Raw genomic sequence first — 57,671 nt, 5'->3', positions numbered from 1 at the left:
AGACCGGCACGCTCGAGACTGACCAGACGCTGCTGCGCTCCCTGATCGTGTTCGCCTGCGTGATGGAAGGCTTGTTCTTCTACGTCGGCTTCACGCAAATCCTGGCGCTCGGCCGTCAGAACAAGATGACGGGCGCCGCGGAACAGTACCAGTACATCCTGCGCGACGAGTCGATGCACTGCAACTTCGGCATCGACCTCATCAACCAGATCAAACTTGAGAACCCGCAACTCTGGACGGCTGAGTTCCGCGCGGAAATCCGCGAGATCTTCCAGCAAGCGGTCGAACTTGAATATCGTTACGCAGAAGACACGATGCCGCGCGGGGTGCTCGGCCTCAATGCGTCGATGTTCAAGAGTTATCTGCGCTTCATCTGCAACCGCCGTTGCCAGCAGATCGGTCTCGATCCGCTGTACCCGAACGAGGAAAACCCGTTCCCGTGGATGAGCGAGATGATCGACCTGAAGAAGGAGCGCAACTTCTTCGAGACGCGTGTGATCGAATATCAGACTGGCGGCGCGCTGACCTGGGAGTGATCCGGGTTCGTGTCGTAGATGCATTCATCGATGGGGATGCCGTGGGCCTCGGCCGCGGCAATTATGTTTAGGAGCTGAACCGCCTGATGCAAAGCGTGCCCGGTGCGCCGCGTGCCTTCGCGGCCCACAAACATGACAGGCACTTTGCGAACCCTTCAGTGGGATGGGCAAACTTCCCCCCGGAAAAAGTCGCCGGCGTTATCGCCGGTGGCTCGATCAAGCAATTACCGGTGTTGAAACCCAACACCGATGACATTTGGCGCGCGGTGCCTTCGGGCACGGCGCGCCTTACCGCATTCATTAGCGTAAGCGCGCGGCACCTGCGTACGCCGATGAATAGCCCGCTTCGTAGCGCGCGCCCTGAGAAGCGTCCGCGGGAAGCGGGTTTTGACGAAGGGTGTAGTTTGAACTGACTCTCATCTGAAAACCTGAAGGAGAAAATGATGGCAACTGCAAAGAAAGCCGCCGCTAAGAAGCCTGCAGCAAAGAAGGTCGCAGCAAAGAAGGCAGCTCCGGCGAAGAAGGCAGCACCGGCAAAGAAAGTAGCAGCGAAGAAGGCAGCGCCGGCCAAGAAGGTCGCGGCAAAGAAAGCAGCACCGGCTAAGAAGGTAGCAGCGAAGAAAGCTGCACCGGCTAAGAAGGTTGCAGCCAAGAAAGCCGCACCGGCAAAGAAGGTAGCAGCGAAGAAGGCAGCGCCGGCTAAGAAGGCCGCAGCGAAGAAGGCAGCACCGGCGAAGAAGGCCGCAGCGAAGAAGGCTGCACCGGCTAAGAAGGCCGCAGCCAAGAAGGCCGCGCCTGCGAAGAAGGCTGCTGCGAAGAAAGCCGCGCCTGCTAAGAAGGCTGCCGCCAAGAAGGCTGCGCCTGCGAAAAAGGCTGCTGCTAAAAAGGCTGCGCCTGCCAAGAAGGCTGCTCCTGCGAAGAAGGCCGCTGCTCCTGCGAAGAAGGCTGCCCCTGCGAAGAAGGCTGTCGCCAAGAAGGCTGCGCCTGCACCCGCTGCGACTTCTGTTTCGAGCGCACCGGCGGCGACGGTGAAGACCGCGCTGAACCCGGCAGCGGCATGGCCGTTCCCGACGGGCAGCCGTCCGTAACTCGGGCAGTTAGCAGGTCAGTAAGAAGTAGGAGTGCATGGACGCATCGCACGATGCGTCCAATGATCGAGTGGCGCTCAACGTAGCTTCGCGAGTGCTACTCCGTCAGGGTCCCGTTGCCGGTTTCCGGCGACGGGATTTTTTTCGTCGGTGCATAACGGGGAGCGTCGGCACGCCCGGATGCAATCACTGCGCGCAGGCGAAAAAAAACGCATGCACAGGGGAGGGCATGCGTGTGAGGTCGACGCGGCCGCGTTATGCCTGGCCGTTCGAGAGGGGAACCTTAGTGCGTGACGCGCGTCACGCCGCCGCTGGAAAGAAGCCGAACGCGCTCGCCGGCACGGAAGATCTCGCCGGTTGAGCTTTGCGTGATTGCGCGGATGTCGCCGTTATCGAGTCGCACGGTAACTTCCAGACCGTCGTGCACGGCCACCCGGTTCTCGACCGAGTTGCCGGCCACCGCACCCGCCAGACCGCCAATAATTCCGGTGATGATCGAGCCCGTGCCGCCGCCGATAGTGCTGCCCGCCACTGCACCGAGAGCGCCGCCGCCGATTGCGCCGATGCCGCTCGGCTGACCGTTGTTCGAGCTGATCTTGACTGCGCGCACACTGTCGACCGTGCCCATGCGGACCGTTTCTTCGCGCTGTGCCTGCGACGCCGTGTAAACGTCGGCAGAGCTGCTGTTGTATGCGCACCCCGACATGGCCAGCGAACCGGCGATCAAGGTGGCCACTATCAGGCGACTCCTTATTCTCATTCCCTAACTCCAATAGCTCCGGTATTACGGCAGGTCGTACCCGAACGCCTGCTTGAACCGTTCGTTGATCTGCGCCCGGGTAGGCGCATAATTTTGCGGACCCTGATGCTCGATCTTCAGCGCGCCCATCAGGCTCGCGAGACGGCCGGTGGTCGCCCAGCCGAGCTTGTTCTCGATGCCGTACAGCAAGCCGCCGCGAAACGCGTCGCCGCATCCTGTTGGGTCCAGCACCTGCTGTGCCTTGACGGCCGGAATCTCTTCGACGCCGCCCGCGTGATGAATCTGCGCACCGTGTTCGCCGAGCGTGACGATGAGCGCTTCGACCTTGCCGGCGATCTCTTCGATCGACCAGCCTGTCTTGTTGCTCACAAGTTTGGCTTCGTAATCGTTGACAGCTACGTAAGTCGCAAGTTCAATCATGCGCTGCAGTGCAGCACCGTCGAAGAGGGGCAATCCTTGACCTGGATCGAAGATGAACGGCACGCCCGCCGCGGCCAGGTGCTCCGAATGCTGAACCATGCCGTCGTAGCCGTCGGGCGCGACGATGCCGAGCGTGATGCCTTTCGCTTCGTCCGCGCGGTTCAGGTGCGACTGCATCATCGCGCCCGGATGGAACGCGGTGATCTGATTGTTTTCGAGGTCGGTGGTGATCATGGCCTGCGCCGAATAGGTGCCCGGCACGACCAGCACGTTTTCCGTCGATAGCCCGAGTTGCGCGAACCGGTCCATGTACAACTGGGCGTCGACCGCGCCAAGCGTGCCCATGATGCGCGCGTCGCCGCCCAGCAGGTTCAGCGAATACGCGATGTTGCCTGCGCAGCCGCCGAACTCGCGGCGCATCGTCGGCACGAGAAAGCTCACGTTCAGGATGTGGACCTGCTCCGGCAGGATGTGCTCCCGGAAGCGGCCTTCGAAGGTCATGATGTTGTCGTAGGCGAGCGAGCCGCAAATCAGCGTAGCCAAGGCGAGCGTCCTGTAAAAAATGAAGAATAGGTAGTGAGGACGTGACAGCGCCGCGCGTGAAGCGCGGCGCCGGAGTCTTCGGGTGCTGAGGTTTTACTTCAGCGCGGCAAGTGCTGCGTCGTAGTTCGGTTCGTTCTTGATTTCGTCGACCAGTTCCGCATGAACCACCTTGTCGTTCTCGTCGATCACGACAACCGCGCGCGCCGTGAGACCCGTGAGCGGACCGCTCGTCACGTCGACGCCGTACGCCTGCGCGAATTCGTGGCCGCGGAAGGTCGACGCCGTCACGACGTTTTCAATGCCTTCCGTCGTGCAAAAGCGCGAGGCGGCGAACGGCAGGTCGCCCGACACGACGATCACAGCCGTGTTGCTCAGCTTCGCAGCGGCTTCGTTGAACTTGCGGGTCGACGTCGCGCAGGTCGGCGTGTCGAGGCTCGGGACAATGTTCAACACTTTGCGCTTGCCGGCGAAATCGGCGAGCGACAGCGGCTTGAGATCCTTGCCGACCAGCGAGAAAGCAGGAGCGCTCTGACCCACCGACGGGAAAGTGCCGGCTACATCGATCGGGTTACCACCCAGCGTGACTTGACTCATGTTGTTGTGCTCCGAAAGTTCGTCTGTGATGACGGTGAACGCGCCCGCTCGACGCGAGGCGCGCAGGGATGCGTTACGGATAGAAGATCTGTACGCGGAAATTGGAAGCGACAGCGTTGCCGGTATCGAGGTGCACGATCATGGTTTGCGTCATGTGCGGCGGCAGGCCGGCTGCGATCGGCGTACCCGGAGCAACGTAGTCTTGCGGGAACAGCACGCGGCGCAACGCCACGTTGTTCTGATCGTCGAGAAGCGTGAGTTCGATCGCCGGATAGGCCAGCGCGACGTTGAAGCGGTTGCGCAGCGGCATCCGCAATTCGAGCTTGTGCGGCCCGTCGATTTGCCGCAAATCGGACGGCTCTACCTGCAAGCCGTCGATGTCGTGCGGCGCGGTGAGCTGGCAGCCGAGCGTCGCGCACGCCTTCGCGTACAGCGCCTGGGTACCCGGCAGATAGACGAGTACCGTTTCACGCTGCCACCACGCGAGTTGCGCAAGCAACGCGACGACGAGCAGGACCGCCGCCACCGATCCGCCGACGATCCATGCGAGGCGCCGTGGTTCTGCGGCACGCGTCTCCCGCGTGACCGGAAACGGATCCATGTCGTCGCCGAGCGGCGGCTGTACCGAGAACGGCTCACCGCTCGGCGTCGCAGCCGCGCGGGTCGGCCCACGCAGATCGGGATCGGCGGGATTGGCGGAATAGGGATGCGGATGCGTTGCGCCGAGGCCGGCCGCGCCTACGCCGGTCGTTCCGAAATGCGGTTCGTTGTCGGAGAATCCATGGAACGCAGCCGACTCGTTGAGCACCGGTTCGTCGATCGGAAAATCGGAAGGGCGTTCGGCCTTGTGCCACACGCGCGGCGGTTCTTCGGCGGGCGGCTCTGCTTCATAGGCGAAGGGTTCGAGCGGCGCGTCCGCGAGCAGCGGTTCGTGGTCGGCCGGCGTCGCCGTGCTGGATGCGCCGGGTGGCAACGTGGGCTCCGTCGCGGCATGGCCAGGCGCGGCAGCGGTGCCTGCGCCGGTGTAGCCGGGCTGGGCCGCGACGTTCTGTGCGTTATGACGGAAGCGTTCCTCGAAGAGCGGCGTGGGGCGCGGCGCCCAGGGATCCCAGGCGGCGGGGCTGAAGTCTGCGCCGCTCGGGCGCACGCCGGAGAGCGCTTCGATTGCCGCGGCGGCGGAGACCTGTCTGGCGGTGGAGAAGTCGCCGCCCTCGCTTATGTCGAAGAGGCTGCCGGATGCGTCGAACACTTCATGGCATTGCCCGCAACGCACGAGGCCGCGGCGCAGCGCCAACTGCGTCGGTTGCAGGCGGAAGACGGTTTCACAGAAGGGACAGCGCGTCGCCAGAAGCATATTGAGCCGGTTAGCCGAGGGGCCGTTGGTTGGACAATACGCCTTATTCTAATGGCTTTCGCGGCGTGTTCCCGTCAGACATACCCACCCTTCGTGTTCGCGCCATACGCCGATGTCGATCCACCGCGCGTACACCTGCGCGACTTCATCGGCCTGACGCGCCAGAATGCCCGACAGTGCGATGCGGCCGCCCGGCTTGACCTTCGACGAGAGCATCGAGGCCATCAGCTTGAGCGGATTGGACAGAATATTGGCAACGACGATGTCGAACTCGCCGGCGGGGCATTCGTTGGGCAGACCGTAGGTGACTTCGGCGCGGTTGCGCTCGCTGTTATGACGCGCCGACTCGACCGCTTGCGGATCGATGTCGATGCCGTACACCGGATCGGCGCCGCATTTTTTCGCGAGAATCGCGAGAATGCCCGAGCCGCAACCGTAGTCGAGCACGGATTGTCCAGGCTTCACCGATTGCTCCAGCCACTCCATGCACAGACGCGTGGTGGGATGGCTGCCGGTGCCGAACGCTAGGCCCGGATCGAGTTCGAGCACCAGCGCGTTGGGATCCGGCGCGTCGTGCCACGAAGGCACGACCCAGATGCGCTCGCCGATCGGAATCGGATCGAACTGCGATTGCGTGAGACGCACCCAATCCTGTTCTTCGACGTCACGCACAGTGAACGACGGCGCCGCCGGAAGGCCGACCTCGTTCGCAGCGGCGGCGAGCAGCACCGCCGGTTCATGTTCCGCCGCGAGCAGCGCGATCACGCGCGAACGCTGCCAGGCGGTACGGTCGGGCGTGAGACCGGGCTCGCCGAAAAGCGGTTGCTCGTCGGGCGTATCGGCATCCGCATCTTCCACCGATACGGACAACGCGCCCAACTCGAGCAGCGCGTCGGAAAATTCCTCCGCATGCTCGCGAGCCAATTCGGCGACCAGTTCCCGGTAACTCATGACTTACGCTTCTTCCGGCGCGGCCTGCAGCTTCGCGGCCAACCGGTTTTCGAGGTAGTGAATGCTCGTGCCGCCTTCGACGAACTTCGCGTCCAGCATCAGCTCGCGATGCAACGGAATGTTCGTCTGGATTCCTTCGACGACCATTTCCGACAGCGCGATACGCATCCGCTTGATTGCCTGCTCGCGTGTGGCGCCGTAAGCGATCAGCTTGCCGATCATCGAATCATAGTTCGGCGGCACGAAATAGCCATTGTAGGCATGCGAGTCGACGCGAATGCCGGGGCCGCCCGGCATGTGCCACGACGTGAGACGTCCCGGCGACGGAATGAACTTGAACGGATCTTCAGCGTTGATCCGGCATTCGATCGCATGGCCCTTGAACACGATGTCGCGCTGACGGAACGCGAGCTTTTCGCCGGCCGCAATGCGGATCTGTTCCTGGACGATGTCGACGCCCGTGATCAGTTCGGTCACCGGGTGCTCGACCTGCACACGCGTGTTCATTTCAATGAAGTAGAACTCGCCGTTTTCGTACAGGAATTCGAACGTACCGGCGCCAAGATAGCCCATCTTCTTGCACGCATCCGCGCAACGGTCGCCAATGCGGTCGATCAGACGGCGCGCAATGCCGGGTGCCGGCGCTTCTTCGATCACTTTCTGGTGACGGCGCTGCATCGAGCAATCGCGTTCGCCGAGCCAGACCGCGTTCTTGAACGAATCGGACAGCACCTGAATTTCGATGTGCCGCGGGTTCTCCAGGAATTTTTCCATGTAGACCTGCGGGTTGCCGAACGCACGGCCGGCTTCTTCGCGCGTCATGTTGACCGCGTTGACGAGCGCTGCTTCGGTGTGAACGACGCGCATGCCGCGGCCACCGCCGCCGCCGGCGGCCTTGATGATGACCGGATAGCCGACTTGCCGCGCAATTTTCACGATCTCTTTCGGATCTTCCGGCAATGCGCCTTCAGAACCCGGCACGCACGGCACGCCGGTCTTGATCATGGTCTGCTTGGCAGTCACCTTGTCGCCCATCATCCGGATGGTTTCCGGACGCGGACCGATGAAGGTGAAGCCGGATTGCTCGACACGTTCGGCAAAGTCGGCGTTCTCCGACAGAAAGCCGTAACCGGGGTGAATCGCCTCCGCGTCCGTGACTTCCGCCGCGCTGATCAGCGCCGGCATATTCAGGTAGCTCAGATTGGAAGGTGCCGGGCCGATACAGACGGCTTCGTCGGCGAGCTTGACGTACTTGGCTTCCTTGTCGGCTTCGGAATAGACGACGACCGTCTTGACGCCCAGTTCGCGGCAGGCGCGCTGGATGCGAAGCGCGATCTCGCCACGATTGGCAATAAGGATTTTTTCAAACATAGCGGGTTTTCGACTCATCAATGGGCGCCGGGTTGCTCAGAACACCGGCTGCCTCAGAGGATCGGGCGCGCGCCGAATGCAACGGCGCGCGGGGCGGCATGCGCACAGCGGGGGCGCAATGGGCGCCGCGTTAGCCGACCACGAACAGCGGTTGGCCGTATTCGACCGCCTGACCGTTTTCGACGAGAATTTCCTTTACGACGCCGGACTTGTCCGACTCGATTTCGTTGAGCAACTTCATTGCTTCGATGATGCAGATCGTCTGGCCTTCCTTGACCGTGTCACCGACCTGAACGAACGGATCGGCGCCCGGCGACGGGGCACGGTAGAACGTTCCGACCATCGGCGAGGTCACGACATGACCTTGCGGCGCGGCGGCTGCCGGCGTGGCCGGAGCACCTGCTGCCGTGACGGCGGGCGCTTCGCCGCCTGCCATCGGGGCCGGCTGTGAGTATTGCGGCGCGTACGAAGCGGACGGCTGCACATAAACCGGCGGCGCGTTCTTGACGATGCGAACCTTGCCCTCGCCCTCGGTCACTTCGAGTTCCGAGATGCCGGACTCCGACACGAGATCGATCAGAGTTTTCAGTTTGCGTAGATCCATCAGGAAGCCCCTTTTTTCAATGCGTGGAGTGCCGGCGCGTGTGCGGCCGGCGCAAATTAGACGTGTTTGTATTTCAGCCCCGCGACGAACCGGCGGCCAGCCGGTCGAGCGCGAATTCGAGTGCGTACAGATAACCCTTCCAGCCGAGGCCGCAGATCACGCCCTCAGCCTGGTCGGAAAAATACGAGTGATGCCGGAACGGTTCACGACGATGCACGTTCGACAGATGAATCTCGACGAACGGAATGCCGACGCCTGCCAGAGCGTCCCGGATGGCGACACTCGTGTGCGTGTACGCAGCCGGATTGATCAGGATGAAATCGGTTTTTTCTGTCCGGGCGGATTGGATGCGATCAACCAGAGCGCCTTCATGGTTGCTCTGGAACGACGCGAGTTCTACGCCGGCGTCGGCGGCGCGGTCGGATAGTGCCTGATCGATCTGCGGCAACGTCACGCGGCCATAAACCTCGGGTTCCCGCGTACCGAGAAGGTTGAGGTTGGGGCCGTGCAGTACCAGCAGTCGCGTCATGGTCGCTTCTTTTTCCGTGGAATTGGGCGCACTTTAGCGCTGATTAGAGAAACTTGTCTAGTTTCCTGCACGGACGAAGCGTTCGGGAGCCGATCGGAGTAGGGCGCCGGTCGCCTAATTTCTCGCAATTCCACCGGATTTGCTCCGATTTTTGAGCCTTTCTCCGCAAAACTGCCGTCAAAAGATTGAGAAATTTACAGCGCGTCGAGGGTCTGTTTTAAGGCGACAGGATCGATCTGGCCTAATTTTGTCGAGCGGATGTTGCCCTTTGCGTCAATCACCACGGTGAACGGCAGGCCACCCGCCGTATTGCCGAACGATCGCGCGAGGTCGGCACCGCCGAACCCCGTCACATAGACCGGGTAGGCCACCTTCACTTTTTGCAGGAAAGCCTGCACGTTTTTCTCGGAATCGACGCCAAGTCCGACGAACTGGATGCCTTTCTTCGCGTAATCGCGCTGAAGTTGCGAGAGCGCGGGCATTTCCTCGACACACGGCCCGCACCACGAAGCCCAGAAATTGACGACGATCGGGCGACCTTTCAGCACGGAAAGTGAGCCGGGCTTGCCGTCGGCGGTAGTGACCGGGGCCGCCCAAAGCTGGGCAACAGCGCCTTCCTTCGACGCCGAACCGGCGGCATGAGCGGTCGCGGTCAAACCGTCGTCGCCATTCAGCCAGTAATTGGCGAGGACGCCGCTTCCTGCCGCGACGCCGGCGACGAGCGCCGCCATCAGAATCCGTCTGGTGTTCATGGTGTGTCTAGTTGGGTGAAGGTGCTACGCCGCTCGCGGCGAGCAGCGACTGGACAGTCTGAAGATTCGCCCGCGCCGTGCGCCCACGAGCGTCGGCTTTGACTGCGCCGCGCAGGTCGTCCGCCTCATAAAGCGCGACATGAACGCCTACGGGGTCCGAGTCGCGCCCTTCGCTCGCCGGCCGCCACAGAAAGCTCAGCGTCTCGACGTAGCCGCGGCCCGCAAAGTGGCGCGTTTCCGAGACGTCGTATTGAATGTTCGCGTTGAGGAAGTAGATGGCTACTTCTTTCGGGTTGTCGCAGAACGCCTGAAGATGAATGTCCGAATGCTCGCCGGCCGTGCCGCCGAGCACTGCGCCCGTCAAATAAGGGTTAAAAGGTGCGAGCCGCTCCATCCATTCGACAGCGATGCCGCGCAGGCGCCGCAGCAGCGCCGGCTGGCTGTCGCCCTGAAAGAGCGACTGATATTCGCGGATTTCTTCCTCGATCTGATCGTTATCAGGCAGCCATTCGCCGGCAATCCGGCTTTCTCCAATGACTTGTCGAGCCGCTTTGCGCTTGGCCGTTGCATAGTCGAGACCGTCTTCGGCGATCAGGCGCGCAGCCGCAATGGCGATTTCCTCGCGCACGCGCTGCGGATCAAAATGTGATTTGCGAACCATCCGTCAATCATACTAGAGATTGATGACAGCCCTTTCCGGCGGCGCTGGCCGGCTGCCGGGCGTAGCCTAAGCGGGCGAGTCCGCTTAGGGGTTCGGGAGGCGTCGGTTACAATGACGTCCTTCGCGGACGGCTCTTTTGGCCGCTCGCCGCTCTCCCATCCCTCTCAGGAAAACGCCGGGCCGCCCCACAAGTTTTCTTGCCCCTTCGGGGGCCTGGCACGAACCGCCAGGTAAGGGCCTTTCAGGAAAAAACGCCCGCGCGGCACGACAGGCTTATGCATATCCACATCCTCGGTATCTGCGGCACGTTCATGGGCGGTCTCGCGGTCCTCGCGCGCGGCGCGGGCCACACGGTGACGGGCTGCGACGCCGGCGTCTATCCGCCAATGAGCACGCAGCTCGAGGCGCAAGGCATCCGTCTGATCGAGGGCTACGACGCGGACCAGTTGAACGGTTTGAACGTCGACCTGTTCGTGATCGGCAACGTGGTATCGCGCGGTAACCCGCTAATGGAAGCGATTCTCGACCGTGGCCTGCCGTATGTGTCCGGCCCGCAGTGGCTCGGCGAACACGTGCTGAACGGCAAATGGGTGCTCGCAGTGGCCGGTACGCACGGCAAGACGACCACCAGTTCCATGCTCACATGGCTGCTCGAAGATGCGGGTCTCAATCCCGGTTTTCTGATTGGCGGTGTGCCGCTGAATTTCGGCGTCTCCGCGCGGCTCACCGATTCCAGCTTCTTCGTGATCGAAGCCGACGAGTACGACACGGCCTTTTTCGACAAGCGGTCCAAGTTCGTGCACTACCGGCCCAAGACCGCGGTTCTGAACAACCTCGAATTCGATCACGCCGACATCTTCCCGGATCTGGCGGCTATCGAGACGCAGTTTCATCACCTCATCCGCACGGTGCCTCGCATCGGCCGTGTCGTGACGAACGGCCGGGAAGATCCGCTCGAACGCGTGCTGACGCGCGGCTGCTGGAGCGAAGTGGAGCGTTTCGGCGTGCAGGGCGGCTGGGAAACGCTGCCCGCGGAAGACGGTGTGCCCGTCGACGAACGTTTTGCGGTGTATCACAACGCCGAGCGCGTCGGCGTGGTCGAGTGGCAGGTTCAGGGTGAGCACAACCGTATGAACGCACTCGCGGCGATTGCCGCCGCGCGCCATGTCGGCGTGCCGCCGGCGCAGGCCGCAAAGTCGCTGTCGAGCTTTCGCAACGTGAAGCGGCGCATGGAAGTGCGCGGCAGCGTAGACGGCGTAACGGTGTACGACGACTTCGCTCATCACCCAACCGCGATCGACACCACGGTGGCTGGCCTGCGGGCGCGTGTGGGCCGCGACAATACGCGGATTCTCGCCGTGCTGGAGCCGCGCTCGAACACAATGAAGCTCGGCGTGATGAAGGCGCAACTTCCGGCAAGTCTCGCAGACGCCGATCTCGTGTTCGGCTACGGCGCACCGAGCGGCCGCGACGCGCTGGGCTGGAATTTGGGCGAAGCGCTGGCGCCGCTCGGCGGCAAGGCGCAAGCCTTCGACAATCTCGACGCGCTCGTCAAAGCCGTGGTCCTCGCAGCGCGCCCCGGCGATCAGATTCTGGTGATGAGCAACGGCGGCTTTGGCGGCGTGCATCAGAAACTGCTCGACGCCCTGTCCGCGAGAGGCGCTTCGTGATTCTTTATCTGCACGGTTTTCGTTCTTCGCCAAACTCGTTCAAGGCGCGCGTGCTCGCGGCGCGGCTCGTGGAACTCGGCCGCAGCGACGAATGGTGCTGCCCGATGTTGCCCGTCTCGCCGTTTGAGACGGTCGCGCTCGCGGAGGCGCTCGTGGCCGCCGCCGGTACAAAGCGCGTGACGGTGATCGGCAGTTCGCTCGGCGGCTACTTCGCCACGTATCTGGCGGAAAAGCACGGCTGGCCGGCCGTGCTGCTGAATCCGGCGGTCGTGCCGCAGCGCGACCTGAGCGCCTATCTCGGCGAACAGCCGTTGTGGCACGGAGGCGGCAGCATCGTCGTCGAACCGCATCATCTTGACGAACTGCGCGCGCTCAGTGTGACGTCCATCACGCGCCCCGAACGTTATTATTTGCTGGCTGCGACCGGCGACGAAGTCCTCGACTACCGTGAAATGCTCGCGCACTATCGCGGCGCGCGCACTACGCTGATCGAAGGGAGCGACCACGCGATCAGCGAGTTCGCCGACTATGTCGACGACGTACTGGCGTTTTGCGACGTAGAAGACGTCGAGCCGCCGGCGCCACGCGAGGCTGCTTGACGGTCAGTCGGGCGTGCCGAGCGGGGAGTGAATTTGAGCGCTGAGTGCGGCCGCGAGCGGGCTTGAAAGCTCGCAGAACCGCGCAGAGCCGGCCCGAAACCGAAGCCGCCGACGAAATGGCACCGCCCCATCAGCAGGAGCGCAGCCAACTATTAGATTCATGCCGCCAGCGCGCGCCTCGTGCGCAGCGGATCCATTATCACGAATACGTTGCCGTGCCGTGCACGCCGGCGGATGCAAGTCAGACGAGAGTATTGAGTGAACGTTTTCTTCGAGGAATCGGGAAGTTTCAAGGCAGGCAGCGTGCTGTCGCGCCAAGGCGATGCGTTTCAGGTCGAGTTGCCGGGTGGCCGGCGCGCGAAGGTGCGCGCGAAGGACGTGCTGATCGAATTCGAAAAGCCGGGTGCGGCCGAACTGATGCAGCAGGCCGACGCCGTTGCGCAGGAGATCGACCTGGACTTCCTGTGGGAATGCGCGCCCGACGACGAATTTCCGTTCGCCACGCTTGGCGCGGAATATTTCGGCGAGCGCTTCGGCGCAATCGAACGCGCGGCGCTGGTGCTGCGCATGCACGGTGCGCCGGTGTATTTCCGCCGCAAGGGCCGCGGCATGTATCAACGCGCGCCGCAGGAGCAGCTGAAAATGGCGCTCGCGGGTCTCGAGCGTAAGCGTCAGCAGGCGCTCGTGCAGCAAGGCTACGAAGAGGAACTGAAGGCCGGCCGCTTGCCGGAGGCGTTCACCGGCAAGACGGCGCTCGCGTTGCTCACCAAGCCCGACAAGAACACGATCGAATACAAGGCGCTCGAAGCCGCTGCGGCCGCGCGCGGCATTTCGCAAGCGCGTCTGATGCTCGAATGCGGCGCTATCCCGTCGGCGCGAGCTTTGCACGAGGCCAGATTCCTGTCGGAGTTTTTCCCGCACGGCACCGGCTTTCCGCCTGTCACGCCTGGCAGCGTGCCCGACGATCTGCCCGAAGCGAACGTGCAGGCGTTCTCCATCGACGACATTACGACCACTGAGATCGACGACGCGTTCTCCGTCGAGCATCTCGCGGACGGTCGCGTGCGGATCGGCGTGCACATTGCGGCGCCTGCCCTCGGCATTCAACGCGGCGACGAGGTGGACGCCATCGCGCGCACGCGTTTGTCGACCGTCTACATGCCGGGCGACAAGATCACGATGCTGCCCGATAGCGTGGTGGACGCGTTCACGCTCGCCGAAGGCGGCTTGCGTCCGGCGCTTTCACTGTATGTGATCGTCAATCGCGAGACGCAGGAGATCGTGGCGAGCGAAACGCGTGCGGAGCGCGTGTTCGTGAAGAACAATCTGCGTCACAACACGCTCGACGAACTGGTCACCGAAGAGGCGCTCGCCGCGGGCACGGGCGACTATCCGCACAAGGAAGATATCGCCGTTTTGTGGCCGTTCGCGCAGGCGCTGTTCGAGAAGCGTCAGGCTGCGCGCGCGGGTTATGGTCTGCGTCGCGAGGTGCAGAGGAATACCGACTTCAACTTCTACGTCGAAGGCGAGCACATCACGATCACGCCGCGGCGGCGCGGTTCGCCGCTCGACACGATCGTCGCCGAACTGGCGATCCTGGCGAATTCGTCATGGGGCGCGTTTCTGCATGACCACGGCGTGCCGGGCATCTATCGCACACAGCGCGCGTTCGGCGCGCCCACCGGCCCGAAGCGCACCCGCATGCAGACGAACGCCGCGCCGCATGAAGGGCTCGGCGTCACGCAATATGCGTGGAGCACGTCGCCGCTGCGCCGTTACGTCGACCTTGTGAACCAGTGGCAGTTGCTCGCCTGCGTCCAACACGGCGTAACGGCGAAGCTGGCCGCCCCGTTCAAGCCCAAAGATGCCGACCTGTTCGCCGTCGTTCAAGGATTCGACGACACGTACAGCGCGTACGCCGATCATCAGCGTCGCATGGAATATTTCTGGTGCCTGCGCTGGCTGAAGCAGGAAAACCGCAAGCAGGTGGTGGCGTCCGTCGTAAAGGGCGACCTCGTGCGGCTGGAAGAGATTCCGCTGCTGCTGCATGTGCCGGGGCTCGGCGTGCATGCGCGCGGCACGCGTCTTCAGATGGAGGTGATGTCGATCGACGAGTTGACCGTCGAGGCGTCCGTGCGTCTTCTGCATGTGCTCGACGCGCCGACCGTCACGAGCGGCGCCGAAGCTGATGAGGCGGACGAAGCGGAAGAGGGCGAAGAGGAAATCGTCGAAGCGTCCGATGAAAGCGCCGAAAGCGAAGCCGAGGCGCAAGCGGAAGCCGATGTCGACGGCGCGGAAAGCGGCGCAACCTCGGCGGACAGCGCCGATAACGACAATGGTTCGAGCGATGCCGCCGCCGAGCAGCGCATCACGGAACCGGGTCGATGAGCGGGGTCGAAATGAAAGACCGTTATGCGGTGATCGGTAATCCGGTCGGCCATAGCAAGTCGCCGTTCATTCACAGCCGGTTTGCCGCGCAAACGGGCGAGCCGGTCGAGTACAGCGCGTTGCTCGCGCCGGTGGACGCTTTCGTGCCGCACGTGCGCGCCTTTATCGATGCAGGCGGGCGCGGGCTGAACGTGACCGTGCCGTTCAAGCTCGACGCGCACGCATTCGCCAGCAGTCTGTCGCCGCGCGCGGCCGCCGCGGGCGCGGTGAATACCTTGCGTATCGATCCGAACGGCGTGTATGGCGACAATACCGACGGCTGTGGGCTCGTGCGCGACATCGAGGTGAATCTCGGCGTGTCGTTGAAAGGGGCGCGCATTCTGTTGCTCGGCGCAGGCGGCGCCGCGCGCGGCGTCGTGCTGCCCATGCTGGAGCGCGCGCCGCATACGCTGACCATCGTCAACCGGACGGCCGCGAAGGCCGAGGCGCTGGTCGATCAGTTTGCACAAGCCGCGAGCGGCGTCGCATGCCGTCTGAGCGGAGGCAACGCGCGAGCGATAGAGCCGGGCGCATACGACGTGATCGTGAATGCCACTGCGGGCAGTCTGGAGGCATCGTTGCCGGAATGCGACGACGGCGCGTTCGGCAACGGCACGCTTGCGTACGACATGATGTACGGCGCGCATCCGACGGTGTTCATGGAGCACGCGCAAAAGCTCGGAGCGCGGGGCGCCGACGGCCTCGGCATGCTGGTCGAGCAGGCGGCAGAATCGTTTTACGTGTGGCGCGGCGTGCGGCCTGACAGCGTTCCTGTGCTGGCCGAATTGCGCGCGTTGCTGACGGCGCCGTCGCACGCTTGAGACAGCATTCTTAGACAGCTTTCGTCAGACGCCCCACGAACTCGAGGACCGACACTACGATGACAGCCACGCGACGCACGAGCCGGCCAGGTCCGGCGCGATGGATCGTTTATCTTGTCGCCGTGGTCGTCTTTGCGTGGCTCGCGACGCAGGTCTTTTACTTCGCGCAGATTGCGGTGTGGAACTATGTGAACCCTCGCTCGACGGCTTACATGCGCTCCGACGCGTGGCGCTTGTCGCAGGAGAAGCCTGGTCTTTCGATGCAGCACACGTGGGTGCCGTACGACCAGATTTCGCGCAATCTGAAGCGGGCGATCATTGCCTCCGAAGACGCGAACTTCGTCAACAACAACGGCTACGAAACCGATGCGATCCTGCAGGCGTGGGAGCGCAACAAGGCGAAGGGCAAGATCGTTCGAGGCGGCTCGACGATCACGCAGCAACTTGCGCGCAATCTCTTCCTGTCGCGCGAGAAAAGCTATATACGCAAAGCGCAGGAGCTGATCATCACGTGGATGCTGGACACCTTGATGAACAAGGAGCGCATCTTCGAGATTTACCTGAATTCTGTTGAGTGGGCCAATGGCGTTTATGGCGCCGAGGCGGCGGCGCGTTATTACTACAAGACGCCGGCGAGCGGGTTGACAGCGGCGCAGTCGGCGCGGCTCGCGGTCATGCTGCAGCAGCCGAAGTATTACGACGAGCATCGCGGGTCGGCGTATCTGGCGCAGAGGTCTAGGGTGATTGCCCGGAGGATGGGGGCGGCTGAGTTGCCTGAGTGAGTTTGTTTGTCTGCGGTTGTTGTTTTGAAACCCGTTGGCCTTTCCTTGAATTCGCTGTGGTCTGTTTGCTTTGCCCCTGTGCGGGGCGGCACTTACTTTCTTTGCATGCCGCAAAGAAAGTAAGCAAAGAAAGCGGCTTCACACCGCCAGCTTATAAGTGGGTCCCCCGGCTTGGAGGGGGCAGTGGTGCATCTGGAATCTGTGCTCTCGCGCACTCCGCACCCGTGACAAGGCCGTCATTCTTCCGGCGACGCTTCGCGCGCCGCAGCGGTCGTTCTTAGAACCGCTGCCGTTCAAACTTCTTTCTCCGTTTCCCATCTTGCCGTCCGTCTCGCCACGACGCTGCCTGCGCTCGGCGACTGCGCCAATCGCGAGCCGTTGATGTTAAGCGGACCTATCCGACGAGCACGCAGTGCAAGGCGGGAAGTATGACTGCCTTGTCGCCGAGGCGGAGTGCGCGAGAGCACGGATTCCAGATGCACCACTGCCCCCTCCAAGCCAGGGGACCCACTTATGAGCTAGCGGTTTGAAGCCGCTTTCTTTGCTTACTTTCTTTGCGGCATGCAAAGAAAGTAAGTGCCGCCCCGCACAGGGGCAACGCCAATAGACCGCCGCGAAATCAAGGAAAGGCCAAAGGTCCTCAACACCAGACCCAACACCACCCCACCAGCCCGCGGCAACACCAAATCCCATTATCTGACCACACAAATCACATATTGGAGCTTTCTCAAAAACCCCCCTACAATCCACTCCAACAGCAGAAACCCAAAAATTCTGCGACAGCGAAAAAAACCGGAGACAAGCCAAACCATGCCTACCAAAGCCCTCAGGCAGCACCCCCGCGCCCATGCCGCCGCGCACACCCAAGGCCCGCTCTCCGGCCCCGCGCTGTAAGCGCAGAATCCACCGAAAAGCGAATCGCCATGAACAAAGCGATGCCCAACCACGCCGAAAGCGCAGCGGAAGCCGAACTGGCGCCACACGCCGACCATGACGCGTCTAGCGCCACGCCGCGCACAACGCCCGCAGCCAAAGCGCCACGCGCCACGCCTCAGCCCGCCGCCGTGGTCAATGGAATTGCGTTGCCGAGCACGCTGCTCGACATCACGCCGCAACAAGCCGGCACTCAGACGCTTCTGCGCGGCCTCGCGATTCTCGAAGCCGCCGCCGCCGGTGTGCGCGATCTGCGCACCTTCGGCGCTGCGCTCGGCACGACGCGCAGCACCACGCATCGGCTGGTCAGCAGCCTCGTGCAGGCGCGCTACCTGCGCCAGGTGCAAGGCGGTTATCTGCTCGGCCCCAAGCTGATCGAACTGGGCACCATCGCGCTCGAACAGATGCCGCTCACTGCGGTCGCTCGTCCGCATCTCGAATCGCTCGCGGAACAGACGCTCGACACGATTCACCTCGGCGTGCGCGATGGCGACGACGTGCTTTACATCGACAAGATTCCCGGCACGCGCGGACTCGAGATGCGCTCACGCGTCGGTCACCGGATGCCGCTGGCGTCGACCGGTATCGGCAAGGCCATGATGCTCGATCTCACGCCGGAGCACTGGCAGTCGCTATTCGACGCATCGCGACGCGCGCTCGCCAGCGTTACCTTTAAGCCCGACAACCGTCCCGACGCGCAGACTTTCATGCAGCGCATGACGAACTACGCGGCCGGCGGCTACACGTTCGACCTCGAGGAAAACGAAGCGTCGATTCGCTGCGTCGCGGCCCCGGTGCGCGATGCGTCGGGCGCGATTGTCGCGGCGCTGTCAGTGGCCAGCACGATCCCTTATATGTCGCTGGAGCGCATGGACGAGCTGATTCCGGTCGTGCAGCGCGAAGCGCGCGCGATCTCCGAAGAACTCGGCTGGCGCGCCCCGCAACCCACAACCCGCAGGATCAAGCGATGAAACACGCGGGTTCTCCTACCCCGTCGGACGCGCAGGTGGCGGTCGGCGCCGCCGCGGCCGGCGTGCCAGCGAACGCCGGAATAAACGCAGAAGCAAACGCCGAAGCGAACAGTCACGCAGCGCTGATCGCGCTCGACTGGGGCACCACGTCGCTGCGCGCGTATCTGTACGACGCGTCCGGCAAGGTGCTCGCGACGCGCGCATCGACGGCCGGCATCATGAACCTGCCTCGCAGCGCGGAGCAGGGCGGTTTCGACGCCGCATTCGAGGACGCCTGCGGCGCCTGGCTCAAGGCCGCGCCCGGCGCACCCGTGATTGCTGCGGGCATGGTCGGCAGCGCGCAAGGCTGGCTCGAAGCGCCCTACGTCGATGCGCCAGCGAATGCGGACGCGCTCGCGGCGGGCATCGTCCGCGTGAAGGCGGCTTGCGGCGCGACACTGCATATCATTCCCGGCGTGCTGCAACGCGGCGAGCTGCCCAACGTGATGCGCGGCGAAGAAACGCAGATCTTCGGCGCATTAAGCGAGGATTCCCGCGACGCGGACAGCAACAATCGCGCGCTGATCGGCTTGCCCGGCACGCACGCGAAGTGGGCGGTGGTGCAGGCCGGGCGTATCGAACGTTTCCATACGTTCATGACGGGCGAAGTATTCGGCGCATTGCGCGAACACACGATTCTCGGCCGCACGATGGTCACGCCCGACCGTCCGGATTCCGAGGCGTTTCTGCGCGGCGTGAACATCGCGCGCGACAAGGGACAGGCGGGCGTGCTCGCGACGGTCTTCAGTTCGCGCACGCTCGGTCTCACAGGACAACTTTCGCGCGAGCAGCAGCCTGACTATCTATCGGGTCTGCTGATCGGGCATGAACTGGCCGGCCTGGAAACCGTACTGAAGCAGCAGCAAAGCTCGCTCGCGGGTCAGAGCCTGCGCCTGATCGGCAACGAAGCGTTGTGCGAGCGCTATCGCGTCGCGCTCGCGCGGTTCGGCTGCACGCAGGCCGAACTCGTCAAGCACGCGACCGAGCGCGGCCTGTGGCGCGTCGCGTCGCAGGCGGGGCTCGTCAATCCGGCCGCCCATGCAGCGCAGGCCGGTTAGTCAGCGCGCCGCCATCCACGAAACAAGGAACCGACATGCAACCTCACATCAATCTGCCCGCTCCGTACATGCCGCACGCGGGGTTGATCGCGGCGTTCGAGGCATGTCCGCTGATCGCGATCATGCGCGGCGTGACGCCCGCCGATGCGGCGGAACACGGACAGGCGCTGTACGAAGCCGGCTTTCGCATCGTCGAAGTGCCGCTGAATTCGCCGCAGCCGTTCGACAGCATTGCGGCAATCCGCAAGGCGCTGCCCGCCGATGCGATCGTCGGTGCGGGCACGGTGTTGCATCCGAGTTTCGTCAAGGACGTGAAGTCGGCCGGCGGTGAACTGATCGTGATGCCGCACAGCGACCCGGACGTGGTCGTCGCCGCCAAAGCGCAAGGCATGGCCTGCGCGCCCGGCGTCGCCACGCCGACTGAAGCGTTCATCGCGCTAAAAAACGGCGCGGACGTATTGAAGATGTTCCCGGCCGAACAACTCGGCTGCCATGTGGTGAAGGCCTGGCGCGCGGTGATCGCGGCGCAGGTGCCGCTCGTACCGGTCGGCGGCATCGCACCTGACAACATGGGACCGTTTCTGAGCGCCGGCGCGAACGGCTTCGGTCTCGGCTCTGCGCTCTATAAGCCGGGCCAGAGCGCGGCGGTGACGGCTTCGCACGCGAAGGCCTTCATCAACGGATTGCGCGTTGCGCGCGCGGGTGCGAAGAAATGACACGCCTGGCGGGCAAAGTCGCATTAGTCACCGGCGCAGGTCGCGGCATCGGCGCGGCGATTGCCCTTGCGTTTGCGCGCGAAGGCGCAGCGGTGGCGCTTGCCGAACTCGACATCGACACGGCGCGGCAGACGGCGCAGCAGATCAGTTCGGAAACCGGGGCGCGCGTGTTGGCTGTGCATACGGACGTCACGCAATCGGCTTCGGTCCAGCACGCGGTGAGCGAAGCGGAAAAAACGCTCGGGCCGCTCGACGTGCTGGTGAACAACGCGGGCATCAACGTGTTTTGCGACCCGCTGACCATGACCGACGACGACTGGCGCCGCTGCTTCGCGGTCGATCTCGACGGCGTCTGGAACGGCTGCCGCGCGGTATTGCCGGGTATGGTCGAACGCGGCGCGGGCAGCATCCTGAACATCGCGTCGACGCATGCGTTCAAGATCATTCCGGGCTGTTTTCCGTACCCGGTCGCGAAGCACGGTGTGATTGGCCTCACGCGCGCGCTAGGCATCGAGTACGCGCCGCGCAACGTGCGGGTCAACGCAATCGCGCCTGGCTACATCGAAACCCAGTTGACGCATGACTGGTGGAACGAACAGCCGGACCCGGCCGCCGCGCGGCAGGCGACGATGGATTTGCAGCCGATGAAACGCATCGGCCGCCCGGAAGAAGTAGCGATGACGGCGGTGTTTCTCGCGTCGGATGAAGCGCCGTTCATCAACGCCACGTGTATCACCGTCGACGGCGGCCGCTCCGTGCTTTATCACGATTGAGCCGGCGACCGGGGGCAGCAACCGGCCGACAAACAAGCAGCAAAGCAAAAAAGAAACGCAGTACAAAGCGAACCAGAAAAACGTAGCACCGTTTCACCGGACGACGCGCTGGCCGCGTGTGTCACAACCGGTACAAGAAGACGCGGCCGATACCTTCTCGTTATCAATTAGTCAGGAGACACGCAACATGAAACGTAGAATTTTCCTCACGCTGGCAGCAGCGGCGGCGGGTGTGGTCTTCAACGCGCCGGTCGCGCAAGCCGCCGATCCGGTCAAGATCGGTTTCCTCGTCAAGCAGCCAGAAGAACCGTGGTTCCAGGACGAGTGGAAGTTCGCCGAAATTGCCGCCAAGGAAAAGGGCTTCACGCTGGTGAAGATCGGCGCGCCGTCGGGCGAGAAAGTGATGAGCGCGATCGACAACCTGTCGGCGCAAAAGGCGCAAGGCTTCGTGATCTGCACTCCTGACGTGAAGCTCGGACCGGGCATCGTCGCCAAAGCGAAAGCCGACGGCCTGAAGATGATGACGGTGGACGACCGCCTGGTCGACGGCGCGGGCAAGCCGATCGCGTCGGTGCCGCACATGGGCATCTCGGCGTACAACATCGGCAAGCAGGTCGGCGACGGTCTGGCCGCGGAAATCAAGAAGCGCGGCTGGGACATGAAGGACGTGGGCGCGATCGACGTGACCTACGAACAACTGCCGACCGCGCATGACCGTACGAGCGGCGCAACCGACGCGCTGCTCGCCGCCGGCTTCCCGAAAGCGAACGTGATCGCCGCGCCGCAAGCGAAAACCGACACGGAAAACGCGTTCAACGCCGCCAACATCGCGCTGACGAAGAACCCGCAGTTCAAGCACTGGGTCGCGTACGCGCTGAACGACGAAGGCGTGCTCGGCGCGGTCCGCGCAGCGGAAGGACGCGGCTTCAAAGCCGACAACATGATCGGCATCGGTATCGGCGGTTCGGATTCGGCGTTGAACGAGTTCAAGAAGCCGAACCCGACGGGCTTCTTCGGCACGGTCATCATCAGCCCGAAGCGCCATGGCGAAGAAACAGCGACGCTGATGTACGACTGGATCACGCAAGGCAAGGCGCCGCCCCCGCTCACGCTGACGACCGGCATGCTGGCCACGCGTGAGAACGTCGGTGAAGTGCGCGAGAAGATGGGGCTTGCTTCGAAGTAACGCGCGCTGCAATGAAGGATTGCCGGCGCGTCGCTTACGGTGCGCGCGCCGGCAACTGAAACGGAACATGAGCAACAGGACATAGGCCGTGCGTTGCAGGTGTCGAACTACGACGCCCAGCGAGGCGCGGTCGAGATGAAACAGCGAGGAGGCGAAGTGTCAGCGACGCTACGTTTTGACAATATCGGCAAAGTCTTTCCAGGCGTGCGCGCGCTCGACGGTGTGTCCTTCGACGTCAACGTCGGCCAGGTGCACGGCCTGATGGGCGAAAACGGCGCAGGGAAATCGACCCTGCTGAAGATACTCGGCGGTGAATATCAGCCCGACTCGGGCCGCGTGATGATCGACGGAAAAGAAGTGCGCTTTACGAGCGCGGCTTCGTCGATCGCGGCGGGTATCGCGGTGATTCACCAGGAATTGCAGTACGTGCCCGATCTGACCGTCGCGGAAAATCTGCTGCTCGGCCAGTTGCCGAATTCGTTCGGCTGGGTCAACAAGCGCGATGCGAAACGCTTCGTGCGTGAGCGTCTCGAAGCAATGGGCGTCGCGCTCGATCCGAACGCGAAGTTGCGCAAGCTCTCCATCGCGCAACGGCAGATGGTGGAAATCTGCAAGGCATTGCTGCGCAACGCTCGCGTGATCGCGCTCGACGAACCGACCAGTTCGCTGTCGCATCGCGAAACCGAAGTGCTGTTCAAGCTGGTGCGCGATCTGCGCGCCGACAACCGCGCGATGATCTACATCTCGCATCGCATGGACGAAATTTACGAACTCTGCGACGCGTGCACGATTTTCCGTGACGGTCGCAAGATCGCTTCGCATCCGACGCTCGAAGGCGTGTCGCGCGACACCATCGTCAGCGAAATGGTCGGGCGTGAGATCTCGGACATTTACAACTATTCGGAGCGGCCGCTCGGCGAAGTGCGTTTCGCGGCGAAGGCGATTGAAGGCCATGCGCTTTCGCAGCCGGCCAGCTTCGAAGTGCGGCGCGGCGAAATTGTCGGCTTCTTCGGTCTGGTGGGCGCGGGCCGCAGCGAACTGATGCATCTCGTCTACGGCACGGAGCATAAGAAGGGCGGCGAACTGGTGCTCGACGGCAAGACCATTCGAGTGAAAAGCGCCGGCGAAGCGATTCGCCACGGCATCGTACTGTGTCCGGAAGATCGCAAGGAAGAAGGCATTGTCGCGATGGCGACGGTGTCGGAGAACATCAACATCAGTTGCCGCCGTCACTATCTGCGCGCGGGCGTTTTCCTCGATCGCAAGAAAGAAGCGGAAACTGCGGACCGCTTCATCAAGCTGCTGAAGATCAAGACGCCGAGCCGCCGCCAGAAGATCCGCTTTCTTTCGGGCGGCAATCAGCAGAAGGCGATTCTGTCGCGCTGGCTCGCCGAACCCGATCTGAAGGTCGTGATTCTCGACGAACCGACTCGCGGCATCGACGTGGGCGCGAAGCACGAAATTTATAACGTGATTTACCAGCTTGCCGAACGCGGCTGCGCGATCGTGATGATTTCGTCGGAACTGCCCGAAGTGCTGGGCGTGTCCGACCGCATCGTCGTGATGCGCCAGGGCCGCATTGCCGGCGAACTGTCGCGCAAGGATGCAACGGAACAAGCGGTGTTGAGCCTCGCATTGCCGCAAAGCTCGACCGCACTGCCCGCAACCGGAACTGCCGCTCAACAGGCGGCCTGAACATCATTGGACGAAAGTCCGGCAACCCGTGGGGAACGGGAGGAGTCTTCATCATGCAAGCTAGAGAAAACCTCGCGCAACAGGCCGCCAAGAGCGCGGCTGAGGCGCTGATCCCGCAGACGAGCGACAAGGCGAAGTGGTGGCAGCAAATCACCGAGTACAGCCTGATCCTCATCTTCGTGGTGATGTTCGTGACGATGTCGCTGACCGTCGACCACTTCTTCTCGATCGAGAACATGCTCGGCCTCGCGCTGTCCATTTCGCAGATCGGCATGGTCGCGTGCACGATGATGTTCTGTCTCGCGTCGCGAGATTTCGACTTGTCGATCGGATCGACCGTCGCGTTTGCCGGCGTGTTGTGCGCGATGGTGCTCAACGCGACCGACAATACGTTTATCGCGATCGTTGCCGCAGTGGCGGCAGGCGCGGTGATCGGCTTTGTCAACGGCGCGGTGATCGCGTATCTGCGCATCAACGCACTGATCACCACGCTCGCAACGATGGAAATCGTGCGTGGCCTCGGCTTTATCGTGTCGCACGGTCAGGCGGTGGGCGTGTCGTCGGATACGTTCATTGCGCTGGGCGGCTTGAGCTTCTTCGGCGTGTCGTTGCCGATCTGGGTCACGCTGCTGTGCTTTATCGTGTTCGGCGTGATGCTGAATCAGACCGTGTATGGCCGCAACACGCTTGCGATCGGCGGCAATCCGGAAGCGTCGCGGCTCGCGGGTATCAACGTCGAGCGCACACGCGTGTACATCTTCCTGATTCAGGGCGCCGTCACCGCGCTCGCAGGTGTGATTCTGGCGTCGCGGATCACGTCGGGACAGCCGAATGCCGCGCAAGGCTTCGAACTGAACGTGATCTCGGCGTGCGTGCTCGGCGGCGTGTCGCTGCTCGGCGGGCGTGCGACGATCTCCGGCGTCGTGATCGGCGTGCTGATCATGGGCACCGTCGAGAACGTAATGAACCTGATGAACATCGACGCGTTCTATCAGTACCTCGTGCGTGGCGCGATCCTGCTCGCAGCCGTGCTGCTCGACCAGTTGAAGAACCGCGGTTCGCGCGACTAATCCCGGCTTAATCATCTCGCTCTAAAAGGAATCGAACGATGTCGTCTCCGGCCAATGCAAACGAGCGTCTCGCGAACAGCGCATTCGCGCGCTACCCTAGTCTTGTCGACCGCACAGTGTTGATTACGGGCGGCGCGACCGGTATCGGCGCATCGTTTGTCGAGCATTTCGCGGCGCAGGGCGCGCGCGTTGCGTTCTTCGATATCGACGCAACCGCGGGCGAAGCGCTGGCGGACGAACTCGGCGACTCGAAGCATAAGCCGCTTTTCCTGCCCTGCGATCTGACCGACGTCGACGCGCTGCAAAAAGCGATTGCCGACGTGAAAGCCGCCCTCGGCCCGATCCAGGCGCTCGTGAACAATGCAGCGAACGACAAGCGTCACACGATCGGCGAAGTCACGCGCGAATCGTTCGACGCGGGCATCGCGGTGAACATCCGTCACCAGTTCTTTGCCGCGCAAGCGGTGATGGAAGACATGAAAGCGGCGAACAGCGGTTCGATCATCAATCTCGGCTCGATTAGCTGGATGTTGAAGAACGGCGGTTATCCGGTGTACGTGATGTCGAAATCGGCGGTGCAGGGTTTGACCCGCGGTCTCGCGCGCGACCTGGGGCACTTCAACATTCGCGTGAACACGCTGGTGCCGGGCTGGGTGATGACGGAAAAGCAGAAACGCCTGTGGCTCGACGACGCGGGCCGCCGTGCGATCAAGGAAGGGCAGTGCATCGACGCGGAACTCATGCCGGACGACCTCGCCCGCATGGCGCTGTTCCTCGCCGCCGACGACAGCAGAATGATCACCGCGCAGGACATCGTCGTGGACGGAGGCTGGGCATGACGGCAAGCGTGCGCCCTGACGCCGGTGCGCAACCTGCGAAAAGCGCGGCGCTGCTGCTCGACACCAAGTGCGCGTTGGGCGAAGGCGCGACATGGTGCGCGAGAACCGGCCGCTTCTACTGGACGGATATCGAAGGCGCGCGTTTGTGGCGCTACGACCCGAGCGACGGCCGGAGCACTTTCTGGCCGATGCCCGAGCGTCTCGCCACGTTCGCGCTGTGTGCCGATCCGCATTACCTGTTGCTTGGCCTTGCCTCGCATCTGGCCTTTTTCGACATTGCGACGGGACAGACGCGGCACATCGTCGATGTGGAAGCGGGCATGAACACGCGGGTGAACGACGGTCGCTGCGACCGTCAGGGCCGTTTCGTGTTCGGCACGAAAGACGAAGGCTCGCCGTTGCAGGCGATCGGCGGGTTCTACCGGCTCAATCACGACCTGTCGCTGGAGCGTCTGCCGCTGCCCGCGCCGGCCATTTCCAACAGCATCGCGTTCAGTCCCGACGGCGCGACGATGTATTTCTGCGACTCGCCCACGCGTGAGATCCGCGCGTGCGACTATCGTGCGGACGGCGGCATCGCCAACGACCGGCTGTTCGTGCGCCTCGCCGACGCCACTGGCGAGCCCGACGGCTCGACTGTCGATCGCGATGGCGGCTTGTGGAACGCGCAATGGGGCGGCAGACGCGTCGTGCGTTACGGCGCCGACGGTGTCGAAACGGAGCGCGTGGAAGTACCCACGGCGCAGCCGAGTTGCGTCGCGCTCGGCGGCGCGCAACTGGGCACGCTGTACATCACGAGTGCGCGCGTCGGTCTCGACGCAGCGGCGCTCGCCGGCGATTTGCGGGCGGGCGGCGTGTTCATCGTGACACCTGCGCGGCGCGGTTTGCCGGAGCCGGTGTTCCAGGGCGCGCCAGCGTAGCGCAGAATGACGCAGCTTCGCAGTCGATGCAGTAACCGGAAGCGCGCGGCTGCAGTGACGAGCCGTGCTTGACAGAAACCAGCAACAACCGGGCATTCCGCGCAAAACGGCAGCAAGCAGTTTGGACCAGAGGCGACCTGTTCAAGAAAATCGCCCGACAGCACCCGTCAGCCACGACGGCAACGTCCCAGCCTCTCGAAGGAGCAGATATGACTGTTGCGAATCCTGTTTCCGCCTCGTCCCAAACATCACAAAGCGCTCAGAGCCGGCGCTCGCGACTCGCGGCGGCGGCCAATCCGGTGTTGCCGGGGCCGAGCACGTCGGCGGTAGCGGTCGGTGAGACCTCGGCCGGCGACGTCGCGTGCATCACGCTCGCCAATGCGCATTTGCGTCTCGACGTTGCACCGACGCTGGGTGGCGGAATCACGCGCTTCGACTGGCGCGACGACGGCGCGCTCACGCCGATTTTTCGTCGCTGCCGCCATGTTGCCGCCGACACGCAACCGAACGAACTCGCCTGTTATCCGCTGCTGCCGTATTCGAACCGGATCGGCGGCGGGCACTTCAATTTCGCAGGGCGGCGCGTCGACGTGGCGTGCAATCGCGCGGACGAGCCGTTTCCGATTCACGGCGACGGCTGGCAGTCGGCGTGGCATGTCGTCGATTCAGACCGGGAGAATGTGCGGCTCACGCTCGATCGCCGTGACGGCAAGCCGTACGCGTTTCGCGCGGCTCAGACCTACAAGCTGGACGGCCCGTCGCTCGTCATCACGCTCGAAATCGAGAACGCGGGCCGCGAGGCGTTGCCTTTCGGGCTCGGCGTGCATCCGTTTTTCGTGCGCGACGCCGACACCGAGTTGTCGGCTGCGGCAGGCGGTCTTTGGCTCGCCGGCGATGACTGGCTGCCGGTCCGCCACGTGCAGGCGCCGCCGGCCTGGCAGTTCGGCGTCGCTTATCCGCTGCCGGAAACCATCGTCAATCATGCATTCACTGGGTGGAGCGGGCAGGCGGCCGTGGTGTGGCCCAAGCGCCGGCTGTCGCTGAACATTGCCGCCGACACCGATTACTACGTGCTGTACACGCCTCCTGGCGAGGATTTCTTCTGCTTCGAGCCCGTCGATCATCCGATCAACGCGATGAATCTTGCCGGCGGCGCATGCGAAAACGGCATGACGCTGCTTAGGTGTGGCGAGCAACTCGTGCGGACGTTCCGCTTTACCGTTGAACGTACCGGTTTGCGTTCGATGCCGGGTGCCCGAGGATCGCGGCGTCGGCAATAGAGCGCGCTGTCTGGTGGCTCGCCGCGCCTCGAAGGGCTCGCACTGGACAGAGCGATGGACAGTGAAGCGAGTGAAGCGAGGTGAGCCGGGCCGCGCGCCCACGCCGGACAGGTAAAATACGCGCCTCTTCCGACTACCGGCTCGCCGCGAGACCCACCATGTCCAACTTCATCCAGACACTCAACGACGCGTGGCAGCGCACTAACTCGCTGCTGTGTGTCGGCCTCGATCCGGAGCCCAGCAAGTTTCCGGGCGCGCTCGCCGGCCGTGCCGACGCGATCTTCGACTTCTGCCGCGAGATCGTCGACGCGACTGCACCGTACGCGTCGTCGTTCAAACCGCAAATCGCCTACTTCGCGGCGCATCGCGCGGAAGACCAGCTCGAGCAGCTGATCGCGCACATTCATGCACATCATCCGGGCTTGCCGGTCATTCTCGACGCGAAGCGCGGCGACATCGGCAGCACCGCGGAGCAATATGCGCGTGAGGCGTTCGAACGCTACCAGGCGGACGCGGTGACGGTGAATCCGTACATGGGCTTCGATTCGATCGAGCCGTATTTGCAGCATGAAGGCAAAGGCGTGATCGTACTGTGCCGCACGTCGAACGCGGGCGGCTCCGACCTGCAATTCCTGGAAACGGGGGGTCGTCCGCTGTATCAGGTCGTCGCGCAACTGGCGGCGGAAAAGTGGAATGCGAGCGGCCAGTTGGCGCTGGTGGTCGGCGCGACTTTCCCGAAGGAAATCGAAGTGGTGCGCGGAATTGTCGGCGATATGCCGCTGCTGATTCCCGGCATCGGCGCGCAGGGCGGCGACGTGCAGGCGACCGTGAGCGCGGGCCGCACCGCCAACGGCACGGGCATGCTGATCAACTCGTCGCGCGCGATCATCTATGCAGGCAAGGGCGAGGATTTCGCTCAAGCGGCAGCGAAGGCCGCCATGGAGACGCGCGACCGGATCAACGCATTCCGTTGAATCAGGAGTGAGTTGGTGAAGGGGCCGGCTTAGTCCGCAGCCGGCCCAAGCCGCTCGATGTGCGCGGCATGCTGCGGGTATTGCGCTTTCAATGCATCCACATCCGCAAGCTCGAATTCACTGAACTCGAAACCGGGCGCTACCGTGCAGCCCACGAGCGCGAACGCCGCCGGATCCGCGCATTCGGCGGCGAACCACAAACCGGCCGGCACCACAGCCTGAAACACCGTGCCGCGATGAGTCAACGCGTTGCCGAGCCGATGTGTAACGAGGGCGCCCGACTCGTCAAGCACGTGAACGTGCAGCGGTTCGCCCGCATAGAAATGCCAGACCTCGTCGGACTTGATCCGGTGCCACGCCGAATGCGCACCATCGCATAACAGATAGTAGATCGCCGTCGACGCCGAACGCGTTTCGGCCGACCCGCCCGCGCGGCTCACGCGCTCCGCCGACCGGTAGGTCTCGCTGAAAAATCCGCCTTCCGGATGCGGCTTCAGATCGAAGCGACGGATCAGTTCGTCTCTGGCTGCGTGCGAATCGGACATCGTCTTCCCGCCTTCAACCAAACTCAATGTTCGCGCTCGTCGAGCAGCGCGAGCACGCCGCGCAGCGCGTGCGCTGCAGCCTGCACGCGAATCTGTTCGCGGTCGCCCTTGAAAATCTTCGTCTCGACCGACGTATGCAGCCGGTTGCTCCAGCCGAACGACACCATGCCGACCGGCTTGGTCTCCGTGCCGCCGCCCGGCCCGGCGACGCCCGTGATCGACAACGATACCTGGGCGCGGCTGTTGCGCAGCGCGCCTTCCGCCATCGCGCGCGCCACCTGCTCGCTGACCGCGCCGTACTTGTCGATCATGTCCGCGGGCACGCCGATCATTTCACTCTTGGCCTGATTCGAATACGTGACGAAGCCGCGCTCGAACCAGCCGCTGCTGCCTGAGATGTCGGTGATCGCGGTCGCGACCATGCCGCCCGTGCACGACTCGGCAGTGACGAGCATCAGACGCTCGTCGCGCAGGCGGTTGCTCACGCGGATCGCGAGCTGGTGAACGACGGAATCGGTAGGCATGGCGTCAATCCGGAACGGGGCGGAGCGGTTAAACGGACATGCGCCAGAGCGCAATCACGAGCAAGGTGAAAAACGCGGCAACGAGATCGTCGAACATGATGCCAAAACCGCCTTTCAGCCGGCGATCGAAATAGCTGATGGGCGGCGGCTTCACCATGTCGAAAAAGCGGAACACGATGAACGCCCAGAACTGGCCTGTCAGCGTGACCGGCGTGACCATCAGCAGCACGAGCCAGAAGGCGACGATTTCGTCCCACACGACCGGCGATGGGTCGTCAGTGCCGAGTTTCCTGGCGGTAAAGCCGCAAATCGCAATGCCGCCCACGAAGCCGACGCCGATCAGCACGCCCCACTCGATCACGGTCAGATAGCGGCTGAACACGGCAAACGAGGCCCACGCGAACAACGTGCCGATCGTGCCGGGCGCGATCGGCGACAAGCCGCTGCCGAAACCGAGCGACAGAATGTGCAGCGGGTGCGACAGCATGAAGCGCGCGGTCGCGCGGCGCGGCTGAGGGCGCTGCGGCTTGGGCGGCTGACCGCCGACAATATTGTCGGCGGGCGTGAGCGGGCGATCAGTCTGCATGAAAGTGGTCGAAGCCTTGCAACGTCAGGGAGAGCGGCGCGCCGGCAGAGTCGCGCCAGTCGATCGCCGGGCGGTCGGCCGCCGTTTGGAGAGCGCTTATTGTACCGATGCGCGTGACGGGCACGCCCGCCTTGTGGCCGGCGGCCTGAACGGCGTCGCGCGCGGCCGGCGGCGCGGTAAAGCACAACTCGTAGTCGTCGCCGCCCGCGAGCGTGCAGCGCCGCTGCGTGTCGAGCGGCAGTCTGCGCAGTGCGGACGAACGCGGCACTGCGTCGGCGTCGACGGTGGCCTGCATATTCGATCGATCGAGGATGTGCTTCAGGTCGCCGGCGAGCCCGTCCGAGATATCCAGCGCCGCATGGGCGACGCCGCGCAGCGCCAACCCGAGCGCGACGCGCGGTTCCGGGCGTTCGAGCGCGCGGCGAAACGCCGCGGCGTCGTCGGCATCAGCGGTCCACTCGCCGCGCTGGATGCCGAGGCCTGCGCGCGCGTCGCCGAGGGTGCCCGACACCCAGATGTCGTCGCCTGCCCGAGCGGCGTCGCGGCGCAGCGCGGCTTGCGGCGGCACGCTGCCGAACACGGTGATGCACAGGTTCAGCGGGCCGCCGGTCGTGTCGCCGCCGATCAGCGCGCAGCCATGACGCTCGGCGAGCGCGAACAGTCCTTCGCTAAATGCGGCGAGCCACGTTTCATCGGCTTTGGGCAAGGAGAACGCGAGCGTGAACGCCTGCGGTTGCGCGCCCATCGCGGCCAGGTCCGACAGATTGACGGCGAGCGCCTTATGACCGAGCGCCTCGGGATCGACATCCGCGAAGAAGTGGCGGCCTTCCACCAGCATGTCTGTCGAAATCGCCAGCATTTCGCCCGCGCGCGGCGCGAGCAGCGCGCAGTCGTCGCCGATGCCGAGCGAACCGCTCGGGGCCGCCGACGCCTCGCCCGCTGCGCGGCGCGCGAAGAAACGTTCAATCAGCGAAAACTCTGAAAGCATTGTGAGGAAAAGTGAAGGGACGACTGCCTTTCGCTACGTTTCAGTCTCGGCAGTTGTACCCGTATTGAAGGAATCGGGCCGGCAATTGGGGCTACAATGCCGTCGAACATCTATTCTAATCCGCACTTCGAAGCCCGCCTTATGTCGACTCCCGTCAATAGCAAACTCCGCGAAGCCGCCCTCGATTACCACGAATTCCCGACTCCCGGGAAGATCGCAATCGCCCCCACCAAGCAGATGATCAACCAGCGCGACCTCGCGCTGGCGTACTCGCCAGGTGTCGCGTTCGCGTGTGAAGAAATCGTCGAGAACCCGCTGAATGCCGCGCGCTTCACGGCGCGCAGCAACCTGGTCGGCGTCGTGACGAACGGCACGGCGGTGCTCGGCCTGGGCAATATCGGCCCGCTCGCATCCAAGCCGGTCATGGAAGGTAAGGCGGTGCTGTTCAAAAAGTTCGCCGGCATCGACGTGTTCGATATCGAGTTGAACGAGTCCGATCCGCACAAGCTCGTCGACGTGATCGCGGCGCTCGAGCCGACTTTCGGCGGTATCAATCTCGAAGACATCAAGGCGCCGGACTGCTTCATCGTCGAGCGCGAATGTCGCAAGCGCATGAAGATTCCGGTCTTCCACGACGATCAGCACGGCACGGCCATCGTCGTTGCGGCGGCGATCACGAACGGCTTGAAGGTCGTCGGCAAGGACATCAAGGACGTCAAGCTGGTCTCCTCCGGCGCGGGCGCAGCGGCGCTGGCCTGTCTGGATCTGCTGGTCGATATCGGGCTGCCGCTCGAAAACATCACGGTCACGGATCTGGCCGGCGTGGTCTACAAGGGCCGCGTCGAACTGATGGACCCGGACAAGGAACGCTTCGCGCGTGACACCGAGGCACGCACGCTCGCAGAGGCAATTGGCGGCGCGGACGTGTTCCTCGGCCTGTCGGCGGGCGGCGTGCTCAAGCAGGAGATGGTCAAGCAGATGGCGGAACGGCCGCTGATTCTGGCGCTCGCTAACCCGACGCCGGAAATCCTGCCGGAACTGGCGCTCGAAGTGCGTCCGGACGCCGTGCTGTGCACGGGACGCACCGACTATCCGAACCAGGTGAACAACGTGCTGGTGTTCCCGTTCCTGTTCCGTGGCGCACTGGACGCGGGCGCGACCACGGTCACGCGGGAAATGGAAATCGCCGCGGTCAATGCGATTGCCGAACTGGCGCGCCAGGAGCAGAGCGACATCGTCGCGACGGCTTACGGCATTCAGGATCTTTCGTTCGGTCCGGAATACCTGATTCCGAAGCCGTTCGACCCGCGTCTGATCGTCAAGGTCGCGCCCGCGGTGGCGAAGGCCGCGATGGATTCGGGCGTCGCCGAGCGGCCGATCGAGGACATGGACGCATACGAGCAGCATCTGCAGCAGTTCGTGTATCACAGCGGCACGACGATGAAGCCGATTTTCCAGCTGGCGCGCGGCGTCGAGCCGGAGAAGAAGCGCATTGTGTTCGCGGAAGGCGAAGAAGAGCGCGTGTTGCGCGCCATGCAGATCATCGTCGACGAAAAGCTGGCCAAGCCGATCCTGATTGGCCGCCCGGCCGTGATCGAGCAGCGCATTGCGCGCTACGGTCTGCGTCTCGTCGCAGGTCAGGATTACACGGTCGTCAATACGGACCATGACGAGCGTTATCGCGACTTCTGGCAGGAGTATTACAAGATGATGTCCCGCAAGGGCATCACCGCGCAGATGGCCAAGCTCGAAATGCGCCGCCGCACGACACTGATCGGTGCGATGCTGGTCAGAAAAGGCGAGGCGGACGGCATGATCTGCGGCACGATCAGCACGACGCACCGCCACCTGCACTTTATCGACCAGGTGATCGGCAAGCGTGAAGGCTGCGCCGTGTATGCCGCGATGAACGCGCTGGTGCTGCCGAATCGCCAGATTTTCCTGGTCGATACGCACGTGAACGTGGACCCGACGCCGGAGCAGCTGGCCGAGATCACGATCATGGCCGCCGAGGAAGTGCGCCGCTTCGGCATCGAGCCGAAGGTCGCGCTGGTGTCGCACTCGAATTTCGGTTCGAGCAATGCGCCGACCGCGCAGAAAATGCGCGATACGCTCGCGATCCTGCAAGAACGCGCGCCCGAATTGCAGGTTGACGGCGAAATGCACGGTGATGTTGCGCTCGACGCGAATCTGCGCCGCGAAGTGCTGCCCGACTCGACGCTCGAAGGCGACGCCAACCTGCTGGTGCTGCCGAACATCGACGCCGCCAACATCTCGTACAACCTGCTGAAGACGGCGGCGGGCAACAACATCGCCATTGGCCCGATGCTGCTGGGCGCGGCAAAGCCCGTGCACGTGCTGACGGCCTCCGCGACGGTTCGACGCATCGTCAACATGACGGCGCTGCTGGTTGCGGATGTGATCGCGGCCCGCTGATAGTCCGTCTGCGCTAACTGGCGCCGGCTCCAGCCGGCGCAGTTGGTGGAGAAAGTTGCCGGCCGCTCCCGCCGGCCTCGTCCAACGAAAAAAAAGGCGTGCCCGCAACGGGCACGCCTTAGGGCGAACAGGGGATAGCCGCCCAAAACGGCAAACAACAGACTTCCTTGCAAGAACTCAGCGCCCGGCATTCCGTGTGGAAAAGCCGGTGTTGCTGCGTCTTTTGCTTGGTTGAGCTAATGTTAGCGCGCATTGGATAAATTTTGTGTCAAAAGTCGTCAAAGCACTGCTGGTGGGGCTTTCGCGTCGAATCGGATCATTTTGCGACTCCGGCGAACGTTGATTCCGGGGACCATTAGCGATACCCTTACGACTTTCATGGTCGTAAAACTCGTGATCTAACAGCCGGGAAACTTGGTAATGGCACGCAGATGGCAGCGCATCAAGGGCGTGCTGATCAGTGCTATTGCGCTGTGCGTTTTCTGCGGCCCCGTGCCTCACGCCATCGCGCGCAATTACCCGGCACCCACCGGCACGAATGCACAGGGCCAAGGCACCATTGCGGCGGCGCAGTTGCCCCGCGAGGCGGTCAATACATTGAACTTGATTGCCGCTGGCGGGCCTTACCCGTATGAAAAGGACGGCGTCGTGTTCGGCAACCGCGAACGGTTGCTGCCGCCCAACCGGCGCGGCTTTTACCACGAATACACCGTTCCCACGCCTCGTTCACGTAGTCGCGGGGCGCGTCGCATCGTCTGCGGAGGTCCGCTGAAGCGCACCGACAATTGTTACTACTCGGACGACCATTACACCAGTTTTAATCGTATTGTTGAATGACATCGGGATGAACGGCATGAGCGACAACGTCTACGCGCACGACACCGGAGTCGCGACGGATCTTTTCGCGGCCGGCGACGGCAATCTTTTCCAGCGCGTCATGAAGATGCGCGCCGGCGAGCAGGGCCGTGAGAACCGGAGCGAAGCTGACAGTGTGGTTTCATCGAACGAGGAGCCCATGAGTCTTTTCAAGACCGTACGACCGAACATCGTACAGTCGATCCGCGCGTTTCGCGTTCAGGATCTCGCCGACGAGGCGAATCGACTCGGACAGCACTTTCTCTACGCGTATTGCGCAAACGCGCAGTCCAAGCAGGAAGTCCTGGAAACCATCGCTACATCGTTCCTGTTTCCGAAACATTTCGGCAAGAATTATGACGCGCTCTACGATTGCCTGACCGACCTGGTCCACAAGGCCGGTGCCCAGCCTGGCTTCGTGATCGTGCTCGAGCAATTGCCCGTCGCGCAGAAATTCGACAAGGAAGGGCGAGAGACGCTGCTCGACGTGTTTCGCGAAGCGGCCGAATTCTGGGCCGAGCGCAAGGTTGCGTTCCGCGTCTTTTATTCGTTCGCCTGAATGCTTTGAGCCGAACGCCTGAGTTCAGCCATAGCCGGAATCGCAAAGGCCCGCCAACTGGCGGGCCTTTGCTTTTGGCGGATTGGGCTTGAGCCCGGTGTCAGTGGCATTGGTGGTGCTGTGCCGGTCGCGCCTCCGTCCGCTTCGATCGCTGCCGTTGCGGCTGCCTACGCCATAGAGCCCACAAGCACCAACTCAATCACCGCCTCACCAGCCGCCCCACGCCGCCGCGAGTGCGGACAGAACCGCCATCCCAGCGGTCTCGGTGCGCAACACGCGCGGTCCGAGCCCGACCGCCTGAAATCCGTGGTCCGTTGCGGCGGCTTCTTCCGCGGCGGAAAAGCCGCCTTCGGGGCCGACCAGCACGGTGACAGGCCCCTTCGGCGGAATTGTGGGCAGTGCCGAAAAATGGATGCTCGCGCGTGGCGACAACAGAATGCGCAGTTCGTCTTCTGCGGGAACGCGCGGCATTGCGGCGAGCCAGGTGGCGATTTCGCGTACAGGCATGACTGTCGGCAGGCGGTTGCGTCCACATTGCTCACACGACGCCCGCACGATGCCTTCCCAGTGCGCATGCCGCCGAAGCGCACGATCGCCGTTCAGCCGCACGACGCTGCGCGTGGTGGTCAACGGCACGAAGCTCGAGGCGCCGAGTTCGACGGCCTTTTCGATCAGCCAGTCCATCTTGTCGCCGCTTGCTATGCCCTGAGCGAGCGTGAGCCGATACGGCGGCTCGACTTCGATATTGCGGAATTCGCCGACCTTCACGGTGACCGTGCGGCGTTCGATCGCGACGAGTTCGGCGCTGTATTCGCCGCCCTCACCGTTGAAAAGCACAATGGAGTCACCGGTCTGCAAGCGCAGCACGAGGACGTGCCGTACGACGTCATCGGGAAGTTGCATGATGTCGTCGGGCGAAAGAGACGTACCGACGAAGAAGCGAGGCATCAGAAAAATACTCATTAGTTCACGAAAGGTGGCGAGCGAGCGCCCAACGGTAGCCGTCCAGATCCTCGACCTGGGCGAAGCGGTCGCCCCAGAACTGGTCCTGTGGCTCGCTCAACGATTTGGCGCCGGCGGCAAGCGCCCGGGCGTAAACCGTGTCGACATCGTCGACGTAGACATAGAATGATTGCGGCGCGATCGCGCCCGCGCTGCGGGGTGTTTTTGCGGTGGAGCCGAACGCGCCTTCCGGCGCGAACATCACGATCAACTGACCTTGATAGGTCATTTCGACATGCATGACGACGCCGTCGTCCTGCACGCTATCCCGCAATTCGAAGCCGAATGCCGCGGTGTAAAAGGCACTCGCGGCTCGCGCGTCCCGTACCGTCAGATAGGGGGTCAACCAGGGCACACCGGCTGGGCGGGAGGCGGTCATGGGGTTCTCCAGATCTAGGGTTATTGGGCGCATGCCGGGCCGCCGGCAACGGGTTGCGCATCGGCAAAGAGATAGCGCAATCCGGCGAAGCCGTGCATTTTGCCCGTGCGTCAGTGTGACGGCTTTAAGAATTGACCTAGTTTATCTTGCACCGACGGCGATGCCGTAAAGAGTCCGGCATGCGCGGCAGGGCTGTAGTGCTTCCGTGCGTCGATTCCTCGCACGGCGAGGCGCTCGGCCACGATCTCCGCCGTCAGCGCGGCAGGATCGAGCGTGTCGCTGGCGGTCGCCATCATCCACAACGAGCCGTATAGCGGGACGAACGTGTTCATGCTGCGCACCACCGCGAACACGCTGCGCAGATCGCCCAGCAGGCCGGCAATGCGTTCGGCGTGGAAATAGGGCGAGCCCAGATGGACGGACAACACGGCGTTCGCGCTCATCACCCGCTTGAGCTGACTGTAGAAGGCGGTCGTGTACAGGCCGGCCGCTGGCGAGTCCGGCGGCGTCAGATCGAATACGACCAGATCGAACAGCGCTGACCGGGCCTGCGCGGCCGCGGTCACGAAATACGCGGCATCGCCGATCACGAGTTCGACGCGCGGATCGTCGAACGCGCCGCCGTGTACTTCGGGCATGTGCTCGCGGGTCAGGCGAACCACCTGTTCGTCGAGTTCGGCGACCACGATCCTTTCGATGCCCGGATGCGCCAGCAGTTGCCGCGCGGCGCCCCCGTCGCCTCCACCTAGCACCAGCGCGGCTTTCGGTGCCGGATGCGCCAACGCCGCCGGGTGCACCATGCACTCGTGATAGATGAACTCGTCGCCGGTGGACGTCATGGGACGGCCGTCCAGCGTGAAGATCCGGCCGAGCTGGCGCGTATCCCACACCTCGATGCGCTGGTAAGGCGAATCGACGCGTGCGATCAACGACGCGTCCGGGAATCCGTAGACAGCGTCCGGACTCGGGTGGAACAGCAAAGTAGCGCTCAAGATGGTTTGCCCAGTGTGAACGGGTTGGTTTCCGCTGCCCGATTGTAAGGTCGACGCGCGGCACGGTCTCGTGCGCGCCCCACGATGCGGAACGAATCAGCGGCTCTTTGGAGGCACCGGGCGGCGCCCGCCATGCGGCTTTGCGCACAGGGAGGGAGACAACGTTCTGTTAGAATGGCACGCTTTCAGCCTTGTCCGTTTGCTCTGCCCGTTTCGCGTCTTCCGGCGCCGCACCGTGCGCCGAAGCGGACTGGCCGCCGAGCTTCCGGGCCTCAAGCGCGCACCGCTTTCTGACTCTGTCTCCGGACTCGACATGACGACCCCGTCTCCCGCACCCACTTCCTTGATGGCCAACGCAATTCGCGCGCTGTCCATGGACGCCGTTCAACAAGCGAATTCCGGGCACCCCGGCATGCCAATGGGCATGGCCGAAATCGGCGTGGCCCTGTGGTCGCGCCATCTGCGCCACAATCCGAAGAACCCGCAATGGGCGGACCGAGACCGCTTCGTTCTGTCGAACGGCCACGGTTCGATGCTGCTGTACTCGCTGCTTCACCTGACCGGCTACGACCTGCCGATCAGCGAACTGAAGAACTTCCGCCAGATGCATTCGAAGACGCCGGGCCACCCGGAATACGGCATTACGCCGGGCGTCGAAACGACCACCGGCCCGCTCGGCCAGGGTCTGGCGAACGCGGTCGGCATGGCGCTCGCGGAGTCGCTGCTCGCCACCGAATTCAACAAGCCCGACGCGAAGATCGTCGACCACCACACGTATGTGTTCGTCGGCGACGGCTGCCTGATGGAAGGCATTTCGCATGAAGCGTGTTCGCTCGCGGGCGTGCTGAAGCTGAACAAGCTGATCGCGTTCTACGACGACAACGGCATTTCCATCGACGGCGAAGTGGTGCACTGGTTCCACGACGACACGCCGAAGCGCTTCGAAGCATACGGCTGGAACGTGATTCCGAACGTGGTCGGCCACGATGTCGACGCAGTCGACGCCGCCATCAAGAAGGCCAAGCAATCGGACAAACCCACGCTGATCTGCTGCAAGACCGTGATCGGCGAAGGTGCGCCGACGAAGGCTGGTAGCCACGACTCGCACGGCGCGCCGCTCGGCGACAAGGAAATTGCGGCCACGCGCGAGGCCATCGGCTGGAAGTGGGAGCCGTTTGTGATTCCGCAGGAAGTCTACGCAGCGTGGGACGCGAAAGAAGCGGGTGCTCGTTTCGAATCCGATTGGGATAAGGCGTTCGCGGCTTACGCGGCGAAATATCCGCAAGAAGCGGCTGAATTCACGCGTCGTATGGGCAAGCAACTGCCCGCTGACTGGAAGGAAAAGGCGAAGGCGATCATCGCCGGCGCGAACGAGCGTGCCGAAACGGTCGCGACGCGCAAGGCATCGCAGCAGGCCATCGAGGCTTTGTCCGCAGTGCTGCCAGAACTGCTCGGCGGCTCGGCCGACCTGACCGGCTCGAACCTGACCAACTGGAAGGCCGCGAAGCCCGTTCGCGTGAACGGCGAAGGCCGCGCGGCAGGCAATTACGTTAACTACGGCGTGCGCGAGTTCGGCATGAGCGCCGCGATCAACGGCGTTGCGCTGCACGGCGGCTTCAAGGCTTTCGGCGGCACTTTCCTGACGTTCTCCGACTACAGCCGCAACGCGCTGCGCGTTGCCGCGCTGATGAAGGCGCCGTCCATCTTCGTGTTCACGCACGACTCGATCGGTCTCGGTGAAGACGGCCCGACTCACCAGTCGGTCGAACACGTAGCGAGCTTGCGTCTGATTCCGCATCTGCAGGTGTGGCGTCCCGCGGATACCGTCGAAACGGCGGTGGCGTGGACTCACGCGGTCGAACACCATGGCCCGTCGTGCCTGATTTTCAGCCGTCAGAACCTGCAGTTCTCTGAGCGCACGGACGCGCAGATCGCTAACATTGAGAAGGGCGGTTATGTGCTGCGCGACTGGAACGACGAGATCGTTGCGCGCAAAATCATCCTGATGGCCACCGGTTCGGAAGTCGAACTGGCGCTCAAGGCGGTCGAGCCGCTGGCGCGCGAGGGCATCGCGGCGCGCGTCGTCTCCATGCCGTCCACCACGGTGTTCGACAAGCAGGATGCGGAATACCGCGAACGCGTGCTGCCGCAAGGCGTGCGCCGGGTCGCGATCGAAGCGGGCGTGACGGATTTCTGGCGCAAGTACGTGGGTCTGGAAGGCGGCGTGGTCGGCATCGACACGTTCGGCGAATCGGCCCCGGCTGGCGTGCTGTTCAAGCATTTCGGCTTCACCGTCGAACACGTGGTAGAGACGGCCAAAGCCGCACTCGGCTGATCTGAAGCAAAGCGTTGCCGCACGGCTGAAGCAGGAGCACGAACGCGCGGCAACGCAGCCGGTCAGACGAACATCGACGTATTTTTTTAGTCATCAGGAGATAGATCATGACGATTCGCGTTGCAATCAACGGCTACGGCCGGATCGGCCGCAACACGCTGCGCGCCTTCTATGAAAACGGCAAGAAGCACGATATCGAAATCGTCGCCATCAACGATCTGGGCGATGCCAAGACCAATGCTCACCTGACGCAATATGACACCGCGCACGGCAAGTTCCCGGGCGAAGTGTCGGTGGACGGCGACTACCTGGTTGTGAACGGCGACAAGATCCGCGTGCTGGCCAACCGCAACCCGGCTGAACTGCCGTGGGGCGAGCTGAACGTCGACGTCGTGATGGAATGCACGGGCTTTTTCACGACGAAGGAAAAAGCAAGCGCGCACATCAAGGGCGGCGCGAAGAAGGTCATCATTTCGGCGCCGGGCGGCAAGGACGTCGACGCAACGATCGTCTACGGCGTGAACCACAACGTGCTGAAGGCATCGGACACGGTGATCTCGAACGCATCGTGCACGACGAACTGCCTCGCGCCGCTCGTCAAGCCGCTGAACGACAAGATCGGCCTCGTGAACGGCCTGATGACGACCATTCACGCGTACACGAACGACCAGGTTCTGACGGACGTGTACCACGAAGACCTGCGCCGCGCGCGCTCGGCCACGCATAGCCAGATCCCGACCAAGACGGGCGCTGCATCGGCTGTCGGCCTGGTGCTGCCGGAACTGAACGGCAAGCTGGACGGCTACGCGATTCGCGTGCCGACCATCAACGTGTCGGTGGTCGATCTGTCGTTCATCGCCGCACGCGACACGACGGTCGAAGAAGTCAACTCGATCATGAAGGAAGCGTCGCAAGGCGCGCTGAAGGGCATCCTCGGCTACAACGACGCGCCGCTGGTCTCGATCGACTTCAACCACAACCCGGCTTCGTCGACGTTCGACGCGACGCTGACCAAGGTGTCGGGCCGCCTGGTGAAGGTGTCGAGCTGGTATGACAACGAGTGGGGCTTCTCGAACCGCATGCTGGACACGGCCGTGGCGCTCGCCAACGCGAAGTAAGCCGTTCTGTGCTTTTCCGGACGCCGTCGTCGTAACGTCGGCGGTTCGGTTTAGCGCGGTTCGCAAAAAAAGCCGCTCTTCGGAGCGGCTTTTTTACGCCTGCCGAGTGTCGAAATAGACGCCGGACGCCGCCGCGTTTCAGGCAAAGAAATTCGCCCGACCAAAAAAAATGGCCCGGCCGATTCAACCCGGCCGGGCCATTTTTCTGCTGTTTGCTAATCGTTCGACCGCGCCCCCCGACACGGCCGGCACCGCGTCAATGCTTGCGATGCGGGCAGTTTTCCTTCGTGCAGGCGCCGTAGAGCGCCAGTGCGTGTTCCTGCAGCTTGAAGCCGCGTTCCTTCGCGATGGACTGCTGACGACTCTCGATTTCGGAGTCGAAAAATTCTTCGACGAGGCCGCAATCGAGGCACACGAGATGGTCGTGATGCGACCCTTCGTTCAGCTCGAAAACAGCCTTGCCCGATTCGAAATTACTGCGCGAGAGCAGGCCGGCCTGCTCGAATTGCGTCAGCACACGATAGACGGTGGCAAGACCGATATCGAGCTCCTCGTGCAGGAGGTTGCGGTACACGTCTTCGGCCGTCAGGTGACGCACCGGGCTGTGCTGGAAAATCTCGAGGATTTTGAGGCGCGGAAGGGTCGCCTTGAGCCCGATGTTCTTGAGATCGGTTGGATTGGTCATGACAAGGGATCCCTAGAGTACAATGCTGGGCTCTCATAGTAATGTGTTTTTGCCGTTCTGGTCATCTTCGATGGAATGAAACTCGCGCGGCTCGTCAGCGGGCCCGCACGGTGAGTGAAATGATTTCAAAATCTCAACTGATCTACCGGGGGAGCCGCATGCGGGGTACCTTGACCGCTGTTGCGGCTGTCGCGATTCTTGCAGGATGTTCCACGTACGACAGCCTCACCCAGCGGGTTGCTCAAAGCATCACGCCGTACCGGATTACCGTTGTGCAAGGCAACTTCGTTTCGAAAGAAGCCGCTGCGCAAATGCAGGTGGGCCTGTCGCGCGCACAGGTGCGTCAGTTGCTGGGCACGCCGCTCCTCGCCGACATGTTCCACGCAGATCGCTGGGACTACGTGTTCTATTTCAAGCGCGGCTCGACTAACGTCGTGCAGCAGCGCGACTTCGTGGTCAATTTCGCAGGCGATCGCGTCGCCAGCTGGAGCGGCGGCGAAGATCTGCCGTCCAACCTCGAACTGCTCGCTGAGATCGACGGTGACAAGCGCGGTAAGAAAGCCGCCGCGGCGAGCGTAGCGAGCAGCACGGGCGAGGCAAGCGCGCCGGTAGTCACGGCGCCGGTCACGGTCGACACCGCGCGTTCGCCGTCCGTCGAAGGTGCAGCCGCAGCGGCCGCGCCGTCTACCGACGCGAACGCTGAAGCCGCTCAAGCCGCGAATCGTGCGACGAATGCGGTGCAAGCGCCGTCGCGGAACACGCCGTCGTCGGTGCGCTCAACCGCTCCGACCGCGAATGCCGGCGGCATCCCGCCGCAAGGCCCGACGTCCGGTGGTCAGCCGCAGTTCCAGTTCCACCGTCCGCCGCCGCCGCAATCGCCGTCGTCGCAGGACAATCCGGTTGGGCCGACGGGCTCGCAAAGCAGCGGCTCGACGCAGAACGCGCCGGTTGGCACGCCGTCCACTTCGGGAACGAGCCAGTAATAGCGCTGTCCTTGTTTTAAGACGGCCGCTGCGCATTCGCCCGCCGTGGAGTGTCACTCCAAAGTGTCGCTTCGGGCTTCGCGCGGCGCCGTCGGATTCTCTGCTGTTCCAGTCCCGCGCGGTGCGAGGGCGCGCTGCCCGCCGCCGCTTTTGCCCGCCTCTGCCGGGCTGTGTCTTTCGAACCCTCGTAGCCATGAAAATTGCGATTGCTGGCGCATCGGGCCGTATGGGCCGCATGCTCATCGAAACCGTTCTCAACGATTCCGACGCCACGCTGTCGGGCGCGCTCGACCGTGCGGGTTCTCCGCAACTCGGTCAGGACGCCGGCGCCTTTCTCGGCAAGCAGACGGGCGTGATGCTGACCGACGACATTGAACGTGTGTTCGCGGAATCGGACTACCTGATCGACTTCACGCGCCCTGAAGGCACGCTGACGCATCTGGAAGCCGCGCAGCGTCACAACGTGAAAATGGTGATCGGCACGACCGGCTTCGACAATGAGCAGAAGGCGCAACTGCGCGCCGCGGCCGACAACATCGCGATCATGTTCGCGTCGAATATGAGCGTGGGCGTGAACGTTACGCTCAAGCTGCTCGAGTACGCCGCGAAGCATTTCGCGACCGGCTACGACATCGAGATCATCGAGGCGCATCATCGTCACAAGGTCGATGCGCCGTCGGGCACCGCGCTGACAATGGGCGAAGTGATCGCCAACGCTCTTGGGCGCAATCTCGACGATTGCGCGGTCTATAGCCGCGAAGGCGTGACCGGCGAGCGCGATCCGTCCACGATCGGATTTTCGGCGATCCGCGGCGGCGATATCGTCGGCGACCATACGGTGCTGTTCGCCGGCATCGGCGAGCGCATTGAAATCACGCACAAATCGGCGAGCCGCCTGTCGTACGCGCAGGGCGCGCTGCGTGCCGTGCGTTTCCTCGAAGGCCACCAGACCGGCTTCTTCGACATGCAAGACGTGCTCGGCCTGCGCTAAACGCGGCGCGCAGGGCTTACTTATCCGCACGAACTCACTTTTCCCCGGCGAAATCAGATGGCAGGCGGCAGCGGCATCATCCATTACCTGCAAACGAGCGACGCGATCACGCATGGCGTCGCTTATGTGCTGCTGGCGATGTCGATTGCGAGCTGGTGCTTCCTGATCGTCAAGGCCTGGGTGCTGGTGCGGGCCAAACGTCAGGCGACGCGCGCTGTCGCGCGCTTCTGGCAGGCGCCGACCCTCGCAGAAGGTGTCGCCGAATTGAAGCGCACCGACCGCGAGCGCGTTTTCGCGCCGCTTGCAGAAGCGGCGCTCCATGCAGCCGAAGTCGATATTCCCGGCGCACTGCTTGCGCGCGTCGAGCGCAGCGAGCGTGTGGTTCGCGCGCTGCGTCAGGCGCTCAATGCGTCGCAGCGCAGGCTCGAATTCGGCCAGGTGCTGCTGGCTTCGGTGGGCAGCACGGCGCCTTTCGTCGGCCTGCTCGGCACCGTTTGGGGCATTTATCACGCGCTCGGCAGCATTGCCGCGAGCGGTCAGGCGCAGATCGAGAACGTCGCCGGGCCGGTCGGCGAGGCGCTCATCATGACGGCCTTCGGTCTCGTGGTGGCGATTCCCGCAGTGCTCGCCTACAACGTGCTGGGGCGCCTCGTGCGGCAGCTGTCGGAGGAACTCGACGGATTCGCGCACGATCTGCACGCGTACGTGTGCGCGCCCGTGGGCCAGCAGCAAGCACCGGTGCGCGGTCCAAAGGCCACGACTCAGTAAGGGCAATAAGCGCAATCGGCACTAGGCGCGCGTCACGACATAGGAGGCGGCATGGCGTTCGGCGGACTGGAGAAAAAGCAGACGGCTGCACCGATGGCCGAGATCAACATGACGCCGCTGATCGACGTGATGCTGGTGCTGCTGGTGATTTTCATCATTACCGCGCCTTTATTCACGCACGCGATCCGGCTCGACCTGCCGAAGGTCGCGTCCGCGCCGGCGCGCGAAACGCCGCAAACCATTTCTCTTTCAATCGACGCGGCGGGCAAGCTCTACTGGGACGGCAGCGTCATCACGCTTGACCAGATGCGCGGGCGCTTCGCGCAAGCCGGCAAGCAGGCCGACCAGCCCGAAATTCATCTGCACGCCGAGCGCAATACGCGCTACGAGGTGATCGCGCAGGTCATGGGCGCCGCGCAGCAGGCCGGTCTTGAGCGCATCGGCTTCGTGACCGAGCCGCCGCCACCAGGCGCGCAGCAGTAGGCGCGCGGGCGCTCGCCACGCGGCGCAGCCGTCCGCGAACGGTATAATCAGCCCTTTCCCCGCAGTACGGGAAACGACGCCATTTCATCCAGCAAAAGCACCAAGCGGCCGGTGCGGAAGCACCGAACCCAGCGATCCCATCACACCATGCACGAAAAATACGTTCCCTCCGACGTCGAATCCGCCGCGCAAGGGCAATGGCGCGCCATCGACGCGTACAAGACATCGGAAACCACCGACAAGCCCAAGTTCTACTGCGTCTCGATGCTGCCGTATCCGTCGGGCAAGCTGCACATGGGGCACGTGCGCAACTACACGATCAACGACGTGATGTACCGCTATCTGCGGATGAACGGCTACAACGTGCTGATGCCAATGGGTTGGGACGCGTTCGGCATGCCGGCTGAAAACGCCGCGATGGCCAACAACGTGCCGCCGGCAAAGTGGACCTACGACAACATCGCTTACATGAAGAAGCAGATGCAGTCCATGGGCCTCGCGATCGACTGGTCGCGCGAAGTCGCCACCTGCAGCCCCGATTACTACAAGTGGAACCAGTGGTTGTTCCTGAAGATGCTGGAAAAGGGCATCGCGTACAAGAAAACCGGCACCGTGAACTGGGACCCGGTCGATCAAACGGTGCTCGCGAACGAGCAGGTGATCGACGGTCGCGGCTGGCGCTCGGGCGCGCTCGTCGAGAAGCGCGAAATCCCGATGTACTACATGCGCATCACGCAGTACGCAGACGAGTTGCTGAACGATCTGGAAGGCCTCGGCTGGCCCGAGCGCGTGAAGATCATGCAGCAGAACTGGATCGGCAAGAGCTTCGGCGTGAACTTCGGTTTCCCGTATGAAATCGACGGCGAACAGAAGCTGTTGCGTGTGTTCACCACGCGCGCCGACACGATCATGGGCGTGACCTTCGCCGCGGTCGCCGCTGAGCACCCGCTTGCCACGCGTCTCGCGCAAGACAAGCCGGAACTGCAGGCTTTCATCGACGAATGCAAGCGCGGCGGCGTGGCGGAAGCCGACGTCGCGACCATGGAAAAGAAGGGCATGCGCACCGGCTTTTTCGTCAAGCATCCGCTCACGCAGGAACCGGTCGAAGTGTGGATCGGCAACTACGTGCTGATGACTTACGGCGAAGGCGCGGTGATGGGCGTGCCGGCGCACGACGAGCGCGATTTCGCGTTCGCGAAGAAATACGGTCTGCCGATCAAGCAGGTGGTGGCGGTCGAAGGCAAGGAATTTTCGACGCAGGCCTGGGAAGAGTGGTACGGCGAGAAGGGCGGTACGCTCGTCAACAGCGGCAAGTACGACGGCCTGAACTACGAACAGGCAGTGGACGCAATCGCCGCCGACCTGAAGGCGCTGGGTCTGGGCGACAAGCAGATCACGTGGCGTCTGCGTGATTGGGGCGTGTCGCGCCAGCGTTACTGGGGCACGCCGATTCCGATCATCCACTGCCCGAAGTGCGGGGACGTGCCGGTACCGGAAAAAGACCTGCCCGTCGTGCTGCCCGAGGACCTCGTGCCGGACGGCACGGGCAATCCCCTTGCGAAGTCCGAAGCGTTCGTGAATTGCACCTGCCCGACCTGTGGCAGCGCGGCCAAACGCGAGACGGACACGATGGACACGTTCGTCGATTCGTCGTGGTACTTCTACCGCTACGCATCGCCGGGCGCACCGACCATGGTCGATGAGCGCACCGACTACTGGGCGCCGATGGACCAGTACATCGGCGGCATCGAGCACGCGATTCTGCACCTGTTGTACTCGCGCTTCTGGGCGAAAGTGATGCGCGACCTCGGTCTCGTCAAGTTCGGCGAGCCGGCGAAAAACCTGCTCACGCAGGGCATGGTGCTCAACGAAACCTACTATCGGGAAGACGCCACGGGCAAGAAAACCTGGTACAACCCGGCCGACGTCACCGTTTCCTTCGACGACAAAGGCCGCCCGGTCGGTGCCGTGCTGAACTCGGACGGCCTGCCGGTCGTGCTGGGCGGCGTCGAGAAGATGTCGAAGTCGAAGAACAACGGCGTCGATCCGCAATCCCTGATCGATCAGCACGGCGCGGACACCGCGCGTCTGTTCGTCATGTTCGCCGCACCGCCCGAGCAGCAGCTGGAGTGGTCGGGCTCGGGCGTGGAAGGCGCGAGCCGCTTCCTGCGCCGCGTGTGGAGCTTTGGTCACGCGAACGAAGCGGCGCTGCGCGCAGGCGGCCAGTTCGACGCCGCGCAACTCGCCGATGCTGACAAACTGCTGCGTCGCGAAATCTACAGCGTGCTCAAGCAGGCTGACTTCGACTACCAGCGTTTGCAGTACAACACGGTCGTGTCGGCCGCGATGAAAATGCTCAACGCGCTCGACAGCGCAAAGGGCGCGCAGCCTGCTGTGTTGCGCGAAACTTATGGTGTGATGCTGCGCGTGCTGTATCCGGTCGTGCCGCACCTCACGTTCCAGTTGTGGCAGGAACTCGGTTACGCCGACGAGTTCGGCTCGCTGCTCGACGCGCCGTGGCCCAAGGTCGACGAGAAGGCGCTCGAGCAATCGGAGATCGAACTCGTGCTGCAGGTGAACGGCAAGGTGCGCGGCGCGCTGACGGTGTCGAAAGACGCGTCGCGCGAATCGATCGAGCAGTTGGCGGCCGCGCATGAAATGGTCGTGAAATTCAGCGAAGGCAAGGCGCCCAAGAAGATTGTCGTGGTGCCGGGCCGCCTCGTGAACGTGGTCGTTTGACGATCCAGCAGCATCTGTCAACAGGCATGGCGCCGTCGCGTGCGGCGGCGCGTGCCTCTCGCCGGGAACCCACTGCGAACCAGGAGCCAATGTGACTCGCAGATCGTTTTTTCTGACGCTGGCTTGCAGCGTATTGATGTTGTCCGCGTGCGGTTTTCAATTGCGCGGCCAGCAGGACTATGCGTTCAAGCGCCTGTTCGTCGCCGGCGGCTCGGCATCGGCGAACGCGCGGCTCGCGCGCATGGTGCAAGGCGGCAGCGACACGGTCGTGGTGAACTCGGTGACCAGCGCGGACGCTACGCTGCAGATTACCGAAGGCCGCGGCTACAGCACGCTGACGCTGAACTCGCTGGGCGTCGTGGAAGAGTATCAATTGAATCTCTCCATGAACTACTCGCTGATCGGCAAGGACGGCACGGTGCTGATTCCGCCGAGCGTGATCGCACTGAACCGCGCGATGACCTATAGCGACAAGTACTCGCAAGCGAAAGCCGCCGAGTCGGACATCCTCTTCGCCGACATGGAAAACGACGCGATCGACCAGCTCACGCGCCGTCTGTCGAGCGTGCGTTCGCTGCATCCGGCGCCGGGCGAGCAGGTGCCGGCCGTCGCGCCGCGCGCGCCTTTGCCGCCGCCGCCGCTGTGAGCGCGGGCGTCGACGGGATCTGAGAAATACATAGCCATGCAACTGCGACTTGACGCGCTCGAAGCGCATCTCGCCAAGGGACTCGCCGGACTGTACGTCGTGTACGGCGACGAGCATCTGCTCGCGCAGGAAGCGTGCGACCGGATTCGTGCGGCGGCGCGCGCGGCCGGCTTCACCGATCGCTCGGTGTTCACCGTGGAGCGCGGTTTCGACTGGAGTTCGCTGTTGGGCGCGAGCCAGTCGATGTCGCTGTTCGGTGACCGTCAACTGGTCGAACTGCGCATTCCGTCGGGCAAGCCCGGCAAGGAAGGCGCAGATGCGCTGAAAGCGCTGGCGGCCGCCGTCAATGACGACGTCTTGACCATGATCACGCTGCCGCGGCTCGACGCGGCCACGCAGAAATCCGCCTGGTTCACAGCGCTTGCCGACGCGGGCGTCGCGTTGAAAATCGATCCGGTCGAGCGCGCGCAGTTGCCGAACTGGGTCGGCAAGCGGCTCGCGGCGCAAGGCCAGCGGGTCGCCGCCGGGGAAGAAGGGCGGCGCGCGCTCGCGTTCATCGCCGAGCGTGTCGAAGGCAACCTGCTCGCGGCGCATCAGGAAATTCAGAAGCTCGGCTTGCTTTATCCGGCCGGCTCGCTGAGCTTCGAGCAGATTCACGACGCCGTGCTCAACGTCGCGCGCTACGACGTGTTCAAGCTGAACGAGGCGATGCTCGCGGGCGACGTCGGCCGTCTGTCGCGCATGCTCGACGGACTGCGCGGCGAAGGCGAAGCTGCGGTCCTCGTGCTGTGGGCGGTCGTCGAAGAATTGCGTACGCTTTTGCGCATCAAACGCGGCGTCGCGGCCGGCAAACCGCTCGCGATGCTGGTGCGCGAGAACCGCGTGTGGGGGCCGCGCGAGCGGTTGATCGGGCCGGCTTTGTCACGCGTTACCGAGGCCTCGCTGGAAAAAGCGCTGGCGCTGGCGGCGCGGCTTGATCGCCAGGTCAAGGGTTTGTCGGGTGGCACGCCTGGCAATCATCGCAATGACCCGCCGCCCGATCCTTGGGACGGCTTGTTTGAACTCGCGATGACGGTCGCGTCGCCGAAAACGGCGCCTGTTCCGCCGCCGCGACCTCGGGGCGCAGCCGGGGGCAGGCCGGCGTGATCCGGTAATGCAGGCCAGGCTGTGGTCACATTCGCTGTGGGCACATGCAGGGGTGACGAGCGCCGCGGCTCTGGCGGACGGCTAAACCGTCCGGACCACGAGTTCGCTTTAGCCTGCCGGGCTTCGCGTGCTGAAGATTGGCGGCTTCCGCGGGATAGATAGCGCTGGCCACCATCGCAAGCAGAGCGCGTTGCCCCGACTTACAATCGTTGAATCATTCGCTAAACAGCCTTTGCGCCGCACGTCGACGTGCGCGCCATCACGAGAATCACATGGATATCGACCAGTACATGACCGACCTCGGCCGCCGCGCCCGCCAGGCCTCGCGTGCGATGGCGCGGGCGTCGACGGCCGCGAAGAACGCGGCACTCGCGGCAGTCGCAGCGGGTATCGAGCGCGACGCCGCGTTGCTCAAGGAAGCCAACGCGCGTGACCTCGCGCGGGCACGCGACAAAGGCCACGACGCGGCTTTCATCGACCGGCTGACTTTGTCGGACAAAGCGCTGAAAACGATGGTCGAAGGCCTGCGCCAGGTCGCGGCGCTCGCCGACCCGATCGGCGAGATCAGCAATCTGAAGTACCGGCCGAGCGGAATTCAGGTCGGGCAGATGCGCGTGCCGCTCGGGGTGATCGGCATCATCTACGAATCGCGTCCGAACGTGACGATCGACGCCGCCGCGCTCTGCCTGAAGTCGGGCAACGCCACGATCCTGCGCGGCGGTTCGGAAGCGTTGGAATGCAACACGGCGCTGGCGAAGCTGATCGGCGAGGGGCTCGAAGCTGCCGGCTTGCCGCAGGACGCCGTGCAGGTTGTCGCGACTGCGGACCGCGCCGCGGTCGGCAAGCTGATCACAATGACCGAGTACGTCGACGTGATCGTTCCGCGCGGTGGCAAGAGTCTGATCGAGCGGCTGATGAACGAAGCGCGAGTGCCGATGATCAAGCACCTCGACGGCATTTGTCACGTGTACGTGGACGACCGCGCGGATCTCGCGAAGGCGCTGACGGTCTGCGACAACGCCAAAACGCACCGCTATGGCACCTGCAACACGATGGAGACGCTGCTCGTCGCGCGTGATATCGCGTCGACGGTGTTGCCGCCTCTTGGCAAGCTGTATCGCGAAAAAGAAGTCGAGTTGCGCGTGGACGCGGCGGCGCGTGCGGTGCTGGCCGACGCGGGCGTGGGCCCGCTGGTCGATGCAACGGAAGATGACTGGCGCACCGAATATCTCGCGCCGGTGCTGGCGATCAAGGTGGTCGACGATCTGGACGCAGCGATCGAGCACATCAACACCTATAGCTCGCAGCACACCGACGCGATCGTCACCGAAGACCACGACCGCGCCATGCGTTTCCTGCGCGAAGTTGATTCGGCAAGCGTCATGGTGAATGCATCGACCCGTTTCGCCGACGGCTTCGAGTTTGGCCTTGGCGCCGAAATCGGCATCTCAAATGACAAGCTTCATGCGCGCGGTCCGGTGGGGCTGGAAGGTTTGACGTCGCTGAAGTACGTCGTGCTCGGACATGGCGAAGGGCGCCAATAAGCGCTCATCCAATGGTAGGCGTGGCCGTGCAACGCGGCCACGTTTGTCCGCCTGTCTACGCCTCCTGGCGTTGCCGCGACCGTCGGTCACTGTGCGTCGCGATGGATGATCGCCATGATTGCCGCCGCTGGTCACAACAGGCTGTCACCACAGGCTGACCATGACACGCTGGTTACAACACTCAACACGCACCCAAGGACATCCGATGCTCTGGATCAAGACGTTTCATATCGTTCTGGTCGCTTCCTGGTTCGCCGGTCTGTTCTATTTGCCGCGCATTTTCGTCAACCTGGCGATGGAAACCGAACCGGCGGCGGTGAAGCGTCTCCTGATCATGGCGCGCAAACTGTTTCGCTTCATGTCGTTTATCGCCGTGCCGGCGCTCATTTGCGGGCTGTGGCTCTGGCTCGTCGTGGGGATCGGACGAGGACAGGGCTGGATTCACGCGAAGGTCGGCGTCGTCGTGCTGCTGGTGATTTATCACGCGTACTGCGGCGTGTTGCTGCGGACATTCGAGCGCGGGCAGAACCGCCGCACGCACAAGTGGTATCGGATGTTCAACGAACTGCCCGTGCTCGGGATGCTGGCAGCGGTCGCACTGGTGGTCATCAAGCCATTCTGATTTGAGCCACACGCGTAGCGTGTCGGATGACTAATTGTTCGCATGTTTCGCTGCGAGTAGTGTCGCTCGCGGCGTGACGAGTAACGTAGTGGCTTGACTTCAGCGACGCGGCATTCCCCCGCCGCTCAACTCCAACAGCGAATGCGTGAAGCTTGCTCCCTGGAAGCGGTCCGCACACTCTGTGGGCATCCTAAATTTCCGCTTCCCCATCGATTCCAGGCGCTGAACCCTGTCGCCCTGGCTAAGACTTTTCTGAATTGCGGTGCGGCAGATTTGCCGCGCTTGTCCGTGCGCGGCATCCCTCGCCGCTAACATCGGCGGACTCGCTTCTCATCGAATTTCTGGCTTGCGTCCATCGCGCAAGCGCCTCACGGACTCTTCCATTCTCTCGCCGCTAGTCTGCTAGACGGCAAGCCCGCCTATGCGCCCTAAAGCGCGCCGCATCGACTCCACGTTTGTCTGCAAACGCCAGCCGCCGCAGGACGCGCTTTTAGTCCTCGTCTGATTCTGTCTGTTGGACGCGTCTCATATTCTCAGCTTCGAACATTAGCAAAGCACGACGGCCATAGCCCAGCTTCGCTCAATGTCGAGCCGCAGTGCGCGGTTGTCGTGTGTCCAACTTAATTATGAGTCTTTCATGAACAAGAATCGGTTCCGCCGGGTATTTAGCAAACGTCTCGGCATGCTCGTCGCTGTCGCGGAAAACGTCGCGAGTCAAGGTAAGCAAGCAGGTGAAAGCGCCGGCGTGGGTCCTTCGGGCCGCGAACTGGGCGTCGTTTCCACGATGACCGCCATGGCCGTCGCGCTCGTCGCATTTCAGCCGTCGGTGAGCCGCGCGCAGTCGCTGCCGACCAACGGCCAGGTGATGGCAGGTCAGGCGAGCATTTCGCAGAACACCAACACGATGACTGTCAATCAAGGTACGCAACGTACTGTGATCGACTGGAATTCGTTCAACGTCGGCACGGGCAATACCGTGCAATTCAATCAGCCGAACGCGCAAGCACAGGCGCTGAACCGCGTAACGGGCGGCGGTGCTTCCAACATTCAAGGTTCGCTCCTCGCCAATGGCCAGGTGCTGATTCAGAACGCGAACGGCGTGCTGTTCAGCAAAGGCTCGGTGGTCAACGTCGGCTCGCTGCTGGCAACGACCAAGTCGGTCGATTCGAACGCGTTCATGGCAGGCGGCCCGCTCTCGCTGAAGTCCACGGGAACGAATGGCAGCGTCGTCAACGACGGCGCGATCAACGCCCAAGGCTACGTCGTCCTGATGGGCGACCAGGTGCGCAACAGCGGCGCAATCACCACGGCCCAAGGCGGCCAGGTCGCGCTCGCGGCGGGCGACAGCGCGATGGTTGCGCTGCCGAACGGCCAGGGCATCCAGTTGACGCTGACGAACGCGTCGGCGAACGCGCTGGTGGAAAACAGCGGCAACATCAAGGCCGAGAACGGCACGGTGCTGCTCACGGCGCGTGGCAGCAACACGCTGCTGAACACGGTGGTGAACCTCTCGGGCGTGGTGCGCGCGGGCACGGTTGTCGCCGATGCCGGCAACACGGGCGACGTGGCGGTGACGGGCAAGATCGACGCATCGAGCGCAGTGGGCCAAGGCGGCACGGTGGTGCTGTCGGGCGATCGCGTGGGCGTGTTCGGCAATGCATCGATCGATGCGAGCGGCGCGACGCAGGGCGGTAAGGTCATCATTGGCGGCGATAGCCTGCATAAGCTGGACGGCACGCAAGCTCAATCGATGCTGCAAGACGGCGTGCAGTTCGCGAACTTCACGCAAGTGGATGCTGGCGCGACGATCGATGCCGGTTCGGCACACGGCAACGGCGGCTTCGTCGAAACGTCGGGCCATAGCCTCAACGTGCAAGGTCAGGTGAGCGCGGCGGCACCGGAAGGCCAGGCTGGCCAATGGCTGATCGATCCGACCGATGTGACCATCAGCACGGGCGCGGATGCCGGCTACAACGGCACGGTGACGAGCGGCTTTGCCGGCACGGGCAACACCGCGACGGTGAAGAACACGACGATCAGCAACGCGCTGAACGCGGGCACGGACGTGACGATCACCACGGCTAGCGCGGGTACGGCCACGGGCAATATCGTTCAGCAGGCTGGTGCGGATATTACGAAGACCGCGGGCGGCAACGCTAACCTGACGATGCTGGCCAACGGCAGCATCCAGCTGAACGGCAATGTCACGACCACCAGCAACAAGCTGAATATGAACCTGACCGCTGACATGAGCGGCAATCACAATGGTTCGGTGACGGTGCAAGGCGCCAACACGGATCTGGGCGGCGGTACGCTCACGATCTCGGGCAACACCGTCAATGGCAGCGGCCTCGCGGGTGCAAACTCAGTCTATTTGGCCGGTAATCAGAGCAACATCGGCGGCGGCTCGATTACGGGGGCGGCGAATACGGGCTCGGGGGTGACCTTCGCCGGCAACTTCACGGAAGTCGGCAACGGCACGATGACCGTGACGGGGACATCCAATAGCGCCGCTGGCGTCCAGTTCGCTGTCGGTTCGAATGTTACGAAGACGGGAGGCGGGGAGTTCGACGTCGACGGCATATCCGTCAGCGGCGCGGGCGTCGCCGCTGGTGCAGCTGGCTATGCCACTGCTAATACTATCAACGTTCAGGGAAGCGGAACGCTTAACCTGAATGGCACCAGCTCAACGTCTTATGGCGTCGCCCTTTGGGATTCCTTTGAGAACGTGAATGGCACTGCGACCCTGAACATTCGAGGTAACACCGACACCGGCGCAATGGGTGTGGGTTTCGCCTCAACGTCGCTCGCTTCCGGCTACTCCGGCTACGGGCACGTGCAGTCGTCCGAGAGTGGAAGGATTAACGTAGTCGGCATTTCCAATCACGGTAGCGGCGTTGTGGCCTACGGAACGAAAATGGACGTGTTGGACAACTCGTCGATCAACATAACCGGAACCTCGCCCTCTAACGAAGGATGGGGCATTACGCTGTGGCAACCAATCACCGTCAGCGGTAACGGCGCATTTAATCTTAACGGGAGTGGAGATCGGGGTGTTGATTGGTACGGTAACCTGAATGTTTCGGGGAACGGCTCTGTGGACGTAAGCGCTGAAGGGATTTCGATGGGTTTGGCGCTGCCGAACACTCAGCTCTCCGACAACGCAACGCTCACGCTTAACGGTACTGCGGAAATCGGCGGCAGTGGTATCAATTCGCGCGGTGTAATTGACGTTTCCGGTAATGCAGCGGTGACAGGTACGGGTACATCAAACCTTGCTGGGGGCGTCGTTATCGCGGGGCTTAACGTAACAGGTAACGGTTCTGTTGATCTCACCGGAAATTCTACGGAAGGAAGCGGTGTAGTCGTTACAAACGTCGCTTTGACAGACAACGGTACGGTCAACCTCAGCGGCAACTCTCTGAACGGCGCGGGCGTGATGGAAAAGGGCGTCGTCAACATTTCGGGCAACGGCGCGGCGGACATCACCGGGAACTCGACCAATGGGCCAGGTTTTGTCGAAGACGCGAACGCCTCAATCAACGTTTCGGGAAATGGCGCGACTAACATCTCGGGCTTTTCGACGAACGGCAGCGGCGCGGTGATCAACGGCAGCGTGAATGTGGCCGATAACGGCACGGTCAACATCTCCGGCAACTCGACGAACGGCAACGGTGCTGTGATTAACGGCGCCGTAAACGTGACTGACAACGGCTCGTTCAACGTCAGCGGCAACACGGCGAACGGCACGGGTGTGATTGTCGAACCGAACGGCTCGATCAACATCTCGGGCAACGGTGCAGCGGACATCAGCGGCGATGCTAAGAATGGCAACGGCACGGTGATCGACGGCGATGTGAACGTGACAGACAACGGCACGATCAATATTTCCGGCAACTCCGCTAACGGCACAGGTGTGATCGTCGATCCGAACGGTTCGATCAACACGACCGACAACGGCACGACGAACATCTCGGGTCAAGGCACGGATTCGGGCGTGGATATCAACGGTTCGGTGGACACGTCAGGCAACGGCACGACCGACATCTCGGGCAACGCGTCGAACGGCACCGGCGTGACCGTTGATCCGAACGGCTCGATCAACACGACCGACAACGGCACGACGAACATCTCGGGTCAGGGCACGGATTCGGGCGTGGATATCAACGGTTCGGTGGACACGTCAGGCAACGGCACGACCGACATCTCGGGCAACGCGTCGAACGGCACCGGCGTGATCGTTGATCCGAACGGCTCGATCAACACGACCGACAACGGCACGACCAACATCTCGGGTCAGGGCACGGATTCGGGCGTGGATATCAACGGTTCGGTGGACACGTCAGGCAACGGCACGACCGACATCTCGGGTAACGCGTCGAACGGCACGGGCGTGATCGTTGATCCGAACGGCTCGATCAACACGACTGACAACGGCACGACGAACATCTCGGGTCAGGGCACCGATGCTGGTGTGGACATCAACGGCAGCGTTGACACCTCCGGCAACGGCACAACTGACATCTCGGGCAACGCCAGCAACGGTACGGGTGTGATCGTCGATCCGAACGGTTCGATCAACACGACCGACAACGGCACGACGAACATCTCCGGCAATGGCACGGATGCAGGCGTGGACATCAATGGTTCGGTGGACACGTCGGGTAACGGCACGACCGATATTTCGGGTAACGCGTCGAACGGCACGGGCGTGATCGTTGATCCAAACGGTTCGATCAACACGACCGACAACGGCACGACCAACATCTCCGGCAACGGCACGGATGCAGGCGTGGACATCAACGGCAGCGTTGACACCTCCGGCAACGGCACGACCGATATTTCGGGCAATGCGTCGAACGGCACGGGTGTGATCGTTGATCCGAACGGCTCGATCAACACGACCGACAGTGGCACGACGAACATCTCGGGTCAGGGCACAGATGCGGGTGTGGACATCAATGGTTCGGTGGACACGTCGGGCAACGGTACGACCGACATCTCGGGCAATGCGTCGAACGGCACGGGTGTGATCGTTGATCCGAATGGTTCGATCAACACGACTGACAATGGCACGACGAATATCTCGGGCAACGGCACGGATGCGGGCGTGGACATCAACGGTTCGGTGGACACGTCGGGCAACGGCACGACTGACATCAGCGGCAACTCGACTGATGGCACGGGCGTAGTCGTCGATCCGAACGGTTCGATCAACACCTCGGGTAATGGCTCGACGAACATCTCGGGCGATTCGACCAACGGCACGGGCACGGACATCAACGGTTCGATCAACACGACGGACAACGGCACGATCAACATCAGCGGTAACTCGACTGATGGCACGGGCGTAGTCGTCGATCCGAACGGTTCGATCAACACCTCGGGTGGCGGATCGACTAACATCTCGGGTGATTCGACCAACGGCACGGGCACGGATATCAACGGTTCGATCAACACGACGGACAACGGCACGATCAACATCAGCGGCAACTCGACTGATGGCACGGGCGTGATCGTCGATCCGAACGGTTCGATCAATACGTCGGGTGATGGCTCGACGAACATCTCGGGTGATTCGACCAATGGTACGGGCACAGACATCAACGGTTCGATCAACACGACGGACAACGGCACGATCAACATCAGCGGTAACTCGACTGATGGCACGGGCGTGATCGTCGATCCGAACGGTTCGATCAACACCTCGGGTGATGGGTCGACCAATATCTCCGGTGATTCGACCAACGGTACGGGCACGGACATCAACGGTTCGATCAACACGACGGACAACGGCACGATCAACATCAGCGGCAACTCGACTGATGG

Annotated in this window: 52 protein-coding genes (1 of these 52 running past the window's edge); 34 read left to right on the top strand and 18 right to left on the bottom strand. The window is 63.1% G+C overall.

What is annotated here, in order from left to right:
- From SB753_RS31350 to SB753_RS31340, 3 genes are all read left to right on the top strand, one after another.
- A protein-coding gene (locus SB753_RS31350; RefSeq protein ID WP_204522458.1) for a ribonucleotide-diphosphate reductase subunit beta crosses the window boundary here: on the top strand, nt 1–536 show its end. It extends 697 nt beyond the left edge of the window; 536 of the gene's 1,233 nt are visible here — the last part of the coding sequence; the start codon falls outside the window, past its left edge; its stop codon occupies nt 534–536.
- A gap of 86 nt (nt 537–622) precedes the next feature.
- Nucleotides 623–949, top strand: coding sequence for a hypothetical protein (locus SB753_RS31345; protein ID WP_020071258.1), 327 nt, complete (start codon nt 623–625; stop codon nt 947–949).
- 30 nt (nt 950–979) lie between these two features.
- Nucleotides 980–1,624 (top strand): histone H1-like DNA-binding protein, encoded by a 645-nt coding sequence (locus SB753_RS31340; protein ID WP_020071259.1) that lies wholly within the window; start codon nt 980–982, stop codon nt 1,622–1,624.
- Nucleotides 1,625–1,907: 283 nt separating this feature from the next.
- Here the strand turns inward: SB753_RS31340 and SB753_RS31335 are convergent, their stop codons facing one another.
- The 10 genes from SB753_RS31335 to SB753_RS31290 form a co-directional block, all read right to left on the bottom strand.
- Nucleotides 1,908–2,384: a glycine zipper 2TM domain-containing protein gene (locus SB753_RS31335; protein ID WP_410803712.1), complete on the bottom strand. Its 477-nt coding sequence runs from the start codon at nt 2,382–2,384 to the stop codon at nt 1,908–1,910.
- Nucleotides 2,385–2,408: 24 nt separating this feature from the next.
- A complete protein-coding gene (locus SB753_RS31330; protein WP_410803710.1) occupies nt 2,409–3,347 on the bottom strand; it encodes a carbohydrate kinase family protein in 939 nt (312 codons plus the stop codon).
- Nucleotides 3,348–3,440: 93 nt separating this feature from the next.
- On the bottom strand, nt 3,441–3,941 hold the full coding sequence (tpx, locus tag SB753_RS31325) for a thiol peroxidase (RefSeq protein ID WP_020071262.1): 501 nt from the start codon (nt 3,939–3,941) through the stop codon (nt 3,441–3,443).
- 73 nt (nt 3,942–4,014) lie between these two features.
- A complete protein-coding gene (locus tag SB753_RS31320; RefSeq protein WP_410803708.1) occupies nt 4,015–5,295 on the bottom strand; it encodes a DUF3426 domain-containing protein in 1,281 nt (426 codons plus the stop codon).
- A 48-nt stretch (nt 5,296–5,343) separates the two neighbouring features.
- Nucleotides 5,344–6,246 (bottom strand): 50S ribosomal protein L11 methyltransferase, encoded by a 903-nt coding sequence (gene prmA, locus SB753_RS31315; RefSeq protein ID WP_020071264.1) that lies wholly within the window; start codon nt 6,244–6,246, stop codon nt 5,344–5,346.
- Nucleotides 6,247–6,249: 3 nt separating this feature from the next.
- The gene (gene accC, locus SB753_RS31310; RefSeq protein ID WP_020071265.1) at nt 6,250–7,617 is read right to left on the bottom strand and encodes an acetyl-CoA carboxylase biotin carboxylase subunit; all 1,368 of its coding nucleotides are present in this window, start codon (nt 7,615–7,617) and stop codon (nt 6,250–6,252) included.
- A 130-nt stretch (nt 7,618–7,747) separates the two neighbouring features.
- Entirely contained in the window at nt 7,748–8,221 is a 474-nt protein-coding gene (accB, locus tag SB753_RS31305; protein ID WP_020071266.1) for an acetyl-CoA carboxylase biotin carboxyl carrier protein, read from the bottom strand.
- A 73-nt stretch (nt 8,222–8,294) separates the two neighbouring features.
- Nucleotides 8,295–8,750 (bottom strand): type II 3-dehydroquinate dehydratase, encoded by a 456-nt coding sequence (gene aroQ, locus SB753_RS31300; protein ID WP_087752228.1) that lies wholly within the window; start codon nt 8,748–8,750, stop codon nt 8,295–8,297.
- Nucleotides 8,751–8,944: 194 nt separating this feature from the next.
- On the bottom strand, nt 8,945–9,502 hold the full coding sequence (locus tag SB753_RS31295) for a TlpA family protein disulfide reductase (protein ID WP_027779663.1): 558 nt from the start codon (nt 9,500–9,502) through the stop codon (nt 8,945–8,947).
- Between the two features lie 7 nt (nt 9,503–9,509).
- Nucleotides 9,510–10,163, bottom strand: a complete 654-nt coding sequence (locus SB753_RS31290; RefSeq protein WP_410803705.1) for a UDP-N-acetylmuramate--alanine ligase — start codon at nt 10,161–10,163, stop codon at nt 9,510–9,512.
- 197 nt (nt 10,164–10,360) lie between these two features.
- On the opposite strand from SB753_RS31290, the gene mpl reads away from it, so the two are divergent.
- The 16 genes from mpl to pyrF all read left to right on the top strand — a co-directional run bounded on the left by mpl (nt 10,361) and on the right by pyrF (nt 28,916).
- The gene (gene mpl / locus SB753_RS31285) at nt 10,361–11,833 is read left to right on the top strand and encodes a UDP-N-acetylmuramate:L-alanyl-gamma-D-glutamyl-meso-diaminopimelate ligase (RefSeq protein WP_410803704.1); all 1,473 of its coding nucleotides are present in this window, start codon (nt 10,361–10,363) and stop codon (nt 11,831–11,833) included.
- Entirely contained in the window at nt 11,830–12,432 is a 603-nt protein-coding gene (locus SB753_RS31280; RefSeq protein WP_087752231.1) for a YqiA/YcfP family alpha/beta fold hydrolase, read from the top strand. The genes mpl and SB753_RS31280 overlap by 4 nt, the downstream gene beginning before the upstream one ends.
- 258 nt (nt 12,433–12,690) lie before the next feature.
- Entirely contained in the window at nt 12,691–14,820 is a 2,130-nt protein-coding gene (locus SB753_RS31275; protein ID WP_088175751.1) for a ribonuclease catalytic domain-containing protein, read from the top strand.
- Nucleotides 14,817–15,680 (top strand): shikimate dehydrogenase, encoded by an 864-nt coding sequence (gene aroE, locus SB753_RS31270; RefSeq protein ID WP_410803701.1) that lies wholly within the window; start codon nt 14,817–14,819, stop codon nt 15,678–15,680. Before SB753_RS31275 ends, aroE begins: the two co-directional genes overlap by 4 nt.
- A 59-nt stretch (nt 15,681–15,739) precedes the next feature.
- Nucleotides 15,740–16,462: a monofunctional biosynthetic peptidoglycan transglycosylase gene (mtgA, locus tag SB753_RS31265; protein WP_020071274.1), complete on the top strand. Its 723-nt coding sequence runs from the start codon at nt 15,740–15,742 to the stop codon at nt 16,460–16,462.
- Between the two features lie 923 nt (nt 16,463–17,385).
- Nucleotides 17,386–18,366 carry an IclR family transcriptional regulator gene (locus SB753_RS31260; RefSeq protein ID WP_392395629.1) on the top strand — a complete coding sequence of 327 codons (981 nt, stop codon included), beginning with the start codon at nt 17,386–17,388 and terminating at the stop codon, nt 18,364–18,366.
- Nucleotides 18,363–19,463 carry a 2-dehydro-3-deoxygalactonokinase gene (locus tag SB753_RS31255; RefSeq protein ID WP_410803699.1) on the top strand — a complete coding sequence of 367 codons (1,101 nt, stop codon included), beginning with the start codon at nt 18,363–18,365 and terminating at the stop codon, nt 19,461–19,463. The genes SB753_RS31260 and SB753_RS31255 overlap by 4 nt, the downstream gene beginning before the upstream one ends.
- 35 nt (nt 19,464–19,498) lie before the next feature.
- On the top strand, nt 19,499–20,179 hold the full coding sequence (locus SB753_RS31250) for a 2-dehydro-3-deoxy-6-phosphogalactonate aldolase (RefSeq protein ID WP_131321112.1): 681 nt from the start codon (nt 19,499–19,501) through the stop codon (nt 20,177–20,179).
- On the top strand, nt 20,176–20,952 hold the full coding sequence (locus tag SB753_RS31245) for an SDR family oxidoreductase (RefSeq protein WP_204522449.1): 777 nt from the start codon (nt 20,176–20,178) through the stop codon (nt 20,950–20,952). Before SB753_RS31250 ends, SB753_RS31245 begins: the two co-directional genes overlap by 4 nt.
- Before the next feature lie 187 nt (nt 20,953–21,139).
- Nucleotides 21,140–22,138: an arabinose ABC transporter substrate-binding protein gene (locus tag SB753_RS31240; protein ID WP_020071279.1), complete on the top strand. Its 999-nt coding sequence runs from the start codon at nt 21,140–21,142 to the stop codon at nt 22,136–22,138.
- Between the two features lie 156 nt (nt 22,139–22,294).
- Nucleotides 22,295–23,833, top strand: coding sequence for an L-arabinose ABC transporter ATP-binding protein AraG (gene araG / locus SB753_RS31235; RefSeq protein WP_027805132.1), 1,539 nt, complete (start codon nt 22,295–22,297; stop codon nt 23,831–23,833).
- A gap of 53 nt (nt 23,834–23,886) precedes the next feature.
- Nucleotides 23,887–24,903 (top strand): L-arabinose ABC transporter permease AraH, encoded by a 1,017-nt coding sequence (araH, locus tag SB753_RS31230; RefSeq protein WP_006051875.1) that lies wholly within the window; start codon nt 23,887–23,889, stop codon nt 24,901–24,903.
- Between the two features lie 38 nt (nt 24,904–24,941).
- A complete protein-coding gene (locus SB753_RS31225) occupies nt 24,942–25,742 on the top strand; it encodes an SDR family NAD(P)-dependent oxidoreductase (protein ID WP_020071282.1) in 801 nt (266 codons plus the stop codon).
- Nucleotides 25,739–26,662 (top strand): SMP-30/gluconolactonase/LRE family protein, encoded by a 924-nt coding sequence (locus tag SB753_RS31220; RefSeq protein ID WP_410803695.1) that lies wholly within the window; start codon nt 25,739–25,741, stop codon nt 26,660–26,662. Before SB753_RS31225 ends, SB753_RS31220 begins: the two co-directional genes overlap by 4 nt.
- 209 nt (nt 26,663–26,871) lie before the next feature.
- Nucleotides 26,872–27,942 (top strand): aldose 1-epimerase, encoded by a 1,071-nt coding sequence (locus tag SB753_RS31215; RefSeq protein ID WP_410803693.1) that lies wholly within the window; start codon nt 26,872–26,874, stop codon nt 27,940–27,942.
- A gap of 158 nt (nt 27,943–28,100) precedes the next feature.
- A complete protein-coding gene (pyrF, locus tag SB753_RS31210; protein WP_087752238.1) occupies nt 28,101–28,916 on the top strand; it encodes an orotidine-5'-phosphate decarboxylase in 816 nt (271 codons plus the stop codon).
- Between the two features lie 29 nt (nt 28,917–28,945).
- Here the strand turns inward: pyrF and SB753_RS31205 are convergent, their stop codons facing one another.
- Genes SB753_RS31205 through thiL form a run of 4 tightly spaced genes read right to left on the bottom strand, consistent with a single transcriptional unit; the run spans nt 28,946 to nt 31,559 of the window.
- Complete coding sequence (locus tag SB753_RS31205; protein WP_088175742.1) at nt 28,946–29,461, bottom strand: cupin domain-containing protein; 516 nt, start codon at nt 29,459–29,461, stop codon at nt 28,946–28,948.
- A 23-nt stretch (nt 29,462–29,484) separates the two neighbouring features.
- Nucleotides 29,485–29,985, bottom strand: coding sequence for a CinA family protein (locus tag SB753_RS31200; RefSeq protein ID WP_088175741.1), 501 nt, complete (start codon nt 29,983–29,985; stop codon nt 29,485–29,487).
- Nucleotides 29,986–30,013: 28 nt separating this feature from the next.
- Nucleotides 30,014–30,571, bottom strand: coding sequence for a phosphatidylglycerophosphatase A (locus tag SB753_RS31195; protein WP_310067344.1), 558 nt, complete (start codon nt 30,569–30,571; stop codon nt 30,014–30,016).
- On the bottom strand, nt 30,561–31,559 hold the full coding sequence (gene thiL, locus SB753_RS31190; RefSeq protein ID WP_410803690.1) for a thiamine-phosphate kinase: 999 nt from the start codon (nt 31,557–31,559) through the stop codon (nt 30,561–30,563). The genes SB753_RS31195 and thiL overlap by 11 nt, the downstream gene beginning before the upstream one ends.
- A gap of 96 nt (nt 31,560–31,655) precedes the next feature.
- On the opposite strand from thiL, the gene SB753_RS31185 reads away from it, so the two are divergent.
- The 3 genes from SB753_RS31185 (at nt 31,656) to SB753_RS31175 (ending at nt 35,409) form a co-directional block, all read left to right on the top strand.
- Complete coding sequence (locus SB753_RS31185) at nt 31,656–33,995, top strand: NADP-dependent malic enzyme (RefSeq protein ID WP_020071290.1); 2,340 nt, start codon at nt 31,656–31,658, stop codon at nt 33,993–33,995.
- Between the two features lie 420 nt (nt 33,996–34,415).
- Nucleotides 34,416–34,832: a ribonuclease gene (locus tag SB753_RS31180; protein WP_020071291.1), complete on the top strand. Its 417-nt coding sequence runs from the start codon at nt 34,416–34,418 to the stop codon at nt 34,830–34,832.
- 7 nt (nt 34,833–34,839) lie between these two features.
- A complete protein-coding gene (locus tag SB753_RS31175; protein ID WP_020071292.1) occupies nt 34,840–35,409 on the top strand; it encodes a barstar family protein in 570 nt (189 codons plus the stop codon).
- 207 nt (nt 35,410–35,616) lie between these two features.
- Here the strand turns inward: SB753_RS31175 and SB753_RS31170 are convergent, their stop codons facing one another.
- From SB753_RS31170 to speE, 3 genes are all read right to left on the bottom strand, one after another.
- Nucleotides 35,617–36,357, bottom strand: a complete 741-nt coding sequence (locus tag SB753_RS31170) for a 16S rRNA (uracil(1498)-N(3))-methyltransferase (RefSeq protein WP_087752242.1) — start codon at nt 36,355–36,357, stop codon at nt 35,617–35,619.
- A 19-nt stretch (nt 36,358–36,376) separates the two neighbouring features.
- Nucleotides 36,377–36,790 (bottom strand): VOC family protein, encoded by a 414-nt coding sequence (locus tag SB753_RS31165; RefSeq protein WP_020071294.1) that lies wholly within the window; start codon nt 36,788–36,790, stop codon nt 36,377–36,379.
- Nucleotides 36,791–36,900: 110 nt separating this feature from the next.
- A complete protein-coding gene (gene speE / locus SB753_RS31160; protein WP_410803686.1) occupies nt 36,901–37,782 on the bottom strand; it encodes a polyamine aminopropyltransferase in 882 nt (293 codons plus the stop codon).
- A 313-nt stretch (nt 37,783–38,095) separates the two neighbouring features.
- On the opposite strand from speE, the gene tkt reads away from it, so the two are divergent.
- A complete protein-coding gene (gene tkt / locus SB753_RS31155) occupies nt 38,096–40,117 on the top strand; it encodes a transketolase (RefSeq protein ID WP_087752251.1) in 2,022 nt (673 codons plus the stop codon).
- 107 nt (nt 40,118–40,224) lie between these two features.
- Nucleotides 40,225–41,235, top strand: coding sequence for a type I glyceraldehyde-3-phosphate dehydrogenase (gene gap, locus SB753_RS31150; RefSeq protein WP_020071297.1), 1,011 nt, complete (start codon nt 40,225–40,227; stop codon nt 41,233–41,235).
- 256 nt (nt 41,236–41,491) lie between these two features.
- Here gap and fur read toward each other — a convergent pair whose 3' ends face one another.
- On the bottom strand, nt 41,492–41,920 hold the full coding sequence (fur, locus tag SB753_RS31145) for a ferric iron uptake transcriptional regulator (protein WP_012434340.1): 429 nt from the start codon (nt 41,918–41,920) through the stop codon (nt 41,492–41,494).
- Between the two features lie 158 nt (nt 41,921–42,078).
- Here fur and SB753_RS31140 point away from each other — a divergent pair, with 158 nt between their 5' ends.
- The 10 genes from SB753_RS31140 to SB753_RS31095 all read left to right on the top strand — a co-directional run.
- A complete protein-coding gene (locus SB753_RS31140; RefSeq protein WP_410803751.1) occupies nt 42,079–42,903 on the top strand; it encodes an outer membrane protein assembly factor BamE in 825 nt (274 codons plus the stop codon).
- A 193-nt stretch (nt 42,904–43,096) separates the two neighbouring features.
- Nucleotides 43,097–43,894, top strand: coding sequence for a 4-hydroxy-tetrahydrodipicolinate reductase (dapB, locus tag SB753_RS31135; protein ID WP_392395618.1), 798 nt, complete (start codon nt 43,097–43,099; stop codon nt 43,892–43,894).
- A 57-nt stretch (nt 43,895–43,951) separates the two neighbouring features.
- Nucleotides 43,952–44,662, top strand: coding sequence for a MotA/TolQ/ExbB proton channel family protein (locus SB753_RS31130; RefSeq protein ID WP_410803682.1), 711 nt, complete (start codon nt 43,952–43,954; stop codon nt 44,660–44,662).
- 51 nt (nt 44,663–44,713) lie between these two features.
- The gene (locus SB753_RS31125; protein ID WP_204522442.1) at nt 44,714–45,145 is read left to right on the top strand and encodes an ExbD/TolR family protein; all 432 of its coding nucleotides are present in this window, start codon (nt 44,714–44,716) and stop codon (nt 45,143–45,145) included.
- Nucleotides 45,146–45,292: 147 nt separating this feature from the next.
- Nucleotides 45,293–47,884 (top strand): leucine--tRNA ligase, encoded by a 2,592-nt coding sequence (gene leuS, locus SB753_RS31120; protein ID WP_410803681.1) that lies wholly within the window; start codon nt 45,293–45,295, stop codon nt 47,882–47,884.
- Between the two features lie 91 nt (nt 47,885–47,975).
- The gene (gene lptE, locus SB753_RS31115; RefSeq protein WP_204522440.1) at nt 47,976–48,530 is read left to right on the top strand and encodes an LPS assembly lipoprotein LptE; all 555 of its coding nucleotides are present in this window, start codon (nt 47,976–47,978) and stop codon (nt 48,528–48,530) included.
- A 36-nt stretch (nt 48,531–48,566) separates the two neighbouring features.
- Complete coding sequence (holA, locus tag SB753_RS31110) at nt 48,567–49,676, top strand: DNA polymerase III subunit delta (RefSeq protein WP_410803679.1); 1,110 nt, start codon at nt 48,567–48,569, stop codon at nt 49,674–49,676.
- Nucleotides 49,677–49,948: 272 nt separating this feature from the next.
- Complete coding sequence (locus SB753_RS31105) at nt 49,949–51,220, top strand: glutamate-5-semialdehyde dehydrogenase (RefSeq protein WP_087752247.1); 1,272 nt, start codon at nt 49,949–49,951, stop codon at nt 51,218–51,220.
- A gap of 205 nt (nt 51,221–51,425) precedes the next feature.
- On the top strand, nt 51,426–51,842 hold the full coding sequence (locus SB753_RS31100; RefSeq protein WP_087752248.1) for a CopD family protein: 417 nt from the start codon (nt 51,426–51,428) through the stop codon (nt 51,840–51,842).
- Nucleotides 51,843–52,479: 637 nt separating this feature from the next.
- A partial coding sequence (locus SB753_RS31095; protein ID WP_410803678.1) for a beta strand repeat-containing protein occupies nt 52,480–57,671 on the top strand: 5,192 nt, incomplete at its 3' end.

The organism is Paraburkholderia sp. SIMBA_053, assembly GCF_046534895.1.
Lineage (GTDB): Bacteria > Pseudomonadota > Gammaproteobacteria > Burkholderiales > Burkholderiaceae > Paraburkholderia > Paraburkholderia caledonica.
This window is presented reverse-complemented; position numbering and strand designations above follow the sequence as displayed.

Bases quoted from the DNA above. Each gene is read 5' to 3' on its own strand.
- SB753_RS31100 (WP_087752248.1), top strand. From the start codon at position 51,426: ATGCTCTGGATCAAGACGTTTCATATCGTTCTGGTCGCTTCCTGGTTC.
- SB753_RS31195 (WP_310067344.1), bottom strand. From the start codon at position 30,571: ATGCAGACTGATCGCCCGCTCACGCCCGCCGACAATATTGTCGGCGGT.
- SB753_RS31255 (WP_410803699.1), top strand. From the start codon at position 18,363: ATGAAACACGCGGGTTCTCCTACCCCGTCGGACGCGCAGGTGGCGGTC.
- accB (WP_020071266.1), bottom strand. From the start codon at position 8,221: ATGGATCTACGCAAACTGAAAACTCTGATCGATCTCGTGTCGGAGTCC.
- mtgA (WP_020071274.1), top strand. From the start codon at position 15,740: ATGACAGCCACGCGACGCACGAGCCGGCCAGGTCCGGCGCGATGGATC.
- accC (WP_020071265.1), bottom strand. From the start codon at position 7,617: ATGTTTGAAAAAATCCTTATTGCCAATCGTGGCGAGATCGCGCTTCGC.
- pyrF (WP_087752238.1), top strand. From the start codon at position 28,101: ATGTCCAACTTCATCCAGACACTCAACGACGCGTGGCAGCGCACTAAC.
- aroQ (WP_087752228.1), bottom strand. From the start codon at position 8,750: ATGACGCGACTGCTGGTACTGCACGGCCCCAACCTCAACCTTCTCGGT.
- SB753_RS31250 (WP_131321112.1), top strand. From the start codon at position 19,499: ATGCAACCTCACATCAATCTGCCCGCTCCGTACATGCCGCACGCGGGG.
- SB753_RS31290 (WP_410803705.1), bottom strand. From the start codon at position 10,163: ATGGTTCGCAAATCACATTTTGATCCGCAGCGCGTGCGCGAGGAAATC.
- SB753_RS31335 (WP_410803712.1), bottom strand. From the start codon at position 2,384: ATGAGAATAAGGAGTCGCCTGATAGTGGCCACCTTGATCGCCGGTTCG.
- SB753_RS31125 (WP_204522442.1), top strand. From the start codon at position 44,714: ATGGCGTTCGGCGGACTGGAGAAAAAGCAGACGGCTGCACCGATGGCC.
- tkt (WP_087752251.1), top strand. From the start codon at position 38,096: ATGACGACCCCGTCTCCCGCACCCACTTCCTTGATGGCCAACGCAATT.
- aroE (WP_410803701.1), top strand. From the start codon at position 14,817: ATGAGCGGGGTCGAAATGAAAGACCGTTATGCGGTGATCGGTAATCCG.
- SB753_RS31345 (WP_020071258.1), top strand. From the start codon at position 623: ATGCAAAGCGTGCCCGGTGCGCCGCGTGCCTTCGCGGCCCACAAACAT.
- SB753_RS31215 (WP_410803693.1), top strand. From the start codon at position 26,872: ATGACTGTTGCGAATCCTGTTTCCGCCTCGTCCCAAACATCACAAAGC.
- SB753_RS31295 (WP_027779663.1), bottom strand. From the start codon at position 9,502: ATGAACACCAGACGGATTCTGATGGCGGCGCTCGTCGCCGGCGTCGCG.
- SB753_RS31185 (WP_020071290.1), top strand. From the start codon at position 31,656: ATGCCGTCGAACATCTATTCTAATCCGCACTTCGAAGCCCGCCTTATG.
- SB753_RS31260 (WP_392395629.1), top strand. From the start codon at position 17,386: ATGAACAAAGCGATGCCCAACCACGCCGAAAGCGCAGCGGAAGCCGAA.
- SB753_RS31240 (WP_020071279.1), top strand. From the start codon at position 21,140: ATGAAACGTAGAATTTTCCTCACGCTGGCAGCAGCGGCGGCGGGTGTG.
- thiL (WP_410803690.1), bottom strand. From the start codon at position 31,559: ATGCTTTCAGAGTTTTCGCTGATTGAACGTTTCTTCGCGCGCCGCGCA.
- SB753_RS31205 (WP_088175742.1), bottom strand. From the start codon at position 29,461: ATGTCCGATTCGCACGCAGCCAGAGACGAACTGATCCGTCGCTTCGAT.
- araH (WP_006051875.1), top strand. From the start codon at position 23,887: ATGCAAGCTAGAGAAAACCTCGCGCAACAGGCCGCCAAGAGCGCGGCT.
- prmA (WP_020071264.1), bottom strand. From the start codon at position 6,246: ATGAGTTACCGGGAACTGGTCGCCGAATTGGCTCGCGAGCATGCGGAG.
- dapB (WP_392395618.1), top strand. From the start codon at position 43,097: ATGAAAATTGCGATTGCTGGCGCATCGGGCCGTATGGGCCGCATGCTC.
- SB753_RS31105 (WP_087752247.1), top strand. From the start codon at position 49,949: ATGGATATCGACCAGTACATGACCGACCTCGGCCGCCGCGCCCGCCAG.
- SB753_RS31245 (WP_204522449.1), top strand. From the start codon at position 20,176: ATGACACGCCTGGCGGGCAAAGTCGCATTAGTCACCGGCGCAGGTCGC.
- SB753_RS31165 (WP_020071294.1), bottom strand. From the start codon at position 36,790: ATGACCGCCTCCCGCCCAGCCGGTGTGCCCTGGTTGACCCCCTATCTG.
- tpx (WP_020071262.1), bottom strand. From the start codon at position 3,941: ATGAGTCAAGTCACGCTGGGTGGTAACCCGATCGATGTAGCCGGCACT.
- SB753_RS31140 (WP_410803751.1), top strand. From the start codon at position 42,079: ATGCGGGGTACCTTGACCGCTGTTGCGGCTGTCGCGATTCTTGCAGGA.
- SB753_RS31130 (WP_410803682.1), top strand. From the start codon at position 43,952: ATGGCAGGCGGCAGCGGCATCATCCATTACCTGCAAACGAGCGACGCG.
- holA (WP_410803679.1), top strand. From the start codon at position 48,567: ATGCAACTGCGACTTGACGCGCTCGAAGCGCATCTCGCCAAGGGACTC.
- fur (WP_012434340.1), bottom strand. From the start codon at position 41,920: ATGACCAATCCAACCGATCTCAAGAACATCGGGCTCAAGGCGACCCTT.
- SB753_RS31200 (WP_088175741.1), bottom strand. From the start codon at position 29,985: ATGCCTACCGATTCCGTCGTTCACCAGCTCGCGATCCGCGTGAGCAAC.
- SB753_RS31175 (WP_020071292.1), top strand. From the start codon at position 34,840: ATGAACGGCATGAGCGACAACGTCTACGCGCACGACACCGGAGTCGCG.
- SB753_RS31340 (WP_020071259.1), top strand. From the start codon at position 980: ATGGCAACTGCAAAGAAAGCCGCCGCTAAGAAGCCTGCAGCAAAGAAG.
- SB753_RS31225 (WP_020071282.1), top strand. From the start codon at position 24,942: ATGTCGTCTCCGGCCAATGCAAACGAGCGTCTCGCGAACAGCGCATTC.
- SB753_RS31320 (WP_410803708.1), bottom strand. From the start codon at position 5,295: ATGCTTCTGGCGACGCGCTGTCCCTTCTGTGAAACCGTCTTCCGCCTG.
- SB753_RS31180 (WP_020071291.1), top strand. From the start codon at position 34,416: ATGGCACGCAGATGGCAGCGCATCAAGGGCGTGCTGATCAGTGCTATT.
- SB753_RS31170 (WP_087752242.1), bottom strand. From the start codon at position 36,357: ATGCCTCGCTTCTTCGTCGGTACGTCTCTTTCGCCCGACGACATCATG.
- SB753_RS31220 (WP_410803695.1), top strand. From the start codon at position 25,739: ATGACGGCAAGCGTGCGCCCTGACGCCGGTGCGCAACCTGCGAAAAGC.
- leuS (WP_410803681.1), top strand. From the start codon at position 45,293: ATGCACGAAAAATACGTTCCCTCCGACGTCGAATCCGCCGCGCAAGGG.
- gap (WP_020071297.1), top strand. From the start codon at position 40,225: ATGACGATTCGCGTTGCAATCAACGGCTACGGCCGGATCGGCCGCAAC.